The following is a 53,980-nucleotide window of genomic DNA, read 5'->3' as shown; positions in this document are numbered from 1 at the left end:
CCGTCCTGAAGGAAGGAGCCGACTTGATCGTGTCACGCGTGGACGCCACGGTGATCTTCTGTGCCTCGCTGTCGATGTGTGTGACGAGACCCGCGGGCACCAGCACACTCTTGCCGAACGCCCAGACGCCCATGTCGACTATCAGGTGACGCCTGGGGGCGTCGTCGGCCTGCCGGTCCACGGTGCCCGATCGTGCCGTCGGTGGCCTCCACCGTGAAACCCGTCAGGATCTGCCCTTCCCTGTAGCCGCTCTGCGGTGCGTACGACCAGATGGTGTCCCGGTCCACTTCGCCTCCTCCTTGCCCCACGCAGCGGCTCTTTTCCGCCCGCCGCTCCCGAGAGCAGCAAATACCCCGTTCCTTCGGTGGCAGCGCCGTTCTCCGGGGAATCCCCGGGTTGCAGAGGCATCACCGGCGTCATCGGGGTACCTGATGACTCCCGTTCGAGGACTGTCGGTCACCGCGCGCCGTCGTCACGCGCTTCGAGGGCTGTTGGACGCCGCGCGTGTCCGACGTTACGCACAGCGTGAAGGCGAGGACCTGCGCTCGCTGACTCGGCCGGGGCGCCCGCTCCCGGGCCTCCTGGCGCACGAGCTCCTCGTCAGTCGTGGCGGGACCGGCCACCGCCACCACGTCGGCCCGCCGCCGTCTGAACACCGAGGGCCTCGTCGCGCACGCGGGCACAGCTACGGCTGATCAGACGGGAAACGTGCATCTGGGAGATGCCCAGCTGGTCGGCGATGCGGCTCTGCGTCATGTCCTCGAAGAAGCGCATGTAGAGGATGGCGCGCTCACGTTCGGGCAGCTGCCGCAGCCCCTCCTTGGCGGCCTCGCGGTCGACGACGGCGTCGTAGGACGCGTCGCGGGCGCCGAGGGTGTCCGCGAGGCTGTAGCCGTCGTCGCTGCCGGCCACCTCCGCGTCCAGGGACAGCGTGGTGAAGCTGTCCAGCGCCTCCATTCCGGCGGTCACCTCCTCCTCCGTGAGGTTCGCGTGGGCCGCGATCTCGGCCACGGTCGGCGTGCCGGAGCCGGCGGTCTGGATGAGCTCGCGACGCGCGACCCGCACCTTGTTGCGCAGTTCCTGCACGCGCCGGGGGACGCGGAGCGCCCACATCCGGTCGCGGAAGTGCCGCTTGATCTCGCCCGTGATGGTGGGGACGGCATAGCTCTCGAACGCTCCACGTTCAGGTTCGAACCGGTCGATGGCCTTCAGCAGCCCGAGCGCCGCGACCTGCCGCAGATCCTCCAGCGACTCACCACGGTTGCGGAACCGGCCTGCAATGCGGTGGGCCATGGGCAACCACGCCTTCACCAGTTCGTCCCGTACCGCGTCGCGCTGGGGCCCGTCCTCCAACTCCGCGAGCCGAACGAAGGCGGCAAGGGTGTCGGGGGCGTCGTCGTGGACCCGTTGCCCGGGGCCGTGGGGACGCGCGGACGTACCGGAACCGTTTGCGGAAGTCTCAACCAGCATGCGGAATCGCTCCTGAACGACGATTTCAGGGGGAGTTGCCGCGGGAAAGGGTGCGCGGGGCGACGAGACCCCGGAACGGGCACACCTTCCCCGTCGGCGCGCCTCTGGTCCGAAGCACGGAATCCCGGTTGCCCCGCCGTCGCGTGGGCAAACAACCGTCCGCACATGCGTGGTGACGACCACCGGGTACCGGGAGTGGACCGCCGCGAGTGGCGCCGCGTGCGGATGGGACTGATTGCGATGGGCGGGCGACGACTTCACGCCAGCCATCGCCTTGACGTCGCACTCTCACCACTTGGGAGGAGTGCGCAGCGGAAACCCGGGCAAGCGAGGTGTGTCACCGAGAACTTCGAGGGTCTGGGAGGACGGCATGGCAGCCGTGACGGCGGCGCGGGCAACGGCCACGGCGAGAGGGGCGGTCGCGAACAACGAGATGGAACTGCCGTTCATCAAGGACCCGTTGAAGGTCAGGCCGAGGGACGCGCGTGAGCTGTCACGCCAGGTCTTCGACCGGCTGGCCACGCTGGAAGAGGGCACGCACGAGTACCAGTACGTGCGCAACACCCTGATCGAGATGAACCTCTCCCTCGTGCGGTACGCCCCTCGCGCTTCCGGGGTCGAGAGGACTCGTTGGAGGACATCGTCCAGGTCGGGACGATCGGGCTGATCAAAGCCATCGAGCGGTTCGAGCTCTCCCGCGAGGTCGAGTTCACCACGTTCGCCGTGCCGTACATCGTGGGCGAGATCAAGCGCTTCTTCCGCGACACGAGCTGGGCGGTGCACGTGCCGCGGCGCCTGCAGGAGGCCCGGGGGGGAGCTGGCGAAGGCCACGGACGAGTTGCATTCCCGGCTGGGCCGCACGCCGACCACACGTGAACTCTCCCAGCTGATGTCCCTGTCCGAGGAAGAGGTCATCGAGGCGCGCAAGGCGGCCAACTGCTACAGCTCCGCCTCCCTCGACGCCGCGCTCGCCCCCGGCGGCGCCCAGGACGAGAGCACCGTGCTGGCCGACGTCATCGGCGAGGAGGATCCGTCGCTGGAACTCATCGAGGACTTCCACTCGCTGGCCCCCCTCATCGCCGAGTTCGACGAGCGTGAACGCCGGATCCTTCACATGCGATTCGTCGAAGAGCTCACACAGTCCCAGATCGCGGGTCACCTCGGCGTCTCCCAGATGCACGTTTCACGGCTGATCAGCCGCATCATCAAGCGACTGCGCGCCGGCCTGCTGGAGTCCGGCGTCGCGTGACAGCGGCCGCGGCTTCGTAGGCACCGGCGGCAGGGCTCGCTGTTCTCGTTCTCCTCACGCCGACGGAACGTCCCTGACTCGGACGGCCCATCGGCCAGGGGATGGCCCCGTCGACCAGGGGACGGCACGTGTCCCGTCACGTGGGACGCCTGCCGCGCGCGTCGCTCCCACTGTCAGGACGCGCACCGCCGCGGTGGGCCGACCGCGACGCCCCGCGTCTCACCCTGGCATGTCCCCGAGCCGCTCCGGACCCTCTTCCGGCGCGCCGGTCCCAGGGGGACCACCGCGGTGATGCGTTTGCCGCCGGACGGCAGACCCGACACCGTCACCTCGTGGGACAGTCGGCAGACGATCGGCCAGCCGCGGCCTCCGCACCGCCACCGACCGCGGTCGTCGACCGAGGGCGACGCCACGGGGAGTCGATCGTCGAGGTCGCTCACCGACACGTACAGGTCGCGGCCGACGAGGGCGACGTGGAAGTCCGTGACGCCTCCACCGTGCAGCATCGCGTTGGTGGTCAGTTCCGAGGTAACGAGCAGGGCGTCCGAGAGCGTGTCCGAGTCGCAGGCGGTGCCTGCCATGCGCTCGGAAACCACCCGCCTGACGGCGTCGCGTGCCTCTCCCGGATTTCGCGGTCCTCGGCGGGTTCGCCCCAGGGCCCCCGGGCGATCGGTGGTGTGGGCCGGGTTTTGGTCACGCATCCTTTCGCTCCTGACTGGCGAAGAGGTTCGTCCGTCATGTCCGTTCCATTCCTTTGGTGCTCATATTTCGGCTGACCACGCAAGGCCGTCTGAAACCGCGAAACGCCGGATGACAGGAATCCCCGGGCAGCCATCCAGCCATACGACCGGCAGCGGCGCGGCCCTCCTCCCCTGCCGTGGATCTCGGCATTGCGTGTCCGCGCGAATCGCGGGTAGGCGCACAAGCGCATCGCCATGACGAACAGCGGAGGACACAGGACATGACCGGGCGAGGACGCACGCACCAGGCGGCCTTCCCGCCTCCCGGGCGTCCACCGGTCGGGGTCACCCTCCGCCGTCGCCACGCGGTGCATCGGACCCGGAGTTCGGGGTACTCGCCTTTGAATTCGTAACGCCTGTGGGAGGTACTTGTGTCTGTTGCCCAGAATCCCTTGTCGATCAAGGTGACGCTGCCGCGGGAGGATGCGGCGCTGCTCACCATCGAGGGCGATCTGGACATCGATACCGCCACCGAGCTGCAGCATCACGTGGCGAACCAGCTCCACCACGGTCGGCGGCACTTCCTGCTCGACGTCTCTTCCGTCCCCTTCATGGACTCGTCCGGCATGAACATCATTCTGCGGGTCTACCAGGAGGTACGGCAGATCTCGGGAGGCGTGTACGTGATTTCCCCGACCGCTGCCGTACGGCGCATCCTGGACCTCACCGGCGTCAGCCTCACCGTACAGACGGTGGAGAGCGTCGAGGAGGCGCTGACCCTCATGGATGCGCAGAGGGACGCCGGCCAGCTTGATTCCGAGCAGCCGGGAGAATCGGCCGAGTAGGCCTCACGTCAACTTGGCGTCGATCGCAGCGACTTGACGGGCGGTTCGTCCAAGGCGGACTACTCCTTCACGGCCAACAGTTGCTGTTTGACAACTATGGCCGTGAGGCAACAGAGTGAGCTTGGGCAAGCGCGCGGGAGGTGTGAGATGCGCCGGTCGGCAGAGACAACTGCCCACGCCGCTCCACCGCGGTATGGGCACGGTCGGAGTCCGGCGTCGAGCCGTAACAGGGCCGCCCGTCAGGCGCTCTTGACGTCGGAGGCGTCACCCTCGTGGATCTGTGCCGCCGCGGCGGCACAGAACGCCTCCAGGCCCTCCAGCAGCGCGGCCCGCTGCGCGGTGGGCATCTGCGCCAGCACGGACTGCAGGGCGTTCTCGCGCCGTGCCCTCAGCTTCGCCAGGAAGGACCGGCCACGCCGGCTCAGTTGCAGACGCAGTTCACGACGGCTGGAGGAACTGGGCTTGCGCTCCACGAAACCAACGGCCTGCAGGCGGTCGCACAGGCGGCTGGTCGAGGGCGGTGTGGAGCCCAGGGCGTCCGCGAGCATGCGGAGGTTGATGCCGTCGTTGTGCTCGAGGATGAACAGTACGCGGATCTGGGAGGCGGACACCGGCGCGGTCGAAGCACGACCCCACACAGCCTCCAGCAACTCCGCCGCCTCTGAGGTCACACGCGCCAGTTCGTCCGGCGGTGGGTGGGAGGAGGAAGTCACACTCCCACTCTTCCAGGGTTCTCGAACACTGTCAGCCCACCCGGGCGGTCAGGTCGGGCAGAACACCAGATAGATACACGAAACAACCGACCGGCATCACCGACGGACGGCGCCCGCGATGACGCGGGACCTGCGCCGTCGTGGGGAAAAGAATGGCGTATCCGACATCGTGAACAGACTCGTGGCAGCCGAGCGGGCACTTCGCTCCGCAGCTCCGCACCAACTGGTGGACGCGGTCCGTGGGGTGTTGTGCGACGACTACGCGGCGAAGGCCGTCGATGTCTTCATGGCCGACTACGGGCTCACCGTACTGCGGAGCGTCTCCATACCCCCTGACCCGCCGGAGTCCCTGCCGGTGCACCGCAGCCCGGCCGGGCGGGCCTTCGGGGCCCAGGAACCGTTCGCTGAGAAGTGCGGCGACGGCCGGGTGTGCGTGCATCTTCCGGTCACAGTGCGCGGCGACAGGCTCGGCGTACTGTCCGTCACCATGCCCTCGGCCGACCAGGCCGAGGAGTGCCTCGCCGAGCTGACCGAGATCGCCGAGGTCCTGGGGCACGAGCTGATCGTCGCGGACCGGGACACCGACGTGTACCTCCAGGCGCGCCGCAGGGAGCGCCTCACGCTCGCGGCGGAGATGCAGTGGCAGCTGTTGCCGGGCCGTTCCTGCTCACGGCCGGAGTACGCGCTCGGTGGCCAACTGGAGCCCGCCTACGCGGTCTTCGGCGACAACTTCGACTGGTCCGCGACCGCCGACCACCTGATGCTGTACATCACCAACGGCATGGGGGAGGGCATCGAGGCCTCTCTGTTGACCACCCTGGGGATCAACGCGCTGCGCAACGCACGGCGTGCCGGCATCTCCATCGCGGACCAGGCGGCCCTGGCCGACCAGGCGATCTACGCCCACTACCGCGGCAGCGTCCATCTGTCCGTGCTCCTGCTGGACCTTGACCTGGCCACCGGGCGCCTCCAGGTGGTCGACGCCGGCTCCCCTCAGATGCTGCGCCTGCGCGAGCGCAACGTCACCCCCGTCGGCTTCGAGGCCCAACTCCCCTTGGGCATGTTCGAGGAAACCGACTACGTGACCCAGGAGTTCCACGTCGAACCGGGCGACCGGCTGGTCTTCGTCAGCGACGGGGTGTACGGGGTGGCCGCGCCCGGCGGGGAGACGTACGGGGAGCGGGCTCTGGCCCGGGCCATCAGCTCCACCAGTCTGCTTCCTGCGGCCGAGGTGCCCGGCGCCGTCCTGAGAGAGCTGTCCGGTCACCGCGGGCCCACCGAGCCCGACGACGACGCGCTCGTGGTCTGCCTGGACTGGTTCGGGCGACCGTGACCGCTTGACACCGCAGTCCTTCGATTCAGATCACCCAGGAGTGCAGCGGGGTTGTAAGGGATCAATGCCTATCTACAGTTGTCGGGCAGCAACCAGGAGAGCGCACCGCCGAGCTCCCCGCTGAAGCCGGGGCGGCGCAAGCACGTGAGGAGAGGATTTCCGTGCCGGAGCAGGAAGCGGCAGGACACCAGGAGACACCGGCGCAGGAGGCCGGAGAGTTTCTGCGCCGTCGCCGGGAGCAGATCGCCCAACGCTGGGCCGACGCGGCGCTGTTCCGGACCGTCTTCACCGTCTCGCGGGAAGAGGCGGTGGAAGCGGGCCGGGCGGTGGTGGAGGCCCTGGCCGCGGTGGCTGCCGCCGAACGCGTGGAGGACTACCAGGCCGACGGCTTCACGGTCGTGCGCGAGCAGCTGGCACGGACGGCGGCGTCGCGCGTCCGTGCCGGTTCGACGAACAGTCAGATCTCGGCCGAGGTGGACGCGTTGCGGCCGCCCATCATCGAGATGCTCGTCGCCGATCTGTCGGACCGGCCGGCCGAGCACGTGCGGGACTGCACGACGGCCCTCACCGTCCTGATGGGCACACTGCGCCTGGTCGTACTGGAGACGCTGCTGCGCGCGGGGCAGGAGCTCATCGACCGGCAGCGCCTGCAACTGCTCGAAGTGGCCACACCTGTCATCAAGTTGTGGGAGGGCATCGTCGCCGTGCCGCTGATCGGCACCCTCGACAGCGCCCGCAGCCAGGTCGTGATGGAGACGCTCCTCGACTCGATCGTGGAACAGCACGCCCGGTTCGCGATCCTCGACATCACGGGCGTGCCGACCGTGGACTCCCTCGTGGCGCAGCACCTGATGAGGACCGTCGCGGCAGCGCGCCTGATGGGGGCGGAGTGCATCGTCTCCGGCATCCGGCCCCCCATCGCCCAGACCATCGTCCACCTGGGCATCGATCTCGGCTCGGTGAAGACGCGTGCGAGTCTCGCGGACGCCCTCGCCTACGCCCTGCGGCAACAGGGCGCGCACATCGTGTCCCACGAGGCGAACGGTGCGGGGCCGCGGTGACCGGCGTGTTCCCCTCCCCGCACGGAGGACAGGTGCCGGTCCTCCGGATCGGTGACGTCCTCCTCGTCACGCTCCAGGGCGATCTGCACGACAGCACCGCGGAACAGCTCCAGCAGGACGTCAGCGAGGCTGCATCCGACAGCCGGGTCAACGGGGTGGTCCTCGACCTCTCGGGCGTGGAGATCGTCGACTCGTTCCTCGGCCGGGTGCTCAGCGACATCGCGGCCAAGACGCGGCTCCTCGCCGCCGAGACCGTGGTGGCCGGGATGCGTCCCGCCGTGGCGATCACGCTGGTGGAACTGGGCCTGACCCTCCCAGGACTGCGCACCGCACTCAGCACCGACGAGGCCCTGCGCCTCCTCGGCGAAGCCTCGGTCTCCCCCCGGTACGGGCGCACACGCCAGGAGAGTCCCTGATGCAGACCGCCGGCGGTGTCTCCGCATGCCTGCCGATCCACTCGGACCTGGATCTGGTGTGGGTACGGCAGCACGTGCGGCAGGCCGCTGCCCTGCTCGGCTTCGGTCTGGTGGCCCAGACGAAACTGGTCACCGCCGCCAGCGAGCTGGCCCGCAACACCCTCGTCCACGGCGGCGGGGGCCAGATGGAGTGCGCACCGGTGAGCAGGGGCGGCACACACGGGCTGCGGCTGGTCTTCAGCGACGAGGGGCCGGGCATCGCGGACCTCGACCAGGCCCTCCGCGACGGCTACACCTCCGGTGAGGGGCTGGGCATGGGCCTCGGGGGAGCACGGCGCCTGGTCCACGAGTTCGACATCGACAGCCGCCCGGGCACCGGTACGACGGTGACGGTGACGTCGTGGGCGTCCGGTGCTCCCAGGCCGCGCGAGGAGACGTGATGCCACGCGTCTGGGAGGTGCCGGTGCACGACTCGACCCGCGTACGCGATGTGCGTGTGGCGACCGATGAGGCTGCGGCCCGGGCCGGACTCGACGAGGACCGCACCGCGGGCGCCACCCTCGTGGCCACCGAACTCGCGACGAACCTGCTCAAGCACGCGGGCGGCGGTTGGATACTCCTGGACATCGTGGACTCCCCGACCGCGGACCCCGCCCACGAACGCGCCCGGATCGTGCAGATCGTGGCCGTGGACCACGGTCCGGGCATGTACAACGTGGAGGCCGCGCTGCGCGACGGCTACTCGACGACGGCGTCGCTCGGCGCCGGTCTCGGTACCTGCCGGCGCGTCGCCGACGACTTCGACCTGCACAGCACACCGGGGCGGGGGACGGTCGCCATGGCGCGGATCGGTGCCCGCCCGGGGCGTTCCGGCGGGCACGCGCGCCCGGCCCGCCCTCCGGTGCGGGCCGGTGGCATCAACATCCCTTTCGCCGGGGCGGACTACTCGGGTGACGCCTGGGCAGGGGTCCGGGCCGGCAACCTCGTGACGCTGATGCTGGCCGACGGTCTGGGCCATGGTCCGGACGCGGCACGCGCGTCCTCGGCCGCGGTGGAGGAGCTGCGCCGTTCGGCCGACATGCCGCCGGCTGAGCTCCTGCGGCGGCTGGACGGTGCGCTGCGCGACACCAGGGGCGCGGCTGTGGCCGTGGCCCAGGTGGATGTCGCCGCCGGACAGCTGCACTTCGCCGGTGTCGGGAACATAGGTGCCCGACTGCGCTGCGGCGACAAGTGGCAGCCACTGCTCTCGCGTCCCGGGATTGTCGGCGCCCACCAGTCGGCCAGGCTGCCCCAGCGCCAGGTGGGCTGGGAGGACGACTGCCTTCTGGTGCTGCACAGTGACGGCCTGCCGAGCCGCTGGAGTCCCGGTCCGGCCGCTTACAGCTCCTCCCTCGACCCCGCTGTCGTCGCCGCCGTGATCGTGCGTGACGCGAGCAGCCCCGCCCGGCCGGTGCGCGACGACACCACGGTCGCCGTACTGAGCCCCGTCCCACCGGACCGGATCTCATGACGCGTATCTCGCAGATCAGCACCGTCACCGACGCCGCGCGGGCCCGGATCGCCACCGCCCGGCTGGCCACCGCGCACGGTGTGACGGCCGTCGAACGCACGCGTCTGGTGACCGCGCTCACCGCACAGCTGCGGCAGTGCCTGACCAAGGGCGGCCCGTGGCGGATCAGCGTGGAGGCGACCGCCTCCCCGGACGGGGACGGTCTGTTCGTCGTCGAGGTGGCATCGGCCAGGACCCAGGTGCCCGACGTGCGGCCGCCCTGGCGCGTCACGGCAGCCTTCCCCGAGGCCGGCGGCGGCTCCGAGGCGGAGCACGTGGCGGACGACCCGGAGACGCTGGCGGAGGCCCTGTTCGGCGCCGACGAGGACGCGGCCCTGCTGCTGGAGAAGCTCGACGAGCAGGAACGCCTGGTCGCGTTCCACCGCGAGGAACTCCACCAGACCAACCAGGGCGTCCTTGCCCTCCACGCCGAACTGGACGCGGCCGGGCGGGCACAGCGCGAGCTCTTCGCCGCCGAGCAGAAGGCCCACGCGGAGGCCGAGCAGGCCCGTGGCCGCCTGACCTTCCTGGCCGATGCGAGCGCCGCCCTCACCGCGTCCCTCAACCATGACGCGATCGTGCGGCTCCTCCCCGGGCTGCTGGTGCCCCGGTACGCCCGCACCGTCGACGTATGGCTCTTCAACGAGGACGGAGAGGAGGGGGACGACGAGCACCGCACCCGGCCGCACCCGGCCGCCGCCGTCCTCGCGGCTCGGCGCGGACGCCCCCAGTACGCCGCCGACCATCCCGGCGGTCTGCCCGGCGTCGACGACCAGCCTCCCTCAGCGCTGGAACCCAAGCGGCCCCTGCTGTGCATCCCCCTGCTGACCCGCGGAGCGCCCCTGGGCGTGCTGACGCTCTCACCGCCCGAGGAGCGCTGGGACGCCGACGACGCCGTGATGCTGATCGAGCTCACCCGGCGGGCCAGCATCGCCCTGGAGAACGCCAAGCGCTTCGAGCACAACCGCGACATCGCCGAGACGCTGCAACGCGCCCTGCTCACGGACCTGCCCACGACACCCGGTCTGCACCTCGCCGCGCGCTACCTCCCGGCCACCCACGGTCTGAACATCGGCGGGGACTGGTACGACGCCTTCCGCCAGCCCGACGGCAGCCTGATCACCGTCATCGGTGACGTGACCGGGCACGGCCTGCACGCCGCCGTGATGATGAGCCAGCTGCGCACCGCACTGCGGGCCTACGCCGTCGACGGCGGCAGCCCCGGCGAGCTGCTCACCCACATGCACACGTTCCTGCACCATCTGCAGCCCGACCTCTACGCCACAGCCGTCATCGCACGCCTCCACCCCGACGACCCCACCCTCACCTGGGCCGCCGCGGGACATCCGCCACCGGTCCTGCGCACACCCGACGGACAGGTCCGCACGCTCGACGCCAAACCGGGTGCCATGCTCGGCATTCCCATCCGTCAGGTGATCAGCGACCACACCGTGCCCCTCCCGCCCGGCTCGACGCTGGCGCTCTACACCGACGGTCTGGTGGAACGCCGCGCGGAGGGCATCGACCCGGGGATCCAGCGGCTCACTGCGGCGCTGGCGGCCTTCCGGCCCGCCGATCTCGACCAGGACCTGGACGGGGCGGCCGACCGGCTCCTCCAGCCCCTGCTGCACGACTCCGAGCACGACGACGACGTGTGTCTGCTGCTCTGCCACATCCACAGCGACGCCGCGAGAATCAGGGAGGCGGTGCCCTCGGGCACACGTGCCTGACCGACGTCGGCTCGGGACCGCGCGAGGTCGGCCTGCCCCGCTCGGCGGACGGCCCGCCGGTGCGCGACCGCTGGCTGGTCCTCGCGCAGGACGGCACGGCGGTTGCCGCTCCGCCGACGGGAGGCGGCGGGAGCTGCGGCGCTTCGGCGCTACGCGCAGCGGCTCGGCGGCGACACGCGCGTCCGTACGCTCGTCACGCTCGGCACCCCGCACGGCGGCAGCCGGACGAGCGGGCCTCGAACGGCCGAGGGGCCGGCCGTTCGTCAGTCTTCGGCCCGGGTGTCCCGCTCGGTCCCGGTGTCCGCCCGGATCGGGGCCTCCTGGAAGGCCGGCAGGATCTCCTCCAACGCCTTGCGCTGCCCCGCTGACAGGACATCGAGTGCCGAGGTCAGGTACACCGACATCCGGTCCGTTACCTCGGCCAGGAACCTGCGGCCGTGGGCGGTGACCACCAACTGGACCTCGCGCCGGTCGCCGGGCTGGACGTTCCGCTGCAGCAGTCCGGCCGCTTCCAGCCGATCGCACAGCCGACTGGCGGTGGGCAGCCCGATCTCCAGGTGCTCGGCCAGCGCGGTGAGGTTGAGTTCGGGCCGACGGCGCACGATCCGCAGAGCCCGCACCTGGCGGGCAGGCAGGCGCGGGGTGACATCCTCTATGGCCGCGAACCAGACCATCACCAGATTCTCCACCGCGTCGACCATCTGCCGGACGACCAGGTGTTCGGTGGCCTGGGGAGCCTGATCCTCGCGGGCGTGGGGGGCCTGTTCGCAGCCCACCGCCCGTCACCCTCCGCAGGCCGTCGGCCGCTCGACCGGCAACGGTCTGGACCGGGCAGGGACCACCGGCCGGAAAGCCCTCGCGGTACCGACGGCATCGCGCCGACCATGACGGACGAGACTGAGTTCCGGCATGCAAAAAGCTCCAGCGGCACCCACGAACGCTTCTCTCTCAGTCAACTCCGGCCCAGGCGTGTGTCATGCCGAGGGCCTACCCGAAGCGCCGGAGAGTACTCGGCCGCCACACACTCTCCGCGTGGTACCTCGACAAGCCGGTCACAGGTCCGTCGGCAGACCGCTCGCCTCGGCGATGCCCCGCAGATTCTCCTCCTCCCTGTGGCGGGCCCGGATGTAGTCCGCGATGTCCCTGCGCCGCTCCGGGTCGGAGGCCGTGTCCGGGTCGGTGACGACCCGTACCGGCTCGCTGCCCTCGATGTCGATCTGGATCAGCTCGTTGTCGACGTTCCCGGTGACGGCGGTGGCGATGACCAGGGCGGCCTCGTCACGGACCGTCTGGGAGACGTCCTCGGCCAGCTCGTCGTCCAGACCGTAACCCACCGGGCCAGGCTCCTGCAGGTCGAGCGCCCTCAGCACCGGCTCAACCATGCCCAGCAGGAGCTCGTACTCCTCGAGGGTCATGCTCATACGCAGAAGGCCCAAGTGGACGTCCAAGGCCTCATTGTTGGGTGGGAGATTCGGCTCGTTCATGATGCCCGGGTTCCCCGATATCCCGATCGCTCCCAGAAAACACTCAAGACGTACGCCGATTCACCGGGGCGGCGCAGGGGGCGCAGGCAGGAGCGGCTTGGACAGGGCGCTGTATGCTGCCGCCGCTCGATGTCATCCTTCCGGTGCGCGCCCGCGCACATCCGGACGCGCCGTTCTCGGACCGCGGCCCGACCAGGGCGTCCACCGAAAGGGAGCCCCCGCCCACGCCATCGTGTCCGCGATCGCCCCGTGCCACGGCAGCGGGCTCCGGAACCACCATGGGTGACTGGCCTGCTGCCTGATCGCTCACCGGCAGCCCGAGTCATTTGAGTCAGAAGTCGCTCTGACTGGTCCGGCTTTCGCTGCCCCGGCTGTTCTGACCTCCCTCTCCCAGCGGGTTCTCGTCGACGGTCAGGCCGTCGCCGACGATCGTCCGGTCGAGGGTGCTGTGGGCGTCGTCGACGTCCAGGTTGTCGAGGGCGTCGGCGTGGAGGCCGTGGGACGGCGTGATGGCCGCGACGACGAAACCGGTGGCCAGGGAGGCGATGGCGAGCATGCTGCGCTTCTTCATGCCTCGTTCAACTGCAAAACAGGCCCGGGGTCACGCACTTCCTCGACGGGGCCGGGTGGGACACCCGCCGGGAACCCTTGCATGCTCGCAGTGGCAGACGGCAGGGGAGGGCGGATAAGCGGAAGCGACGGGCACATAGACGTCGAGTCGAACGTGCTCCGTGAAGGGGCCGCCGTCCGCGACATCCTGGCGGCCACGTTCGGCCACGCCGACGATCTGCCGGGCGAAGTCGCCACGGGTTGCAGTCTGCGAGTGCCGTTCGCCATGACCTCCCGGCGTCCGGAGAGCGTCACCTGCCTGCCGTGCCAAGGCGACTTATCGCTCGCCGACCGGAGCGCGGGTTCAGAGCGTCCTGCCGCTGACGGCCTCCGTGGTGACGGCGCCACCGGCCGGCATGTCGCAGCTCGGCGATCTGCCCTGGCTCGGGGCGGCCAATGGCTGAGGTTCTGTCGAGCGCGACACCAGCAACGGGGAGAGTGCGGCGGGTGACGGCAATCCCCTCACGATCAACGGAGTCGTGTACGCCAAGGGGCTCGGCGTGCACGCGGAGAGCACCGTCGAGTACTACACCGGCAAGGCCTGCGAGAGGGTCACCGCGCAGGTGGGTGTCGACGACGAGGAGGGCGAAGAGGGTTCCGTGGCGTTCGAGGTGTGGGCGGACGACACGAAGGCCGCCTCGACCGGCGTGCTGACCAACGCCCAGCCCGCACAGGCGATTTCGGCTGATGTGAGGGGCGCGCAGGTCGTACGCCTCGTCGTCACGGACGGAGGCGACGACATCACTTCGGACCATGCGGACTGGGCGGACGTGCAGTTGAGCTGCTGAACCCGGCGTTGGCTGGTGCCCGTGCGCGGGCCCCAGCCCACGGCGCAACGCAACTCGACTGCGAACGGCCGACGTTCGGGGTGCCTCTTGCCGGGCCACCCCGCTCGGCGCAGGGGCGGCAGCGGCAGCGGCAGCGGCAGCGGCAGCGGCAGCGGCAGCGCGACGTTAGCCCCACCGCGGCGTCGATTCACCAGCCCGCATCGGTCCCGGCGCCGAGGCGGGCGGCAGGCCTGCTAACCGCCGCCTGATACGCGGCCAGGCCGCCACCGGCGGCGACGCGGAGTCAGCCCCCCACCCCCGCCGCCGGCGCACTTTGCTTCCCGCTGAGCGCGGCCGCCGCCGCGCCGACCAGCCCCGCGTCCGTCCCCATCTGGGCGGGTGCCACGGTGAGGCGCTGGACGAACGACAGCGTCGCGTAGTCGCGGAGGGCGGCGCGCAGGGGCGTGAACAGGAGGTCACCTGCCTTGCCCACTCCCCCGCCGATCACCGCGATGTCGATCTCCACCAGGGTCGCCGTCGCCGCGATGCCCGCGGCGAGGGCCTGGGCGGCGCGCTCGAAGGACGCCAGAGCGACGGGGTCGCCCGCGCGGGCGGCGGCGGCCACCGCGGCGGCCGAGGTGTCGCCGTCGGGGCCGGGCTGCCAGCCGCCCTCGATGGCGCGGCGCGCAATGTTCGGCCCGCTCGCGATGCGCTCGACGCAGCCGCGGGACCCGCACGGGCAGAGGTCGCCGTCGAGGTCCACGCTGATGTGACCGATGTGGCCGGCGTTGCCCGTGGGCCCCGGATGCAGCCGGCCGCCCAGGACCAGACCGCCGCCGACGCCTGTGGAGACGACCATGCACAGCGCGTTGTCGTGTCCGCGGGCCGCGCCCTGCCAGTGCTCGGCGGCCGTGATCGCCACGCCGTCGCCGATCAGCTCCACGGGCAGTCCTTCGGTGGCGGCGCTGACCCGCCCGACCAGCGGGTAGTCGCGCCAGCCCGGGATGTTCACGGGGCTCACCGTGCCCGTCGAGGCGTCCACCGGGCCCGCGCTGCCGATGCCGAGGGCGGTGGCGCGGCTCCACAGCGGCGAGCCGGTCAGCTCGCCGAGCACGGCCTCGACCGCCCGCATGATGGTGTCGCCGTCCTCCTGCGCGGGCGTGGCGCGCTGCGCGCGAAGGAGGATCTGGCCATGGCCGTCCACCAGCGCTCCGGCGATCTTGGTGCCGCCGATGTCGAGCGCGGCCACGAGGTCGGTGTGCATCTGTGTCTGAGTCTCCCGGTGCGGTGTCTTTCCTGCGGCGGCCCGCGGCGGCGCCGTCCCCGAAGTCTTACCAGGGATGCCCCCGGCCCAACGGCCAGACGAAACAGGGCAGCAGGACTGGCCTCGAAGTCAGGCAGCACCACTGGTCCCGTAGCAGGGCAGGCCGGAGAATGCGGGGGATAGTGTCTCCCGCATCTGACAACGTTGTCCAGGCCCTATGCTCGACGCGACATCCGTATTGAGCACGTGTTGAGCTCTCAATGAGCACGTCAGGACCACGCATCCCGTGGACAACAGGACAGGACAGCGCATCGTGGCCGAGACCGCCCGCCGAACTGACAACCGCTACGGCAACCGTCCGACCATGAAAGACGTCGCGGCGCGTGCCGGAGTCGGCCTCAAGACGGTGTCGCGCGTAGTCAACGGTGAGCCGGGGGTCACCCCGGACACCGAGCGCCGGGTGCAGGAGGCGATCGACGCGCTGGGCTTCCGCCGTAACGACAGCGCGCGGGTGCTCCGCAAGGGGCGGACCGCGAGCATCGGCCTGGTTCTGGAGGATCTTTCCGATCCCTTCTACGGCCCGCTCAGCCGCGCGGTCGAGGAGGTGGCCCGCGCTCACGGCGCCCTGTTGATCAACGGCTCCAGCGCCGAGGACCCGGACCGCGAGCAGGAGTTGGTCCTGGCGCTGTGCGCGCGCCGCGTGGACGGGCTCGTCGTCATCCCGGCCGGTGACGACCACCGCTACCTGGAGCCGGAGATAAAAGCGGGCGTCGCCACGGTCTTCGTGGACCGCCCCGCCGGTCAGATCGACGCGGACGTCGTCCTGTCCGACAACTTCGGCGGTGCGCGCGACGGCGTCGCCCATCTCATCGCCCACGGGCATCGCCGGATCGGCTTCATCGGCGACATGCCCCGCATCCATACCGCCGCCGAGCGGCTGCGCGGCTACCGCACGGCGATGGAGGCCGCGGGCATTCCGGTCGAGGAGGCCTGGACGTCCCTGGGCGTCACCGATCCGCAGCGGGTCCGGCGGGCCGCCGAGGCCATGCTGGCGGGGCCCTCTGCCGTCACCGCGATCTTCACGGGCAACAACCGCGTGACGGTCACCGTCGTCCGCGTCCTCGCCGAACGCTCCGGGCCCGTCGCCCTCGTCGGTTTCGACGACATCGAGCTCGCCGATCTCCTCCAGCCCGGCGTCACCGTCGTGGCCCAGGACTCCGCCCAGCTCGGCCGCACCGCCGCCGAGCGGCTCTTCCGCCGGCTCGACGGCACGCTCGCCCTCCCGGAGCGCGTCGAACTCCCGACCAGGCTGATTACCCGCGGCTCGGGCGAACTGCCGCCGGCGCGCTGACCGATGACGTATCCGGATCACCGCACCCTCGCGGCGCTCGGTCTCGCCGAGGCCCCGCGCGACCACCCCCTGACATACCCGGGCGCCTGGCCCGAGGAGTCCGGACTCCTCGACGGCGACCGGCTGTTGCCGCTGACCCGCCTCACCTTCGAGGACCGCCTCCCGGTCCTCTCGGTCGGCTCCAACGCCTGCCCCGCCCAACTCCGGCACAAGATGCGGGAGTACGGGGTCACCGCCCCCATCCCCCTGGTGAAGGCGAAGGTCACGGGTATCGAGATCGGCGTCTCCGCGCATATCACCGGGCTCGGTTACGTGTCCGCCTCGCCCTTCCGCGCCCCCGGACTCACCCGGGAGTTGTTCCTCACCTGGCTGAACCCGGCGCAGCTCGACGCCATCGACCGGAGCGAGGGCGTCACCGCGCCGTCGGGTGCGTACGATCGTGTGCTGCTGCCCGCTGCCGACGTCCCGGTCGAGCTGGAGTCGGGCGAGCTGATCGACGGCGCCCATCTCTACGTCAACCGGCGGGGCGTCCTCCACAACGGCTCCGGAACCCCGCGCAGGCACCCCGGCGAGCATGCGCTGCTCACCGAACTCCTCGCCGATTCACCACGGTTGAGGGAGCTGTTCGGCTCCACACCCGAGGAGTTCTGCGTCCGGGCGCGGGGCGACCAGGCCCTGTGCATGCGCGGCACCCGGCTGTTCGCCTCGGAGGGGTGGACGACGGCCTCCGGCCTGGAGAAGTACGTACGCTCAGCAGAGGGGTAGTCCCGGCACCGGTGCGTCGTTGTCGCCGCCCTTGATGTAGACGTCGCTGACGAAGACATTCCTGTTGCCGCTGTCGTCGTCCGTCTTCGCCCACCAGATGTTCGTCCACTCGCTGTAGGTCTCGCGGCGGCCGAGGTTCTGCTGGCAGTAGAAGTAGCTGGTGCCCTCGTTGAGGCTGCCGACCGCGGCTCCGTCCGCGGTGTAGGACGTGGCGGTGCGCCAGACCTCGCAGTTGTACTTGCCGTCGCCGATGGAATCGCAGACGGGAGCGGGGTCGGCGCCGCCTCCGCTCGTGCCGCCCGAGTTGCCGCCGCCTGTGGTTCCGACGTCGGTGGGGCTCGGCGAAGGGGCGGGGTCCTTCACCAGATGTTCGTCCACTCGCTGTAGGTCTCGCGGCGGCCGAGGTTCTGCTGGTCTGAACATCGGCGGGGACTGGTACGCGCGGCACCCGGCTGTTCGCCTCGGAGGGGTGGACGACGGCCTCCGGCCTGGAGAAGTACGTACGCTCAGCAGAGGGGTAGTCCCGGCACCGGTGCGTCGTTGTCGCCGCCCTTGATGTAGACGTCGCTGACGAAGACATTCCTGTTGCCGCTGTCGTCGTCCGTCTTCGCCCACCAGATGTTCGTCCACTCGCTGTAGGTCTCGCGGCGGCCGAGGTTCTGCTGGCAGTAGAAGTAGCTGGTGCCCTCGTTGAGGCTGCCGACCGCGGCTCCGTCCGCGGTGTAGGACGTGGCGGTGCGCCAGACCTCGCAGTTGTACTTGCCGTCGCCGATGGAATCGCAGACGGGAGCGGGGTCGGCGCCGCCTCCGCTCGTGCCGCCCGAGTTGCCGCCGCCTGTGGTTCCGACGTCGGTGGGGCTCGGCGAAGGGGCGGGGTCCTTCGTCGGTTTGGTGGCCTCCGTGCCTCCCGGCTTCTCGGGCGTGGGCGTGGGCGTGGACGGCTGGTCGCCTTGCTGGGTGGGGTCGGACTCGGGGGCGTCCGGCGCGTCCACCGTGCCACGACTGGCGCCCGCCGAGGACGGGGAGTCGCCGGCTTCCGGGGTGGCCGAAGGCCCGGAGGCCGTCTTGGAGTCGCCTGAGTTGGTCAGCAGGGCCACGGTGACGCCGGTCGCGGCCAGGACGGCGGTGACGGCAGCGGCGGCGAGAAGGGCTCGGGCCTTACGACGCCGGGGGCCGCCGTCGGAGGCGGTGGCTCGGTCTTCCGGCTGTGGCGCTCCGAAGTCAGGTCCGGCCGAGTCCGTAGCCCCGAAGCCGTGCGGTGCCGCCGGGACGCTCCGCTCGGTGGCCTCGCGTTGCTTCGGTGCGGGTCCGCGCAGGCTGGTGGTCGGGGAGTCCTGGCTGTCGGCCTGCGCCGCCGCTTCCAGCAGCTCGCGTGCCCGGTCGGCGTCCGGCCGGTCCTGCGGCTGCTTCTGCATGAGCTCCTGCAGTACGGGGCCCAGCGGCCCGGAGGCCCGTGGCTCCGGCAGCGGGTCGGCCACGATCGCGGTGAGCGTGGTCCAGGTCGACGTACGGCGGAACGGTGAGGTGCCCTCGACGGCCGCGTACAGCGTGGCGCCCAGGGCCCACACGTCGGAGGCGGGCCCGAAGTCGTGGCCCTGGGCACGCTCGGGCGCCAAGTAGTCCAGGGAGCCGACCAGTTCACCGCTACGGGTGAGGCGCGTGGTGGACCCGTCGCCGGGGTCCTCCATGGTCGCGATACCGAAGTCGGTGAGGACTACCCGGCCGGAGCGGTCGAGCAGGATGTTGCCGGGCTTCACATCGCGGTGCAGGACTCCCGCGCGGTGGGCCGCGGCCAGTGCGTCCATGACCTTCGCGCCGATCTCGGCGGCCTCGCGCGGTTCGCGGGGGCCCTGCTCACGCAGGACGTCGTCCAGGGAGGGCCCGTCGACCAGTTCCATGACGATCAGCGGACGCCCGTCGACCTCGGCAACGTCGTGCACGGCGACGACTCCGGGGTGGCTCACGCGGGCTGCCGCGCGGGCCTCGCGCTGCATCCTGCGCCCCAGGTCGGCCAGTTCGGGCGCTGCGGCGTCGGTGTACGTCCGCAGTTCCTTGACCGCGACCTCACGGCCCAGGACCTCGTCAAGGGCCCGCCAGACGACGCCCATACCGCCGCGTCCGAGCTGGGCCACGACCCGATAGCGCCCGGCGAGCAGCCGGCCGATCCCGTCCGTGTGTTCGTTCTCCCCCGAAGACACCGCTGCCCCGTTCCTGTGACACACCCATCAACTCCCGTACAGCCTAGGTGCCAGGGGTGACAACGCGCGCCAGTGGCAACTCCTGTGACAGGTCCGCTACTTGACGAGGATGTTCTCGGTCACTTGGCGGAAACCGTCAGGTCGCCCCGCCTCGGCGCCGCGTAACGCTGCAGGTCCGTGCGGGTCAGGCCGGTCACACGCGCCACCTCCGCGATGTCGAGGGCGCCGCAGTCCAGGCCCCGCAGCAGGTAGCCGCTGAGCGCCTTGGCGGTCGCGGGTTCGTCCATCACGTTGCCGCCCGTGCGGCTGACGTACCGGGCGAGGCGCGCCGCGGCCTGCTCGAAGCCCTCGCGATAGTAGGCGAACACGGCGGCGTACCGGGTCGGGAGGTGGCGCGGGTGCATGTCCCAGCCCTGGTAGAAGGCGCGGGCAAGGGCGCGGCGGGTGAGGCCGTAGTGCAGCCGCCAGGCGTCGTGGACCTGCGAAGTCGGGCCGACCGGAAGGACGTTGGTGGAGCCGTCCGAGACACGTACGCCGGTGCCCGCCGCCGCGACCTGCATGATCGCCTTCGCGTGGTCGGCCGCCGGATGGTCGCTCGCCTGGTGGGCGGCGCTGACGCCGAGGCAGGCGCTGTAGTCGAAGGTGCCGTAGTGCAGGCCCGTGGCGCGGCCCTCGGCGGCCTGGATCATCCGCGCGACGGTCGCGGTGCCGTCGGTGGCGAGGATGGCCTGGCTGGTCTCGATCTGGATCTCGAACCCGATCCGCCCCGGCTCGAGTTCGTGCGCCTTCTCGAACTCCTCCAGCAGCCGCACCATGGCGGTGACCTGCTCGGCGTACGTCACCTTCGGCAGCGTCAGGACCAGCCCGTCCGGAAGTCCGCCCGCCTCCATCAGCCCGGTCAGGAAGATGTCGAGGGTCCGGATGCCCCGGTCGCGTACCGGCGCCTCCATGCACTTCATACGGATGCCCATGTACGGGGCTGCCGTGCCCTTTTCGTACGCCTCCGAGACCAGCCGTGCCGCCCGCGCGGCGGCCTCGTCCTCCTCGGCGTCGGGGCGCGGGCCGTAGCCGTCCTCGAAGTCGACGCGCAGGTCTTCGATGGGCTCGTGCTCCAGTTTGGCGCGTACGCGGGCGTGGACGGGCTCGGCCAGTTCGTCCGCGAGGCCGAGGACGGCGGCGAACGAGGCGGCGTCCGGAGCGTGTTCGTCGAGGGCGGCGAGAGCCTGGTCGCCCCAGGAGCGGATGGTGTCGGCGGCGAACACGTCTCCGGGGACGTAGACGGTGTGGACGGGCTGGCGGGTGGCGGGGTCTCCGGGGTAGCGGCGTTCCAGTTCGGCGTCGACCGGGGCGAGGGAGGCGCTGATCTCCTCGCTGACAGCGCCCGCGAGGCTCGTCGCCACCTTCTCCTGCGCGCCCTGGCCCATCCCGACACCCTCTCCGGTTTCCGCTGGCCGGAATCAACAATCCGTAGAGCGAAGTTATCCGCGGACCTTCCCGCTGGTCAACACCCACTTCCGCCCAGGTCCACCCCGGGACTTCCCTCTGTGGCCACCGCGGGCTCTCGACATGTTCACGCCCAACTCCGACACTGCGGTGCGCACGACTCGCCCGGCATCCGTCACCGAAGGAGCCCTCCCGTGCCCATCAAGCACAGCCGAGTCACGCGTCGTCTGGGCCTGAAGACCGCCATCGCCGCCGCGGTCGCCCTGCCTCTGACCAGTACAGCACCTCTCACCGCGACCGCCGCGGCGCCGGACAGATCCGGCCGCCGCCTGGAGGTCATGTCGTTCAATCTGCGGTACGCGAGCACCAGCGAACCCAACAGCTGGGCCGCCCGCCGCCCCGTGACCCGCGAACTGCTGCGCCGCGAAAGCCTCCACGTCATCGGCACTCAGGAAGGCCTCTACCAGCAGGTGCGCGACATCGAGGCCGACCTCGGACCGAACTACGACTGGATCGGCACGGGCCGCGCGGGCGGCAGCCGCGACGAGTTCATGGCGGTCTTCTACGACACCCGCCGCCTCACCCCCGTGGAGTACGACCACTTCTGGCTTTCCGACACGCCGGGCGTGATCGGCTCGAACACCTGGGGCGGCGGCTCCATCCGCATGGTGACCTGGGTCCGCTTCCGCGATCTGCGCGACGGAGAGCGGGAGTTCTACTTCCTCAACACCCACCTCGACAACGCGAGCCAGAACGCACGAGCGCGTGCCGCCCAGCTGATCGCCCAGCGCATCGCGGGCCTCGACCGGTCACTGCCGCTCATCGTGACCGGCGACTTCAACGTCGCCGCACATCAGAACCCCGTCTACGACACGATGCTGGGAGCCGGTCTCGTCGACACCTGGTCCACGGCGGCCGAGCGGAGCAAGCTGTACGCGACCTTCCACGGTTACCGGCCACTGGTCCCGGACGGCGACCGTATCGACTGGGTCCTCACCACTCCCGGCGTGACCGCGCACCGCGCCTCGATCAACACCTTCTCCGTGAACGGCCAGTTCCCGAGCGACCACCTGCCCGTCCAGGCGTCGCTGACTCTGGGCTAGCACTGGCACGAGCCCGGGATGAGGCGAGGCCCCGGTGACCGTGCCGACGGTCACCGGGGCCTCGTACGTTCGGAGAAGCTCAGCCCTTGCGGGTCTTGATCTCCTCGGTGAGCTGCGGGACGACCTCGAAGAGGTCGCCGACCACGCCGTAGTCGACCAGGTCGAAGATCGGGGCCTCGGCGTCCTTGTTGATCGCCACGATGGTCTTCGAGGTCTGCATACCGGCCCGGTGCTGGATCGCGCCGGAGATGCCGGAGGCGATGTACAGCTGCGGGGACACGGACTTGCCGGTCTGGCCGACCTGGTTGGAGTGCGGGTACCAGCCGGCGTCCACCGCGGCACGCGAGGCACCGACCGCCGCGCCGAGCGAGTCGGCCAGCCCCTCGATGATCGCGAAGTTCTCCGCGCCGTTGACGCCACGGCCGCCGGAGACCACGATCGCGGCCTCGGTCAGCTCCGGGCGGCCGGTCGACTCACGCGGCGTACGGGACGTGATCTTGGTGCCGGTCGCCTTGTCGGAGAAGCTCACGGACAGGGCCTCGACCGCGCCGGCGGCCGGGGCGGCCTCCACGGCCGCGCTGTTCGGCTTGACCGTGATGACCGGAGTGCCCTTGGAGACACGGGACTTGGTGGAGAAGGCGGCGGCGAACACCGACTGCGTGGCCACCGGGCCCTCGTCGCCGGCCTCCAGGTCGACGGCGTCGGTGATGATGCCCGAGCCGATTCGGACCGCGAGACGTGCGGCGATCTCCTTGGCCTCGGCGGAGGACGGAATGAGGACGGCGGCCGGGGAGACCTGCTCGTACGCGGCCTGCAGCGCGTCCACCTTCGGGACGACCAGGTAGTCGGCGAACTCGGGGGCGTCGGCGGTCAGGACGCGGGTCGCACCGTGCTCGGCGAGCGCGGCGGCGGTGTCGGCGGCACCCGCGCCGAGGGCGACGGCGACCGGCTCGCCGATACGGCGGGCAAGCGTCAGCAGCTCCAGGGTGGGCTTGCGGACGGCACCGTCCACGTGGTCGACGTAGACGAGAACTTCAGCCATGGGACTTCTTCTCTCCTGCTTGCGAAAGATGAGGGGCGGTAAGCGGGTTGGGCCTTAGATGAACTTCTGGCCCGCGAGGAACTCAGCGAGCTGCTTGCCGCCCTCGCCCTCGTCCTTGACGATCGTGCCGGCCGTGCGCGCCGGGCGCTCCGCGGCGGAGTCGACAACCGTGTAGGCGCCCTCCAGACCGACCTCCTCGGCCTCGATGTCGAGGTCGGACAGGTCCCAGGAGGTCACCGGCTTCTTCTTGGCGGCCATGATGCCCTTGAAGGACGGGTAGCGCGCCTCGCCCGACTGGTCGGTGACGGACACGACCGCCGGGAGGGAGGCCTCCAGCTGCTCGGAGGCGGAGTCGCCGTCGCGGCGGCCCTTGACCGTGCCGTCCTCGACGGAGACCTCGGAGAGCAGGGTGACCTGCGGGACGCCCAGGCGCTCGGCGAGCAGTGCGGGTACGACGCCCATGGTGCCGTCGGTGGACGCCATGCCGGAGATGACCAGGTCGTAGCCGGCCTTCTCGATCGCCTTGGCCAGCACCAGCGACGTACCGATGGCGTCCGTGCCGTGCAGGTCGTCGTCCTCGACGTGGATGGCCTTGTCGGCGCCCATGGACAGCGCCTTGCGCAGCGCGTCCTTGGCGTCCTCGGGGCCGATGGTCAGGACGGTGATCTCCGCGTCGTCGGCATTCTCGGCGATCTGCAGGGCCTGCTCGACCGCGTACTCGTCGAGCTCCGAGAGCAGACCGTCCACGTCGTCGCGGTCGACGGTCAGGTCATCGGCGAAGTGCCGGTCGCCAGTGGCGTCGGGCACGTACTTCACAGTGACAACGATCCTCAAGCTCACGCCGGCTCTCCTACTGCAATCGTCATTTCCGAGCTGCCTTCTTTCAGGCAGCATAGGCGCCTCAAGCAGCCCGTCCCTGTTGGGGCGGCCTGCGCTCCGAACCAAATATTACTCGCCAGTACACCCAGTTCTTGCCCGCTAAGCAAGCGCTTTGAACTGTGACTTTTGCAACGCAGCGTAATCGGAACCCGACGCTCGCGCACAAACCGGCCCCTCAGTCACGCAGACCGTTGAAGCGCCCCTGGTGGTAGAGCAGCGGGCGCCCGGCACCGCTGGGATCACCGAGGACGACCTCGGCGAGGATCAGGCGGTGGTCCCCCGCGGGTACGCGCGCGACGATCCGGCATACGAGCCAGGCCAGCACGTCGTCGAGTACGGGCACACCCTCGGGGCCCTCACGCCAGCCGGTGGGCGCGCCGAAACGGTCGGCGCCGCTGCGGGCGAAGGTGTCGGCCAGCTCTCGCTGGTGCTCGCCGAGTATGTGGACACCGACGTACTCCGTCTCGGAGATCACCGGCCAGCTGGAGGCACGCGTGCCGACGCCGAAGGAGATCATCGGGGGCTCGGCGGAGACGGAGGTGAGCGAGGTGGCGGTGAAGCCGACCGGGCCGCCGCCGCTCTGGGCGGTGATCACGGCCACTCCGGCCGCATGCTGCCGGAAGACGGAGCGGAGCAGGGCGGGAGAGGCGAGTTGAGGGGTGCTGAGGCCGGGCAGGGCCGTCATGGAGTTTTCCTTCTGGGGGGCGTTACGTCGGGTCCCCCCGTTCGAGCGAAGCCGAGAGTGGGGTGACGGTCGCGGGCTGCTGCTCAACAGCCCGGACAGCGCGCGCTCGCGGTGCGGCCGAGGTCCACATGGATGCGCTCGTAGAGAAGGAGTTCCGGGTGCACAGGGCCAGGCTCACGATGTGTGGTGCGTGCAGTCAAGTGCGTTCCAGCATCTGGGAGATGCGTCACCGGCATCGCCACGGGGCAGGTGCCCCTGCCGTCAGGGCGTTCCAACGGCCTCTCCCAGCGCTGCGATCACGTCCGCCTTACGGGGTTGTCCGGTGGCGCGCCGGACAACGCGCCCCTCCGCGTCGAGCACCAGCACGGTCGGGGTCTTGAGGATGTCGAGTTCGCGTACGAGATCCAGGTGGTCCTCGGCGTCGATCTCGACGTGGGTCACTCCCGGGACGATTCCGGCCACTTCGGCGAGCACCCTGCGGGTCGCCCGGCAGGGCGCGCAGAAGGCGCTCGAGAACTGGACCAGAGTGGCCCGTTCACCGAGGTTCTCCCCCAACTCGGCCGCGCCGAGCCGCCTTTTGCCGTCGATCCCGCGCACATTCACCCTCTTGCTTCCGCTGCCGATGCGGCAGTCCGCACTCACCTGCCACCGCGAGCACCACGCCTCTTCAGCACTTATGAAAGCCTGAAGATTCCCGGCCCACTGGAGTCGGGCTGTCCCCCGAAGTGACGAGAATCTCGCGGTTCGGAGGAACGAGGACTGGCTACTCGTCCGTTCTTCGGGCACGATCTGCGCAATGCCGTAAACCTACGGCTGCGTAACTTCCCGCCGGGAGCCCCCCTTCCCAGGCAGAGAGAAGGGTCCACTCCGTTCATGGCTGAGCTTGCCTACCGTCCCGCCATCGGTCTCGCCCGCACCCTGTTCAAGGCCTGGGACCTGAAGATCGACTGCAAGGGCTCGGAGAACATCCCGCGCTCGGGCGGTGCGGTGCTGGTGAGCAATCACATCAGCTACCTCGACTTCATCTTCGACGGTCTCGCCGCCCTGCCGCAGAAGCGCCTCGTCCGCTTCATGGCGAAGGAGTCGGTGTTCCGGCACAAGATCTCCGGCCCGCTGATGCGCAACATGAAGCACATTCCGGTGGACCGCAACAACGGCGAGGCGGCGTACGCGCATGCGCTGGACTCGCTGCGTTCCGGTGAAATCGTCGGGGTTTTCCCCGAGGCCACCATCTCGCAGTCGTTCACGCTGAAGAGCTTCAAGTCGGGTGCCGCGCGCATGGCCCAGGAGGCCGGTGTCCCCCTGATCCCGATGGCCCTGTGGGGTACGCAGCGGCTGTGGACCAAGGGCCACCCGAAGAACTTCAAGCGCAGCCACATCCCGATCACCATCCGGGTGGGCGAGGCGATCGAAGCCTCCCGCGACAAGTACGCGGGCGCGATCACCCGCCAAGTGCGCGAGCGCGTCCAGGAACTCCTGGAAGCAGCCCAGCGCGCCTACCCCGTACGCCCCAAGGACCCGAACGACACCTGGTGGATGCCGGCCCATCTCGGCGGCACCGCTCCGACCCCCGAAGAGGTCAAGGCCGCCGAGGCGCGCTGACACACGTCGACCCGGGCATGCACGGCTGCCTTCGCGAGCCAGGGCTGAACTCCCGCGGAGCTCCTACAAGTTCGCACCACTCCCGGGTACTCCCGGCTGTCTGGACGCTGCCTCAGAGTGTGGTGGGGAGCGTCTTCCACAGGTACTCCCGGTCGGGGGCGGCCTTGAGGGCGTGCAGAACAGCAGGGTGAGGCTCGGCATACAGAAGTGAGTAGTCCATCTCACCGGACTTGGGGTCGGGCACCCAGGCCAGGCGTTCACCCTCGAGCGAGAACTGTGCGTCGACCCCCGGCTTGTTGCCGCGGCAGTCCTGCCGGTGCCATGCCCCGTTGAACCGCACGGCGATGAGACCGTGAACGCAGAGCGCACTGCCGTCGTCATGCATCAGTGACTGGTAGCACAGCGCCGTAGGGATGTCCTCGGCGCGCAGCAGCGCGGCCAGTGCGTGGGCTTTGGCGTGGCAGATGCCGGTTTTCTGCTCCAGGACGTCCGAGGCGCGCCAGGTGACACGCGAGTCACCGCTGTCGGCCGAGTGCGGGATGGCGTCCCGGATGAACTCGTACGCCGCTCGCGCATAGCCATACGAGTCGGCAACCGTCGACGCAAGGCGCGCCGCCGTCTCCCGTACGAGCGGATGATGGTGGTCTATGACCTCGTCGGCGGCCAAGTAGGCGGACAGGTCAGGCGTTTCCTGGATCGGCTCCATGCCCGCAGAGCATAGGAACGCGACAAGCAGAGAGTCAATTATTTTTCCGGGTAGCGCATATCTATGCAAGATGTCCCCATCGGATCCACTTGCCATTGCTATCGAATATCGATAGATTCCCATCGCGGTTCGATCGAGGGAGAAGCGATGGGAAAGCTGACAGTGCATGCGCTGCGTGCCGTGATCGTGGTGTTGCTCGCCGGCTCGGTGTTCGTTCAGGCTGTGATGGTGCCGCTGTTGGGCCGCGATCTGGAAGGTGTCGACTCGGATCTCGCGTACCCGCCGGCCGCGCTCCTCGTGATCATCGTGCTGGGCATCGTGACGGTCCAGGTTGTTCTGGTCTGCGTGTGGCGGCTGGTGACGATGGTGCGGCGCGGAACGGTCTTCTCCCCCGCCGCCTTCCGGTACGTGGACGTCGTGACCGGCGCGATGGTGGCCGCCGCGCTCCTGGTGTTCGCGCTCGGGGTCCTCCTGGCGCCGGGCGAAGCCGTCGCGCCGGGCATCGTCCTCCTGATCGGCGGGGTCGTCGTGGCGATCCTGGGGGTCGCGTTCATCGTGCTCTTGCTGCGGATGCTGCTCGCCCAGGCCGTCGCGCGCGACGTCGAGGCGACGCGGATGCAGGCCGAGCTGGCGGAGGTGATCTGATGCCGATCGCCGTCGACATCGATGTGATGCTGGCCAGGCGGAAGATGTCCGTGGGCGAGCTCGCGGACCGCGTCGGGATCACGCCGGCCAACCTGGCGGTGCTCAAGAACGGACGCGCCAAGGCGGTGCGCTTCACTACCCTTGCCGCGCTCTGCGAGGTGCTCGAGTGTCAGCCTGGAGACCTGCTGCGCTGGGAGGCGGAGGACGCCGAGGAGGCCCGGACGGGCGAGGTCAGCCGTCGGTGAAGGTGGGCCCCCGGACGTCCTGGCGCGCCATCTCCTCCTTCAGTGCCGCCACGAATCCGTCGACGTCGTCCTCCGTCGTGTCGAAGGAGCACATCCAGCGGACGTCGCCTGCCGGCTCGTCCCAGAAGTAGAAGCGGTACCGCTTCTGGAGGCGTTCGCTCACGTCGTGGGGCAGCCGGGCGAAGACCGCGTTGGCCTGGACGGGGTGGAGGATCTCGACGCCGTGCACCGCGCGAACGCCCTCGGCGAGGCGCTGGGCCATCTCGTTGGAGTGACGGGCGTTGCGCAGCCACAGGTCCTTGGCGAGCAGCGCCTCCAACTGCACGGAAACGAAGCGCATCTTGGAGGCGAGCTGCATCGACAGCTTGCGCAGGTGCTTCATATGGCTGACAGCGTCCTGGTTGAGGACGACGACGGCCTCGCCGAACAGCGCGCCGTTCTTGGTGCCGCCGAAGGACAGGACGTCCACGCCGACTGCGTTGGTGAACGTCCGCATCGGGACGTTCAGGGAGACGGCGGCGTTGGCGATCCGGGCCCCGTCGAGGTGCACCTTCATGCCGCGGGCGTGAGCGTGCTCGCAGATCGCACGGATCTCCTCGGGCGTGTAGACGGTGCCCAGTTCGGTGTTCTGGGTGATCGAGACGACCTGCGGCATCGCGCGGTGCTCGTCCTCCCAGCCGTACGCCTGCCGGTCGATCAGCTCCGGCGTGAGCTTGCCGTCGGGGGTGGGCACCGTCAGCAGCTTGAGACCGCCCATGCGCTCGGGTGCGCCGCCCTCGTCGACGTTGATGTGCGCGCTTTCCGCGCAGATCACCGCGCCCCAGCGGTCCGTGAGGGCCTGGAGTGCCACGACGTTGGCGCCCGTCCCGTTGAAGACGGGGAACGCCTCGGCCGTCGCCCCGAAGTGACTGCGCATCACCTGCTGGAGGTGGTCGGTGTACGCGTCCTCGCCGTACGAGACCTGGTGACCGCCGTTGGCCAGGGCCAGGGCGGCGAGCACCTCGGGATGGACCCCCGCGTAGTTGTCGCTGGCGAAGCCACGGACCTCCGGGTCGTGATGACGCCGCGCGTCGGTCTTCGGAGGGTTCACGGCTTCTTTGTCAGCCACAGACGCTGTCCGTTCACTTCGGCGGCGGGCTGCTCCCAGACGTCGGCGATGGCATCGGCCAGGTCCTTGACGTCCGTGAAGCCCGCGAACTTCGCGTTGGGGCGCTCGGCGCGCATCGCGTCGTGCACCAACGCCTTCACGACCAGGATCGCAGCCGCCGACGTGGGCCCGGCCTCGCCCCCGGCCTTGCGGAAGTAGTCGGCCAGAGCCAGTGTCCAGGCCTCGGCGGCGGCCTTCGCGGCGGCGTAGGCGGCGTTGCCCGCGGTGGGCTTGCTCGCCCCCGCTGCGCTGATCAGGACGTACCGGCCGCGATCGCTGCGCTGCAAGGCCTCGTGGAAGGCGAGGGAGGTGTGCGCCACGGTACGGATGAGGAGCATCTCGAGGAAGTCCCAGTCGTCGAGGCTCGTCCTGGTGAAGGTCTCGCTGCCGCGCCAGCCGCCGACGAGGTGGACCAGGCCGTCGACGCGGCCGAAGTCCTTCTCGACGCGGGTGGCCCACTCCTGGGCCGACTGCCGGTCGAGCAGGTCGACCGTGTCCCCGATGACGGTCGCGCCGCCATGTCCGTAGCTCGCCGCGTCCACAGCCTCCGCGAGCCGCTCCGGATCGTTGTCGGAGCCGATGACGACCGCTCCCGCCTCGGCGAGCCGCATCAGCGCGGCCCGGCCGGCCGGACCACCAGCACCGGCCACCGCGATCACCGCGCCGTCGAGCGCCCCGTTCCCCATGGTCCTCGCCTCCTGAGCAATGTTGATGGCGACGTCGCTCACGCGGCGACCCGCTCGGCGCTCTCCGCGGTGATGCCCTTGGTGGAGGCGATCACGTTCTTGAGCTTCTTGGAGAGTGCTTCATAGAACATGCTCAGCGGAAACTCGTCCGGAAGCACGTCATCGACGAGTTTTCGCGGCGGCTGGCTCAGATCCAGGGCGTCCGGGCCCTTGGCCCACTTGGAGCCCGGGTGCGGGGCGAGGTAGGTGGAGACCAGTTCGTAGCCGGCGAACCAGTGGACCAGCTTCGGACGGTCGATGCCGTCGCGGTACAGCTTCTCGATCTCGGCGCACAGCTCGTTGGTGACCTGCGGGGCGCGCTGCCAGTCGATGGACAGCTTGTTGTCGGTCCAGCGGACGACATCGTGCTTGTGCAGGTACGCGAAGAGCAGCTGGCCACCGAGGCCGTCGTAGTTGCGGACACGCTCTCCGGTGACCGGGAAGCGGAACATCCGGTCGAACAGCACCGCGTACTGGACGTCACGGCCCTGCGGGACGCCGTCGGCCTCCAGCTTCACAGCCTCCTTGAAGGCGGTGAGGTCGCAGCGCAGCTCCTCCAGGCCGTACATCCAGAAGGGCTGACGCTGCTTGATCATGAACGGGTCGAAAGGCAGATCGCCATGGCTGTGGGTACGGTCGTGGACCATGTCCCACAGGACGAAGGCCTGCTGGCAGCGGTCCTGGTCGGCGACCATGTCGCGGACGTCGTCGGGAAGCTCGAGCCCGAGAATGCCGACGGCGGCCTCGGTGACCCGGCGGAACCGGGCGGCCTCACGGTCACAGAAGATGCCACCCCAGCTGAACCGCTCGGGGGCCTCTCGCACGGCGATGGTCTCCGGGAAGAGGACGGCCGAGTTGGTGTCATAACCCGAGGTGAAGTCCTCGAAGGTGATGCCGCAGAACAGCGGGTTGTCGTAGCGGGTGCGCTCCAGTTCGGCGAGCCAGTCCGGCCAGACCATGCGCAGAACGAGGGCTTCGAGGTTGCGGTTCGGATTGCCGTTCTGTGTGTACATCGGGAAGACGACCAGGTGCTGGAGGCCGTCCCGGCGGTCGGCTGCGGGCTGGAAGGCCAGCAGTGAGTCGAGGAAGTCGGGCACCTTGAAGCCGTCGTCGGCCCAGCGGTGCAGGTCGCCGGCCAGCGCCTTGTGGTAGGCGGCGTCGTGCGGCAGCAGCGGGGCGAGCGCCTCGACGGCGTCCACGACACGACGTACGGCGCGATGGGCGTCGCCGGGATCGGGGGCGCCCTCGGCTTCGAAGTCGATCGAGCCGTCCTTGGACTGCCATGGCCGGATCCGCTCCACGGCATCCTTGAGCACGGGCCAAGCCGGGTGCTCCACCACCCTGCCACCGGGAGGAACCTGCTCCTCCGCACCCACTTGCACAAGAATTTCCGTCATGACCCCATCCTCCACGGGAGAAACTCGCGTACGCACACCGTATGCATGCGGGGTTCCCTGTCACAAGTGGAGGTCCGGGAAATCGTCCTGCTTCACCCCGACGTCACCGCTCTTTTTCCTGCGAGATACCGTTTCGGCGATTACTTCCACCGCTTCCCGGGTAGCAGCGGGGGTGATCGGCGCATGGTCCGTCAACCCACTTGGGGACTCGCCCACCCAGGGGTGAGCCGGGGTGCCGCGACAGGCTGCGTCCGGACGGCTGCACGGCGTTCTGACCGGCGGCTGGAAGGCGCGATTCCTCGCGTTCGGACCGGGTCCATCGCCGAGCCGGGCGATTAGGCTGCCGCCTGGCCGCGTGGGCACGGGACCGCAGCGCGCGGCAGCCGAGCCGCCGTCGACGGAAGCGGAGTCAGCCTTGAACTTCCTCACCATCGGTCACCGCGGAATCATGGGTGTCGAACCCGAGAACACCCTTCGTTCCTTCGTCGCCGCCGAGCAGGCAGGCCTAGACGTGATCGAACTCGATCTGCATCTGAGCAAGGACGGCGCGCTGGTCGTCATGCACGACGCCGACGTGGACCGTACGACCGACGGTTCGGGGCCGATCGCCGAGCAGACCCTCGCGGAGCTGCGCGCGCTGGACGCGGGCCGCGGTGAGCGCATCCCGGTCTTCGAGGAGGTCCTGGACGCCGTCACGGCTCCGCTCCAGGCCGAGATCAAGGACGTCGCGGCGGCTCAGGCGCTCGCCGAGGTCATGCACCGGCGGGATCTGTCCGGCCGGGTCGAGGTGCTGTCCTTCCACGACGAAGCGATCGCCGAGATCGCCCGGCTCGTCCCGGGCGTACGCACCGGGCTGGTCGCCAGTCGGTACGGCACCGATGTCGTCGAGCGCGCCACCGCGGTCGGCGCCACCAGTGTCGTACTGAACATCCGGCGGCTCACCCTGGAGATCGTCGAGTGCGCGCGCAAGGCGGATCTGCGGATCATCGGCTGGGTGGTGAACACACAGGACCATCTGCGGTTGGTACGCGCCCTGGAGCTGGACGGCGCGACCACCGACTACCCGGAGATCAAACGCACCGGGCGCTTCACGGCCTAGCCGTTCATGCGAGCTGCTTCACCAGCAGCTCGAACTGCAGGTCGTCGCGCTGCGGGATGCCGAACCGCTCGTCGCCGTACGGGAAGGGCGTCATCTGTCCCGTACGGCGGTAGCCGCGCCGCTCGTACCAGGCGATGAGGTCGTTTCGTACGGAGATCACGGTCATGTGCATCTCCGCGGCGCCCCAGATCTCGTGTGCGTACCGCTCGGCCTCGGCGAGGATCACCTTGCCGAGGCCCCCGCCCTGCTGCGCCGGGCTGACCGCGAACATGCCGAAGTAGGCGTGATCCCCGCGGTGTTCGAGCTGGCAACAGGCGATCAGGGTGCCGTCGCGCTCGACGACGCGCAGCCGGCTGTCGGGCGACTTGATGACCTCGCGCACACCCTCCGGGTCCGTCCGCTGCCCCTCCAGGATGTCCGCCTCGGTGGTCCAGCCGGCCCGGCTGGAGTCCCCGCGGTAGGCCGACTCGATCAGCGCGACAAGGGAGTCGACGTCGGCGTCCGTGGCATCACGGAAGGTCAGTCCGGTGGAGGCGGCGGTGTCCATGGAAGGGGTTCTCCGATCTCGGCGCGGCTCGGGCACCGCCGAGCGTAACCCTCCCACTAGGGTGCGACTCCATGGTGCATGTACTGAGCAGCCGGACCCTGCTCCGCCCGACCGACCCCGAGCGCTCCCGCGCCTTCTACGGCGAGCAACTGGGCCTCGCCGTCTACCGCGAGTTCGGCACCGGCCCCGAACGCGGCACCGTCTACTTCCTCGGCGGCGGCTTTCTGGAAGTCGCCGGCCGCTCCGCCCAACCTCCCTCCCCCGCGGTCAAGCTGTGGCTCCAGGTGGCGGACGCGGCAGCCGCGTACGAGGAGCTGACGGCTCGGGGCGTCGAGATCGTGCGGCCTCCGGTCAAGGAACCGTGGGGTTTGATCGAGATGTGGCTCACTGACCCGGACGGGACCGAGATCGCGGTGGTGGAGGTGCCCGCGGACCATCCGCTGCGGTATCGGCCGTAAGGCTCCCTCGTCAGTCCCAGCACAGGCAGAACGGATGACCCACCGGATCCGCGTACACGCGGAAGCGTCGGCGGCCGTTCTCGTCGTCCAGGTCGAGTGGGGTGGCGCCGAGGGCCAGTACCTGGGTCTCGGCGGTGTCGATGTCCGGGACGGTGAAGTCCAGATGCATCTGCTGGGAGTTGTCGTCGGCGCGCGGCCAGTCGGGCGGGCGGTAGCCGGGAGCGCGCTGGAACGAGATGTGGTGGCCGCCGGGCACGTAGAGGTCGTACCAGTCGTCGTCGTACTGCTTCACCTCACCGCCGAGCACACCCGCGTAGAAGGTGGCGAGGGCCGGGGGATCCGGGCAGTCCAGGGCTACGAGGCGGTACTCGGCGATGGCCATGGTGGGTAGGTCCTTTCGCTCGGGTCTCGCAGGGGTCTCACGAAGCGGGTCTCCTTCAGAGCTCCTTCAGAGCTCCTTCAGCGCCGGCAGCAGCTCTTTCTCCGCCCAGTCCAGGAACGGCTGCTGGTGGTCGCCGCCGACCTGGACGAGAGCTATTTCCGTGAAGCCCGCGGTGACGTAGGGGCGTACGGCCTCGACGAAGGTGTCGACGTCGTCACCGCACGGGATGGTCTGGGCGACGTCCTCGGGGCGTACGTTCTCGGTGACCGCGTCGAAGTTCGCGGGGCCGGGGAGTTCGGCGTTGACCGGCCAGCCGCCGAGCGACCAGCGGAACTGTTCGTGGGCCCGGGCGACGGCGGCGTCCTTGTCGGGGTCGTAGCAGACGGGGAGTTGGCCCACCCTGGGCTTGCCCGTTCCGCCGTGACGGTCGAAGGAGTCCACCAGCTCGGACTTGGGCTCGGTGGCGATCAGCAGGTCGGCCAGCCGGCCGGCGAGTGCGCAGGAGTGCTCGCCCGAGGCGGCGATGCCGATCGGGGTCGGTTCGTCGGGGACGTCGTACAGCTTGGCGTTCACCACGTCGAAGTGCTCGCCGTGGTGGTTCAGGGTCTCACCGGCGAACAGCGCGCGGATGATCTCCACGGCCTCTTCCAGCACGCCCAGACGGATGTGCGCGGCGGGCCAACCGCCGCCCACCACATGCTCGTTGAGGTTCTCGCCGGAGCCCAGCCCGAGCCGGAAGCGGCCCTCGGCGAGCAACTGCGTCGTGGCAGCCTTCTGCGCGACGACCGCGGGGTGATAACGGGTCGTCGGGCAGGTCACGTACGTCATGAGGGGAATCGTGGACGTGGCCTGCGCCGCGGCGCCGAGCACGCTCCACGCGTACGGGGCGTGGCCCTGTTCCTCGAGCCACGGGAAGTAGTGGTCCGAGGTGACGGAGAAGTCGAATCCGGCCTGCTCCGCGGCCACCACATGCCGTACGAGCTCACGGGGGCCGGCCTGCTCGGTCATCATCGTGTATCCGATTCGCACCATGCGTTCCGGGTGGCCGGTCGGGGGTACCCGAAACGTGCCCTCGAGGAAGGAAGGGATTTCGATGCCCAGGCCGCAGATCAAGGACGAGAAGACGTATCAGTCGCTGCGCCGTGAGGGTGCGGGCAAGGAGAAGGCGGCGCGGATCGCCAACAGCCCGACGTCCTCCTCCCGCAAGGGCGGCAAGCGCGGCAAGTACGAGGAACAGTCGAAGTCGGACGTCTACGAGGAAGCCAAGAAGGTAGGCATCAAGGGCCGTTCCTCGATGTCGAAGGACGAGCTGATCAAGGCGCTGCGGAACCGCTGACACCGAGGCCGGTGCAAGCCCAGTGCAACAGCCGATGGTGAGTGTGCCCGGCCGGTGCCGGGTACCGGACCGGGTAACACGCCTCATCCTCGTATGGTGGCCGAGGCCGGAGTCCCGGTCACCATGGGCCTGCTGGCCCGAATCAACCGTTCCTGAAGACTGCGCGGGAGCAAGCCCGATCAGCCGCACGCCCCGAACGGTCTTGGGCGCACTGGTCCCCGGCGTACTCAACCCCGGGGCGGCGACACGCATCCCGTGCGTGGTCCGATCCCGGGAGGCCAGTTCCCTACGCGACCTGGCCAGTTGGACACGGCCAGAGGCGACGGGGAGGCCCCGAACCATCCTCCGGTGGAGCGGGGGCCCCGCACTCCCCCCGCTACCGCTGGGGGTGCCCCCAGGCGCCGTACCCGGCGTCCCAGATCGCACGATCACGTTAACCCGGTCGGCCCACAGCGCCGCAAGCCAGCGAGCCGACCATCACACGATCGAGCTAACTCGACTTCGCGCACACGATTCTGCGAGCGACTGCCAACGCCCTTGTGGCGAGGCTCGCCCTCATCGGCTGCCGGCACGCGGATCAGGTGCGTGGGACGCTGCGGGGCGGTCCCGGCCGCGACGACTGGAAGCTGCTGCCCAAGGAAAGGCCGCTGTCCGCCCCGTACCTGCTGGGTCTGGGCGTGGTGATCGGTGCCGGTGTCGCGCTGCCCTACGCCGAGGAGTTGAGGCGCTGCGTCCGGGCACAACGCGCTTCATGACACCGCGCCGAAGCTCTCCTTGGCCGCTGCCGTCCCCGCGTCAGATCCTGCTCGGTGGTACGGGCCCGGAGGACGTGGTCCTCGACCACGAAGGCCGTGTGGTCACGGGCATCGAGGACGGTCGCATCCTGCGCGTCCACATCCACGGTCCCGCCCGGGTGGAGCAGATCGCCCGTACCGGAGGGCGGCCTCTGGGGCTCGAAGTCCTGCGGGACGGGCGGTTGTTGGTGTGTGACGCGGAGCGCGGACTGCTGCGCGTCACTCCCGGCTCCGGCGGTCCCGGCGGCTCCGGTGAAGGCAAGGTCGAGGTTCTCGTGGACTTCGTGGACGGAGGGCCGTTGCGGTTCTGCAGCAACGCGACAGCGGCGGCGGACGGCACCGTGTACTTCACCGCCTCCAGCACGCGATACGGCCTTCAGGACTGGCTCGGCGATCTCATGGAACACACGGCGACCGGCCGGCTGTTCCGGCTCCGGCCCGACGAGAGCACGCCGGAAGTCCTGCTGGACGGCCTCGACTTCGCCAACGGAGTCGTCCTGTCGGAGAACGAGTCCTGTGTCGTGGTGGCCGAGACCGGCGCCTACCGCCTGACCCGGCTGTGGCTGTCCGGCCCGCGGGCCGGGCGCCGCGACACCCTGATCGAGAACCTCCCGGGCTTCCCGGACAACCTCTCGCGTGGCGCGGACGGGACGATCTGGGTCGCCCTGGCCGGTCCGCGGCAAGCACCCGTCGACTGGCTGCGACACGCGCCGGTCCAGGTTCGCCGGGCGGTCTGGCGGGCCGTACGCCCCCTGCGTATCCGCCCGCTGCCGGTCGCGCGCGTCATGGGCATCGGCCCCGACGGGGGCGTCTGCCACGACCTCAGGCGGCTCAGGGCGGGCTACCGGATGGTGACCAGCGTGTACGCACGCGACGGAGCCCTGGTCCTCGGCAGCCTCCTGGAGGACGCGGTCGCCGTGTGCGAAGTGCCTGGGCTCAGCTGACCGGGTGCCCGGCGGTGATGTCGGCGACATCGCTCAGGCACAACGGTTCCCGCTCCGTCGGCTCCTGTGCCTCGCCCGTGACAGGGCTGAGGAGGAAGCCGATGTGATCGCCCGCGTCGACGTGCCCTTCGACCCGGCCGACGAACCAGGCGAGCGTGTCGTCCAGTACGGGAACGCCGCCGGGGCCCGGCGTCCAGTGCGTGCGGGCGAACTTGTCCGCGCGGTCGCCGGTCTCGCCGCCGAACAGTTCCGCGAGGACGTGCTGATCGCGCCCGAGCAGATGTACGGCGAGGTGATCGGCGGACCGCGCCACCCGGTAGGTACGGTTCAGCGTCGACAACCAGACCATGAAACGGGCCGGCTTGATCGAGCACGGCGAGGCGAAGGTCACCATGCAGCCGGCTTGCTCCCCGTCGGCCACGACGGTCACCACGAATACGGGGTGGTCGAGCCGGTCGACGAACGACTGCATGGCGGTCACGGCCATCCACTCCCTACTGCTGACGCCTGCGCCCAGAGCCCCACCCGGCCGGGTCGCCCGGGCCAGCCCTCGACGGGACGGGGCTCCGTCACAAGCCCCGCCCCTTCGTGGACCGGCCGGCGACCCTCAGTGGTGTCCGGGGCTGCCGCTGCCGAACCCGCCGCTGCTGTTCGGGCTCCACCGCGGCGGCCTCTGGTCCTTCGCGGTGTGCGAGCGGATGTTGCCGAAGCCCCGCAGCTCGTGCGGGGTGAGGAAGCCGCCGTCATGCGGCATCTCGTCGGGCTCGCGCATCTCGCGGATCTCGTGGACGGGACCGGATTCCGGGAGATGGGGCTGGTCCTCCGGACGCGGCGGCTCGGGTTCCCGGGAACGCACGCGCATGCCCAACCACACCGCAAGGATCAGCATCGACGCGATCACCACCCCCAACGCGAAGGGGATCGCCCCTGCGGCGATCTCGTGAGGGATGGCCAAACCTCTGCCGAAGGTGTCCATATTCCCTCGTGTACCCCGGGGGACCAGCTGAAACGGTTCCCCGCGGCCCTTCTGGGGGCGCGCACGCGGGCGCGCGCGTGCCCACGGCATGGCGGACGCCACCCCGGGTACTGGGAAGAAATGCGTATGGGAGTGCTTGATGTCGGCTCGAACACGGTACGGCTGGTCATCGCGGAGACGCACGGCGCTGTTCCACTGCCCGTGCACACCGCGAAACGGCGGCTGAGACTCTCGGAGCACGTCGAGCGTGGCGGCCACCTGCCGGACGAGCAGGTGGCCCGTCTCGTCGATGCCGTCACGGCCGCCCGGGACGAGGGCAGACGGTGGGGTGTCAGGCGGCCCTTCGCCTTCGCCACCGCGATCGTGCGGGACGCCCCGAACCGCGCGGAGATCCTGCGACAGGTCGCCGCGGAGTCGGGGGTGCCGCTGCACATCCTGCCCGGCGAGGTCGAGGCCGAGCTGACGTTCCTGGCCGCGCGGCGGTGGATGGGCTGGCGTGCGGGACCGCTGGCCATGCTGGACATCGGGGGCGGCTCGCTGGAGGTGGCGTTCGGCCGCAGCAAGCTGCCGGACTTCGCGATCTCGCTGCCGCTGGGGGCCAACCGGCTCACCCGCGAGTTCTTCCGCGGTCAGGATCCGCCGTCGGAGCGCAGGACCAGGGCGCTCCGCCGCCATGTGCGCCACCAACTGCGCGATGTCGCAGCTCGCATACGCTGGGAGGCGCCGCGTACGACCGTCGCCACCTCGCGTACGTTCCAGCAGCTGGGCCGGCTGTGCGGGGCGCCGCCGGGCCGGTCAGGGCCCTTCACACCACGCGGCATGACCCGTGCCGACCTGCGCCGGGCCACAGGCCGGCTCGCGGAGCTGTCGGCCGCGGAACGCGCCGCTCTGCCGGGCATCTCCGCCGCCCGCGCCGGTCAGTCCCTGGCCGGGGCGATCGTCGCGCACACCACCATGAAGCTGATGGGCATCGACGAGGTGACCATCTGCCCCTGGGCGCTGCGAGAGGGCGTCCTGCTCCGCTGTATCGAGGACGGCAACGCCGACTGGTGGGACGGCACAGCTCCCTCCCTTCGCGGGCATGAGGCGGTGCCCCCACGGGTGCTGCACCCCGTCGGCGGGGACGACGCCGCGACAGCCGGCGCTCACCTGCCGGGAGGGGCCGGATAGTTGCCCGAACGGGTCGGCCGGTGCACCCAGCCGCGATCCGTGCGGGTCAGCTCATGGAACCCGGCGGCGGCCAGGCGTCCGATCGCCTCCGTGTCCTCGGAGGTCTCGTACCCGAGGAGCCGCTCCACTCCACAGAGGCGCAGCCAGTGGGCGGCCTGGGCGAGGAGCCAGGAGTCCAGGCCGTCGAGCGGCTGCGCGATGTGGAGGTTGCCGATGTCGGCGAGGCCACCGCTTCGGGCGTGGCGCTCAGGGCGGCTCAGGGCGGTGTCGATCTCGATGAAGCCGAGAGCCTGCCGGTCTGTCCGTGCCGTGAAGCGGGTGCCGCACTCGCCGAGTGTGCGGTCGACGGAAACACCGGGAAGCGGCGTCAGCGACGGCAGATCGGCCACCTCGGCGATCAGGATGACCTCCGTTCCGCCCGTGTGCCGGAAGCCGGCCCGTTCGTATGCGGCGCGGATGTGCGGCCAGGGCCGGGGCACGCCGTACACGGCGGGGGCGGGCAGGGCGCCGTCGGCATACCGCACGCGGACGTTCCAGCGGGCGAGCTGGGCGACGCAGGCAGCCATCAGCAGTTCGGCGGCGTCCTCGGAGTCCGGCCAGAAGGAGGCGGTCGGATGGCAGACGAACCAGTTGATCTCGCCGGCGTCCCGGTAGTCCTCGCCGACCTCGGCGTCGGCGCGGTAGCGCAGCAGATGCGCGCCGGCCACCACGTACTGGCGCTGCTCGGCGACGAGGGTGACCCGCTCGGCCACCCACGGGTCGGTGATCAACTCGTCGGGCTGACGCTGGAGTTCGCTCAGCACGGTGTTCACGGAGACGGAGACACCGGGGACGACGGCGGCGACATGAGCATTTACGAGCTCGGTGAGTTGATCGCGGTCGTCGCGGTGGAAGGGGCGCACCTTGAGCGCGGACATGCGGGGACCTCCGGGGAGATGAGCGTGAGGAGGCCGCCATGAGGTGCGGTACGACGCTGAGGGTACGCCGCTTGGGGCCCGCTCGCGATGGGGTTTCCGTCGGATGGCCGAGACCGCAGGGCCGGGTCTAGCGTGCTGGGAGAAGCGCTTCCGGCGGAAGGACAGCCATGAAGTTGGACAAGGCGGTGCCCGGCGGGCCCTGCTGGACCGAGCTGGGGACCAGTGATCTGGAGGCGGCCAAGCGGTTCTACACCAACATCTTCGGCTGGCGCCCGGAGACGGATCCGCGTCAGGAGGCGGGCGGCTACACCATCGCGCACCTCGACGACGCCCCGGTCGCGGCGCTGACCCCGCTGTACCAGGAGTCGCAGCCCATCGCCTGGAACGTGTCGTTCTGGGTGCCCGACGCGGACGTGGCCGTGGCGGCCGTACGGGCCGCGGGCGGTGAAGTCCTCCTGGAGCCGATGGACGTGTTCGACCTGGGCCGTTTCGCGGTGGTGACCGATCCGGGCGGCTCGGCCTTCCAGCTGTGGCAGGCGCGGTCCTTCTCCGGTGCGGGACTGTTCAACGCGCCGGGCTCGCTCGGCTGGGTCGAGTTGATGACGCGCGACCCCGTGGCGGTGACCGCCTTCTACACCTCGGTGTTCGGCTGGACGGTCCACGCCTCGGAGTCGTACACGCAATGGGGCATCGAGGGATCCGACTTCGGCGGCATGGTGGAGATGGGCGACAAGTTCCCGCACGAGGTGCCGTCCCACTGGCTGCCCTACTTCGCCGTCGAGGACGTCGACAGGACCGCGCAGGACTGCACCGACGCCGGCGGCACCCTCCTGATGGAACCCACCACGGTCGGGGACGGCAGGCGCATCGCCGTGCCACGGGATCCGCAGGGGGCGATGTTCGGTCTCTACACCGCAGGCGAGGAATAGGCCTGGCCGCTACCGGCGCATCACTCGCCCTCCTTGAGGGGCAGCTCGGCTCCCCGAGTCGTGAAGACAGGAATGCGTTCGATCGGCGCCTCGACGGTGAGCGTCCGGCCCCCGTCGTACGCGTCGCCCGTCCAGGCGTCGGTCCAGGTGCGGCCCGCGGGGAGGTACACCTCGCGGCTCCGCGCGCCCGGTTCCGTGATCGGTGCGACGAGGATGTCCGGGCCGAAGAGGAACTGGTCCTCTACGGCCCAACTCGCCTCGTCCTGTGGGAAGTCGACGAAGAGCGGCCGCATGGGCGGCACACCGTCGGCCGCCGCGACCCGCATCTGCTCGTGGAGGTAGGGCCGCAGCCGTTCGCGCAGGAAGAGCTGTTCCTTCAGAATCCCGTACGCCTCCTCGCCGTACGACCAGACCTCGTTGGGGCCGCCGGTCTGCGCGTATCCCCAGGGCATACGGGGTTCGCGGTCGCCGTGCAGGCGGAAGAGGGGGCAGAAGACGCCGTACTGGAACCAGCGGATCATCAGTTCGCGGTACGCCGGATCATCCGGGTCGCCGCCGTGGAAACCGCCGATGTCGGTGGTCCACCAGGGGATGCCGGAGACGGCGACGGACAGTCCCGCCCGCACCTGTGCACGCAAAGAGTCCCAGGTCGCGGGGATGTCGCCGGACCAGACAGCCGCTCCGTACCTCTGGGCGCCCGCCCAGGCAGAGCGGGACACCAGGACGGTGCCGGGCTGTCCGGCGGCGGCCATGCCCTCGGCGAAGAGGCGGGCGTTGTCGCGGGGGTAGACGTTGACGGTCTGGGCGCCGGGACCCGCGTACAACGTCGTGTTCTCGTGGTGGGCCGGGTCGAGTTCGGGCTCGCAGGCGTCCAGCCAGAAGACGCGGATGCCCAGGTCGAGGTAGTTTCGCCGGATCAGGTCCCAGACGTACGCGCGGGTCTCGGGGTTGGTCGGGTCGTAGACGGAGACCTGCATGCGGGCCGCCATGCCCTTGTCCTGGACCAGGTGGTGCACTTCGGCGCCCTGGTCGGAGCCGAGGAGCAGACCGCGGTCGCGGAAGTCCTCGTAGTTCTCCGACAGGGGTGACACCGTGGGCCAGATGGAGACCATCAACTCGATGCCGAGTTCGGCGAGTTCGTCGACCATGGCCTGGGGGTCGGGCCATTCGTCGGAGTCGAAGCGGTAGTCGCCCATCGCCGACCAGTGGAAGTAGTCGGTGACGATGACGGACATGGGCAGTCCGCGTCTCTTGTGCTCGCGGGCCACGGCCAGGAGTTCGTTCTGGGTGCGGTAGCGGAGCTTGCACTGCCAGAAGCCGCTGGCCCAGTCGGGGAGTTCGGGTGCGTGGCCGGTGGCGTCGGCGTACCGGGCGAGGATGTCGCGGGGGGTGGGCGCGGCCGTGATCCAGTAGTCGATTCCGCGGGCCTGGTCGGCGGTCCAGCGGGTGGCGTTCTCGGCGAACTCGACCCGGCCGAGGGCGGGTTGATTCCACAGGAAGCCGTATCCCCGGCTGGAGAGCGCAAAGGGGATGGACACTTCGCCGTTGCGCTGGACGAGGTCGAGCCGCAAGCCCTTGTGGTCGAGGCGGCCGTGGGTGTGCTGGCCGAGACCGTAGAGCCGCTCGCCCTCGTACGCCGCGAACCTCTGGTGGATCTCGTACGCGCCGGACCGGTTGCCCTTGAACTCCCGGGCGCCCGGGGCCCATGGGTGTTCCGGCTGCTCGGCGAGCAGTTCCTCGCCGGTGCTGGTGCGGGTGAAGGTCAGCTGTGACTCGGCGCCGTGGAAGGCGACCGTGACGGTCAGCTCGCCGTTGACCAGTTGGGCCGTGGTCTTCTCGGCGCCGACGGTCACGGTGCCGCTGTGCTCCGGCGCCGTGTCGAGGGCGCCGACGCTGTCCGTGGGGATGCGGTACTGGGCGACCCGGACGCGGGCACTGTCCGTGCCCCAGGCCTCGACACGCAGCACCTCGTGCCGGTGCCGCACCTCCAGGGCCTCGTCGAGCACACGGAAGACGGGCATGGATCTCCTTGCGTACGGGCGGAGCTACTTCAGTCGCTGAGGGAGTTGTGGTGGATCTCAGGACGGGTCTCAGGAGCGGTCTCAGGATTTGACGCTGCCGGCGGTCAGGCCGCCGACGATGTAGCGCTGGAGCATCGCGAAGACGCATACCACGGGGATGCTGACGAGCGTGGCGACCGCCATGAGCGGCCCCCAGTCGGTACCCGTCTGGCCGACGAAGGTGTTGAGCAGGACGGTCACCGGCTGCACCTTCGGATCACTGTTCAGCGTGATCCCGAAGACGAACTCGCCCCAGCCGAGCAGGAACGAGAAGCCGCCGATCGCGATCAGTCCCGGCCGCATCACGGGCAGCACGACCCGCCACAGCACCCCCGGCAGGCCGCAGCCGTCGACCAGCGCCGCCTCCTCCACCTCGACGGGCATGGCCCGCACCAGTGGCCGCAGCACGATGACCGCGAAGGGCAGCGTCAGCGTCGTATCGGCGATCACCAGGCCGATGAGGGTGTTCGTCAGCTCCACCTGCCGCAGCACGATGAACAGCGGCGCGGCCAGCACGATGCTCGGCAGCAACTGCGCCACCAGCAGCGAAAGGATCATCGCGCCGGAGCCCCGCATCCGGATCCGGGCGACCGCGTACGTCAGGGGCACCGCGAGCAGCAGTGTCAGCGCCACCACGCCCAGCGAGATGACGACGCTGTTGAGCAGCGCCTGGCCGAGCATCGGCTTGTCGAGGGCCCGCGAGTAGCTGTCGCCGGTGAACGGCGAGGGGATCCACTGCGGCGGCGAGACGAGCACCTGGTCGGGCTTCTTCAGCGAGGTGGCGATCATCCAGTACAGCGGCAGCAGGAAGAAGGCCGTGATGACGCCCGCGACGAGCGTGAGCAGCCAGGGCCGTTTGGTACGGGTCATGAGGCGGCTCCTTCCTTGCGCAGGCGCCGTACGTAGACGATGGCGACGATCAGCGGGATGACCAGCAGGAGCGTGCCCGCGGCCGCGCCCCGGCCGAGCTGGAAGAGTTTGAAGGCGATCTCGTACACGTACAGCGGCAGGACTCTCGTACTGTCGACGGGCCCGCCGCCGGTGAGGACGAAGACCAGGTCGAAGACCTTGAAGGTGTAGATGAGGCCGAGCAGCAGCACGGCCGCCGAGACCGGCTTCATCATCGGGACGGTGATGTGCCGCAGCCGCTGCCACGGTCCGGCGCCGTCGATTTCGGCCGCCTCGTAGAGCGTCGGGTCGATGGACTGCAGGCCGACCAGGAGCAGCAGCATGTTGAAGGGCACGCCCACCCAGATGTTGGCGGCGATGACGCCGGGCAGGGCGGTGCTGGGGTCGGTCAGCCAGTTGTGGGCGAGGGAGTCGAGGCCGACGAGGCGCAGGAGTTCGTTGTACGCACCTGCGTCGGCGTCGAGCATCCAGCGGAAGAGGGTGCCGCTGACGATCGGCGGCAGCAGCCAGGCCACCAGCATCAGCGAGCGGAACAGGCCCGCGAGCGGGAACGTCTTCACGAACAGCAGCGCCAGCGCGAAGCCGATCGTGAACTGGAAGAACAGCGAGCCGGCCGTGAACACCAGCGAGATGCGCACCGCGTGCCAGAAGGCGCCCTCGGAGGCGACGCTGTCGTAGTTGTCGGCGCCGCTGAACTGCCAGTCTCCGGTGAGGAGATCGCCGATGGCGACGTCGTGGACGGACGTCCAGAAGTTGTAGGCGAGCGGGAAGAGCATGGTCGCGCCGAGGAACAGCAGGGCCGGCGCCGACATGACGTACCCGGCCCGCGTGCGGCGCACCGCCAGTGAACGGCCGCGCCGCGCGGTCTCCGTCTTCTCCACCGCCTTCAGCGGCTCGCGAGCTTTCACCTGAAGGCTCATTCCCTGCCCTACTTCTGCAGCTTGGGCGTGATGGCGGACGCGGCCTTCCGCGCGGCGGACTGCGGGCTGGAGCTGCCCGTGAGGGACGCCTGGAGGGCCTCGGCCATCGCCTGCGACAACTGCGGGTAGTTCGGGCCGTAGGAGCGGGGGCGGGCGTTGGCGAATTCCTGCACGAAGACCTTCAGGGTGGGGTCGGTGGCCCACTTGCCCGCGTCGGCCATGTCGGAGCGGGCGGGCAACAGGCCGAGCCCGTCGAGGTACTTGGTCAGGACCGTCTTCTCCTGGCTGCGCACGATGGCCTCCCAGCACTGGTCGGCCTTGCCGCTGGTCTTGAGGATCACCCAGTTCTCACCGCCGAGGCAGCTCGCCGGCTCCTTGTCGACGGGAATCGGGACGACACCCCACTTGACCTTCGTCTGGTCCTGCAGGGCGGGCAGTTGCCAGGGCCCGTTGATCTGCATGGCCGCACGGCCCGACACGAACTGGTTGTTGGCGTCCTGTTGCGTCCAGCCCACGCACTGCTTCGACAGCGAACCCGCGTCCACCAACTCCTTGAGGAACCCGAGCGCCTTGGCGCCGTCGGTGCCGAAGGTGTCCAGGTCGCCGCCTGTGGACCACAGGAAGGGCTCGAACTGGAAGACACCCTCCTCGGTCTTGATCGCGCTCATGGCGAACCCGAACGTGTCGCCCTTGGTGAGCTTCTTCGCCGCCTCGGCGAGCTCGTCCCAGGTCTTCGGGGGTTCGACGCCCGCGGCCTCGAGCATCTCGGTGTTGTAGTACAGGCAGAGGCAGTTGGAGTTGTTGGGTACGGAGTACGCCTTGCCGTCGATGACGCCGCTGTTCCACGGGCCCTCGTAGTACGCCTTCGACTGGCCCCACTTCTTCACACGGTCGGTGAGGTCGGTGAGGAGTCCCTGCGGGACGAAGGAGTTCATCGAGGTGTTGTCGACGATCGCGATGTCCGGCAGGTCCCCGGAGGCGGCGCCCTTGATGATCGCGGGCTCCAGCTCGGCGAAGGGGAAGGTCCGTCGGGTGATCTTCACGCCGACCTGCTTCTCGATGTCGGCGATGAGGGCCTTCATCCCGGGCTGGCGGGCCTCCTCGACGAGGTAGTCCCACCAGACGAGCTCGTTCGAGCCGGACGAGCCGCTCTCCGAGCCGCCGCAGGCGGTGAGCGGGCCGGCCAGGCCCGCGGCGAGAACTCCAGAGCCCGATATCCGCATGAACGAGCGGCGGTCGAACCGGTTCGACATGTGCGTCTCCCAGAGGGTGCGTGGATCAACTGCGCGTCTGCGCGGGGCCGGTGCTCGCGCGGACCGTGAGTTCGGGGGTGAGCAGGTGCTGCCGGGGCTTCGCCGTCGAGGAGCCCTCCAGTCGTGCCAGCAGGAGGTCCACGGCCAGCCGGCCCATGACGTCCGACGAGTTGTCGAAGCCGGTCATCATCGGGGTGACCGTCTCGGCCCAGCGGGCGCCGACGACGCCGGTCACCGAGACATCGCCGGGCACGGACAGTCCGGCCCGGTCGAGCCCGCGGTACAGGCCCACGAGCGCCGCCTCGTTGAGGACCACGATCCCGGTGGTCAGCGGGTCGTGATCGAGGAGTTCCCGGACGACCGCCTCGCCGGAGGCCGCGTCGTCCCCGCAGTGGTGGATCTCGCCGGTCAGCCCGAGTTCGGCGACGGCGGTCCGGAAGCCGTCGACGGCTCGGTGCGCGGCCTCGTACCCCACGGCGAACAGCTCCCGCGGCCGGTTCACCAAGGCGAGCCTGTGGTGCCCGAGCTCGGCGAGATGCCGTACGCAGCGGGCGGTGAGCTCCGTCCAGTCCATGTCGACCCAGGACAGGGCGTCGGGGTCCGCGGTCCGCCCCATGGTGACGAAGGGGAACCCGGTGCCGAGAAGCCGGTCCACCCGCGAGTCCTGGACGCGTATCTCCATCAGGATCGCGCCGTCCACGCGGCGTTGGCCCACCAGCCGGTTGAAGGCCTCGTCCCAGCCCTCACCGCTGCGGGACAGCAGTACGTCGTGGTCGTGCGCGGCGGCGGCGTCGATCACCGCGCTGAGGAAGTCGAGCTGCATGTCGGTGTAGCGCCGTCCGGCCGGCGGGAACACCACGCCGATGGTCTGGGTGCGGCCGTGGGCCAGGGCGCGGGCGCTGGCGTTGGGCTGGAAGCCGTGCTCGTCGATGACCTGCTGGATGCGCAGCCGGGTCCGCTCCGAGATCGGCCGCTTGCCGCTCAGGGCGTACGAGACCGTGCTGCGCGAGACACCGGCGAGGCGGGCGATCTCGCCGATGTTGACGGGGGTGGGGCTGCCGCTGTTCACGGGAATGCGACTGCCTTTGGGCGCAGGGGTGCCGCTGCCTGCCTGCGCCGAGGTGCGGCTGCTTTCGGCCATCTCGTCGAACCGGTTCGACACCGCGGACACACCTCCCCCACACCCAGAGTCGTTCGGCATTTCGCACGTCAGCCGGTTCTCCGAACCGGCGTGCCGAACGTAGGAGTGACATAGGTCTCATGTCAACGGGCGGTAACCAAAAAGTTTCTGACGCGACGGAAGCGCTCAGACCCGCGGCGCGCCCAGCCGCTCTTCCAGCCGGCCCAGCAACTCCCCGAGAAGCGTGCCGAGTTCGCCTTGCGTCGAGGCGTCGAGCCCGGACAGGACGGCCGTTTCGTACGCGAGTTGTTCGGGGACGATTTCGTCGACGAGTTCACGTCCGGCGTCCGTGAGACGCAGATGGGCGACGCGCCGGTCACGGCTGTCGCCGCGGCGCTCGACGAGGCCGCGCCCGGTCAGCTGCTTGAGCCGCTTGGTGACGGCGGCGCCCGAGGAGAAGGTCTCCCGGGCCAGCTCACTGGGGGTCAGCTCACGACCGGTGCGGCGCAGGGCGGCCAGCAGCTCGTACTCGGGGCGGGTGAGGCCGGCATGGCGCAGCGGGGCGTCCTCCGCCTGCTGGAGCAATGCGACACAACGGTTGATGCGGCCGATGATCTCTATGGGTCGGGTGTCGAGGTCGGGACGGACCGTCCGCCACTGCCGTACCACCGCCGCGACGGTGTCCCCCGCTATCGCCCGCCCGTTCACTGTCGTCATGCCTGTGCGCCCCCGAGTGCCCGCAGTCCCTGCCGTCGTACCGTCGCTGCGAGCGTACGGTGTCCGGCCTGCCCGGCGCGCACCACCCGCTCCCGAGGCAGGTGCACCCCCGCACGCTCCCCGAGTACCCCCCTGCGCTCGCGTGCACGCGAGCAGGCCAGGGCATCTCTTCGACCGGACTGTCCGAAACACCGTCGATCGGGGAGGTGCGCGGTGCACGGACCGGTGTCGGCGCTCTGGCTGCTCGTCGCGTTGTGCGCGGCGACCGGGGCCTACTGTCTGCTGCGGATGCGCAGTTCCGTCGAGGAGCAGCGGCGCACGGCGGGCGGTGAGGCCCTCATGGGATTCGGCATGGCCGCGATGGCCGTGCCCGCCGCCGTGCTGACGCCCCCGCGCTGGGCCTGGCTCGCCTGCGCGGCCGTGTTCGGTATAGCCGCGCTGCAGGCCCTCTGGGCGGCGCGGGCCGACCGGCATCACCTTCACCACCTGGTGGGAGCGTCCGCGATGGTCTACATGGCGGCGGTGATGGCAGGCGGGACACACTCGGGGCCGCCCGTGCTGACAGGGACACTCCTCGCGTACTTCACCGGGTACGTGCTGTGGACCGGGACACGCCTGGTGCCCATCGCCGTCGCCGGATCCGAAGGGGGCACCCGAGGCGCCCGCACGGCCGGACTGGCCGATCGCCCGGAACTGGCTCAGGCCTGCCGGCTCTCGATGGGGATCGGGATGCTGGCCATGCTGCTCACCATTTGAATCCTCCCCCAGCTGAAGCAGGGGGATTCCTGGCTCACGACGCCTGCGGGTCAGCGACCCGACAGGTCTTCCACGATCAACACCAGCCGGGTTGAAACCAGCCCGGGTTCGTACCGCAAAGCCTGGAGGTGCATGTGCTGTCTTGGCTCTCGATCAGCACGGCGTACGCGCTTGGTTCTCGCAACGCACGGCAGGTAGCTTACCGACCGCGTGGGCGGTCTTTCGCCCTGAGGGCGAAACGTCGTTCCCTGCCCTGTTCCGCAGGAGTCCGATTCCTCCCCGGCCTGTAAACCGGGGCATCCTCAGAGGAATCAGGTGAGGGGCGGCCGGACCTCTACGAGATCGTGGTCTGTGTCACTTTGCCCCGGCAGCCCGTATCCCCTCGCGGCACCGCGCAAATAGGCTGCTCCCATGATGGTCCCCGCGGCACTGCTGCTGCTCGGCGCCCTGGCCGCCGTCCTGGCTCCGCGGCTGCTCGCCCGAGCCGGCTGGGCGGACCGCGAACCGGTGGTCGCCCTGTGGGTGTGGCAGTGCGTGGTGGTGGCAATCCTGCTGTGCTGCGTGCTCTCGATGACCCTCAGCGCGGCTGCCGCCTGGCAGGCGGTGCGCGGCCATGTGTTCGCTCCCGCCCCGCACGACGTCGTGGACGCCTACGCGCTCGCCGAAGCGAGCCCCTGGGCCGCGGCGACCGCCGTGGCGCTCGCCTGCGGCGGCCTATGGAGCGCGGCGATGCTGGTCCGCGAGATCGTACGGGCCCGTGCGCGACGCCGCCGCGAGCGGGCCGAACTCCGCGTACGCGCCCCGCTGTTGCCCGGCGAGGAGCCCGCCGGCGACCGGCTCGTCGTGCTGGAGGGCGAGCGTCCGGATGCCTGGTGGCTGCCCGGGGCGGCGCCCCAACTCGTCATCACCACCGCCGCGTTGCGCCGCCTCAAGGGGAGCCAGTTGGACGCCGTGCTCGCCCATGAGCAGGGGCACGCGCGGGCCCGGCACGACTGGCTGCTGCACTCCTCGGCGGCGCTGGCCAACGGCTTCCCGCAGGTACCCGTGTTCGCGGCGTTCCGCGACGAGATGCACCGGCTGGTCGAGCTCGCCGCTGACGACATGGCGTCCCGCCGCTTCGGCCGGCTGACGACCGCTCTCGCGCTGGTGGAACTGAACGAGGACCGGGGTGTGTTCGGCCCCTGTCCCACACCGCAGGCCCACGTCCCGCAGCGCGTCAACCGCCTGCTCACTCCCCCGGACCGCCTTCCGCCCGTCCATCGGCTGCGGCTCACGGCGTCCGCGGCGCTGGTGCCGGTGATTCCACTGCTGGTGGCGTTCGTGCCGGGGCTGCGGGCGCTGGGGTAACCAAACGCTCAAGGGGACGTACGCACCGGAGTTGGCCTTCTGCCCCACCGGTCGGCGAGGATCAATACATGGACTCCCCCACCCTCGACTCGCCACCCCGCACAGCGGCCCCCACTGCCGCCGTTCGCGCCGCGGTGGCCCTCGCCGTTCCCTCCGTGCTGCTGATCGCGCTGGTCGCCCTGTCCTGGGACCCGCTCATGGACCTGGACGGCGATATCGCGCGTACGACGCACGAGTGGGCGGTCGACGAGCCCGACGTCACGCAGACGGCCCGCATCCTGACGGACTGGGTGTGGGACCCCTGGACCATGCGTGCCCTGGCCACCGCGACCGTGCTCTGGCTGATCATCCGGCGCTCGGCCTGGCGGCCCGCACTCTGGCTGGGAGCCGTCACGCTGCTCGGCACCCTGCTTCAGCAGGGCATGAAGGCAGCGATCGGCCGGGAGCGCCCCGTGTGGCGCGACCCCGTGGACTCGGCCCATTACGCCGCCTTCCCGTCCGGCCATGCCATGACGGCGGCGGTGGTCTGCGGCCTGCTGCTCTGGCTCCTGCACCTGTACGGCGCCGGGCGCGTCCTGTGGCGTATCGCCCTCACGGTCGCGGCGGTCTCCGTCATCGGCGTGGGCCTGACCCGCGTGTGGACGGGCGTGCACTGGCCTACGGACGTGCTCGGCGGCTGGCTGCTCGGCGCCCTGACCGTCGCACTGACGGTGGTGTCGTACGAGCGGTCGCGGACGCCCTCGACCGATGCGCCACAGCGGCCACTCGTGGACCAGGAACACCGGTAGGGTCCAGCGCGTGGCTACTGTCTTATTCGACTTCTCCGGAACACTCTTCCGTATCGAATCCACCGAGTCCTGGCTGCGCGCGGTGCTGGCCGAGACCGAAATATCCCTTACCGAGCCCGAGTTGACCCAGGCGGCCCGGCACTTGGACGCCGTGGGCGCCCTGCCGGGCGGATCCTTCCCCTCGAGGCCGATCCCCGATGAGCTCGCCCCCGTGTGGGAGATCCGCGACAAGAGCGCCGAGCTGCACCGGGCCGCGTACACCGGCCTCTCACGTCAGGTGCCGCTGCCCGATCCCGCCCTGCACGACGCGCTGTACGACCGCCATATGTCTCCGGCCGCCTGGCGCCCGTACCCCGACACGGCCGAGGTGCTGGGCGCGCTGCGTGAGCGCGGTGTGGCGGTCGGTGTGGTCAGCAACATCGGCTGGGATCTGCGGCCTGTCTTCCGTGAGTACGGCCTCGACCCGTACGTCGGCGCATACGTCCTGTCGTACGAACATGGCATCCAGAAGCCGGACCCACGCCTGTTCGCGACCGCCTGCGCCGCACTCGGCGTCGATCCGCGGGAGGCGCTGATGGTGGGCGACGACCGCCGCGCGGACGGCGGCGCGGCGGCCCTGGGCTGCGGCGTGCACTTCGTCGACCATCTGCCGGTTTCGCAGCGTCCGGACGGGCTCCGCCCGGTCCTGGAGCTGGTCGGCTGAATTTCCCGTCCGCCTGGACGATCCCCCGCGTCGCCCAGGCGGACGGCAGCCCGAAGGAGACCCCTGGGAAGGGGCCGCCATGGACGCGCTGAGTATAGTTGGCTGGCAGCCAGTCAACCCAGGAGTTACAGGATGTCCCCGCGCAGCCGCTCGGTCAATGAAGAGTTGCGGCGGCGATCCCGGGAAAAGCTGCTCCAGGCGGCACTTGAGCTGGTCAGCGCGCATGGTTACGAGGCGACAACACTTGGCGACATCGCGGACCGCGCGGGCTCCGCACGCGGACTCGTCTCGTACTACTTCCCGGGCAAGCGGCAGCTCGTACAGTCGGCTGTCCACCGGCTGATGGCCTGCACACTCCAGGAGGCGCTGGAGCGCGAGCCGCGCACAGAGGACGGCCGGGAGCGCATGGCGCGCGCCATCGACGCGATCCTGGGCCTGGCCCGGGACCATCCCGTGCTGATGCGCCAGCACATGGCGGGCATCCTGCAGGCCGAGGGGTTCGTACAGTGCCCGGAGCAGCAACGCCTGGCGGAACTGCTCAGGGACACCGTCAGCCGGTACGGTTCGCCGGATCCCGCCACCGACTATCCGATGCTGCGGGCACTGCTGATGGGATCGGTGTACGCGGCCCTGGTGCCGGGCGTCCCGATGCCTCCGGCGACCCTGCGGGCCGAGCTTTTCAAGCGCTATCGGCTCGACTGGGAGCTGGGTTTCCCGCCGGGCGCCGAGGCGCCCGGCGGGACTTCTGGCGAGGAGGACCTGTCACGGTTCTTCTCGCCGCAGGGCCGCGAAGCCGACGCGGCAGGCCGGGCCGGTCAGGCCGGTCAGCCTCGCCAGTCGAAGTAGTCCGGCTGCGTCTGCACGTTCAGCTCGGACATACGGATCCACTTCGCCGGGTCCGTGCGCCGGTCGCTGATCTTCAGGACGTCGAAGCCCTTCACCATGTCGTTCGAGTAGATGTAGCCGTTGTAGTAGTACGCCGACCACGCGCCGCCGCCGACGAGGGTGTCGGTGGAGATCGGACCGCGCTCGAAGTAGGCGATCTCCTTGGGCTTCGAGGAGTTGGTGAAGTCCCAGACGGAGACGCCACCCTGGTACCAGGCCTGGACCATGAGGTCCTTGCCCTTGACCGGGATCAGCGAGCCGTTGTGGGCCACGCAGTTCTCGGTGTCCGCCTGGTGGCGCGGGATCTTGTAGTAGCTCTTGAAGACGAGCTTGCGCTTGTCGCCCTTGCCAACGATGTCGTAGATGCCGTCGGCGCCACGGTTCGGGCCGATGGCCGCGTTGCAGGTGGCCGCACCGCCGCCGCCCAGCTCGTCGGTGAAGACGACCTTGTTGGCCTTCTGGTTGAAGGTTGCCGAGTGCCAGAACGCGAAGTTCACGTTGTCCTGGACCTGGTCGATGACCTTCGGGTTCTCCGGGTCCTTGATGGAGAACAGGATGCCGTCGCCCATGCAGGCGCCCGCGGCGAGGTCCTTGGAGGGCAGCACGGTGATGTCGTGGCAGCCGGTGGTCTTGGAGACACCCGGGTTGGTGGGCGAGCCCGGGTTGCCGCCGCCGTCGGGACCCTCACCCGGGAAGATCACCGGGAAGCCGACGACCGCCGCCTTCTGGGGCGCCTTGCGCGGCACCTTGATGACCGAGATGCCGTCGTGCGGCGGCTGGCAGTCCGGGAAGGTGGCGCTGGGCGAGTACGAGGAGACGTACACGTAGACGTTCCGGCGCTCGGGCACCAGCGTGTGCGTGTGCGAGCCGCAGGCGGTCTCGACGGCGGCGACGTACTTGGGGTTGCGCTTGTCGCTGATGTCGAAGATCTTCATGCCCTCCCACGAGGACTTCTCGGTCGCGGGCTGCGAGGTGCTGTTGCAGGAGTTGTCGCTGCGCGAGGAGTCCGTGGAGAGGAAGAGCAGGTTGCCGGAGACGGAGATGTCGTTCTGCGAGCCGGGGCAGAGCACCTGGGCGACCGTCTTCGGGGTCTTCGGGTTGCTGATGTCGAAGACGCGGAAGCCGTCGTAGTTGCCGGCGTACGCGTACTTGCCCTGGAAGGCCAGGTCCGAGTTGGTGCCGGGCAGGGCGTCCTTGGGGATGTTGCCGAGGTGGGTGATGTTGTCCGAGTGGACGATCTCGTCCTTGCCGGGTATGTCGCCGCTCTCGATCGCTTCCCTGACCTCGGCCGCCGTGCTCTTGGAGACCTTGTCCGGGGTGGCCGGCGTGTCCCCCGGGTCCGGGGTGGCGACCGCCGGACCGGCCGTGAGCAACGCGGCCAGGAGTCCGGCCGCGGTGGCGACAACTCCCAGGCGTCTGCGCCGTGTTCGGTGGTTGTTCAACAGGGTCACTGCGTCCTCCCTTGTAGCCGTTCGTAGTTGAACGGTTAAGGCACCACCGCAGTATCGTCTTCATCATGCTCAGAACAACAGGGCGCAATGCAGCCGTAACGAATTCATCTGATCATTTACTAACGGCAACGCGTCATTGACGTTCGGCAACGGGTAGGACGGTTCTCAACACCCACAAGGTGTCCGCCGTTTCGTGTGCCACAGGAGGCCGCTGTGCTCATTCGTCGTACGTACCGTCACGTGGTCATCGCCTCCGCGACGGTCGTCACACTCACCCTCGCAGGCTGCACCGGTTCGGACGACGAGCCCAAGTCCCAGTCGGGCAAGGGTCCTTCGGTGATCGCTCCGGGAAAACCGGGCGAGGCGGCTGAGACGCTCTCCGCCGAGGACGCCGAGAAGCGGCGGCCCGACGACTC

At 69.9% G+C, this 53,980-nt stretch carries 57 protein-coding genes and 3 pseudogenes (2 of these 60 only partly in view); 28 read left to right on the top strand and 32 right to left on the bottom strand.

Annotated elements, in window-relative coordinates; all coding sequences use genetic code 11:
- Both ACGFNK_RS18150 and ACGFNK_RS18145 read right to left on the bottom strand, forming a co-directional pair.
- On the bottom strand, positions 1-181 hold the 5' portion of the coding sequence (locus ACGFNK_RS18150) for a PRC-barrel domain containing protein (protein ID WP_393416914.1). It extends 80 nt beyond the left edge of the window; 181 of the gene's 261 nt are visible here — the first part of the coding sequence; its start codon is at positions 179-181; its stop codon lies off the left edge, out of view.
- A 419-nt stretch (positions 182-600) separates the two neighbouring features.
- On the bottom strand, positions 601-1,470 hold the full coding sequence (locus tag ACGFNK_RS18145; protein ID WP_393416912.1) for an RNA polymerase sigma factor SigF: 870 nt from the start codon (positions 1,468-1,470) through the stop codon (positions 601-603).
- Between the two features lie 370 nt (positions 1,471-1,840).
- Here ACGFNK_RS18145 and ACGFNK_RS18140 point away from each other — a divergent pair.
- Positions 1,841-2,719, top strand: a pseudogene (locus ACGFNK_RS18140) (SigB/SigF/SigG family RNA polymerase sigma factor).
- A gap of 173 nt (positions 2,720-2,892) precedes the next feature.
- Here ACGFNK_RS18140 and ACGFNK_RS18135 read toward each other — a convergent pair.
- Positions 2,893-3,420, bottom strand: a complete 528-nt coding sequence (locus ACGFNK_RS18135) for an ATP-binding protein (protein ID WP_393416910.1) — start codon at positions 3,418-3,420, stop codon at positions 2,893-2,895.
- Between the two features lie 410 nt (positions 3,421-3,830).
- On the opposite strand from ACGFNK_RS18135, the gene ACGFNK_RS18130 reads away from it, so the two are divergent.
- Positions 3,831-4,244, top strand: coding sequence for an STAS domain-containing protein (locus tag ACGFNK_RS18130; protein WP_393416908.1), 414 nt, complete (start codon positions 3,831-3,833; stop codon positions 4,242-4,244).
- Between the two features lie 239 nt (positions 4,245-4,483).
- On the opposite strand, the gene ACGFNK_RS18125 is transcribed toward ACGFNK_RS18130, so the two are convergent.
- Positions 4,484-4,957, bottom strand: a complete 474-nt coding sequence (locus ACGFNK_RS18125; protein WP_393416906.1) for a MarR family winged helix-turn-helix transcriptional regulator — start codon at positions 4,955-4,957, stop codon at positions 4,484-4,486.
- Between the two features lie 169 nt (positions 4,958-5,126).
- Here ACGFNK_RS18125 and ACGFNK_RS18120 point away from each other — a divergent pair, with 169 nt between their 5' ends.
- The 6 genes from ACGFNK_RS18120 to ACGFNK_RS18095 all read left to right on the top strand — a co-directional run bounded on the left by ACGFNK_RS18120 (position 5,127) and on the right by ACGFNK_RS18095 (position 11,046).
- A complete protein-coding gene (locus ACGFNK_RS18120) occupies positions 5,127-6,290 on the top strand; it encodes a PP2C family protein-serine/threonine phosphatase (protein WP_393416904.1) in 1,164 nt (387 codons plus the stop codon).
- Positions 6,291-6,451: 161 nt separating this feature from the next.
- The gene (locus ACGFNK_RS18115; protein ID WP_393416902.1) at positions 6,452-7,351 is read left to right on the top strand and encodes an STAS domain-containing protein; all 900 of its coding nucleotides are present in this window, start codon (positions 6,452-6,454) and stop codon (positions 7,349-7,351) included.
- On the top strand, positions 7,348-7,767 hold the full coding sequence (locus ACGFNK_RS18110; protein ID WP_393416900.1) for an STAS domain-containing protein: 420 nt from the start codon (positions 7,348-7,350) through the stop codon (positions 7,765-7,767). Before ACGFNK_RS18115 ends, ACGFNK_RS18110 begins: the two co-directional genes overlap by 4 nt.
- Positions 7,767-8,207: an anti-sigma regulatory factor gene (locus ACGFNK_RS18105; RefSeq protein WP_386336595.1), complete on the top strand. Its 441-nt coding sequence runs from the start codon at positions 7,767-7,769 to the stop codon at positions 8,205-8,207. Before ACGFNK_RS18110 ends, ACGFNK_RS18105 begins: the two co-directional genes overlap by 1 nt.
- Positions 8,207-9,277: an ATP-binding SpoIIE family protein phosphatase gene (locus ACGFNK_RS18100; RefSeq protein ID WP_393416898.1), complete on the top strand. Its 1,071-nt coding sequence runs from the start codon at positions 8,207-8,209 to the stop codon at positions 9,275-9,277. Before ACGFNK_RS18105 ends, ACGFNK_RS18100 begins: the two co-directional genes overlap by 1 nt.
- A complete protein-coding gene (locus tag ACGFNK_RS18095; protein ID WP_393416896.1) occupies positions 9,274-11,046 on the top strand; it encodes a PP2C family protein-serine/threonine phosphatase in 1,773 nt (590 codons plus the stop codon). Before ACGFNK_RS18100 ends, ACGFNK_RS18095 begins: the two co-directional genes overlap by 4 nt.
- Before the next feature lie 263 nt (positions 11,047-11,309).
- On the opposite strand, the gene ACGFNK_RS18090 is transcribed toward ACGFNK_RS18095, so the two are convergent.
- The 3 genes from ACGFNK_RS18090 to ACGFNK_RS18080 form a co-directional block, all read right to left on the bottom strand.
- Entirely contained in the window at positions 11,310-11,822 is a 513-nt protein-coding gene (locus ACGFNK_RS18090; protein WP_393416894.1) for a MarR family winged helix-turn-helix transcriptional regulator, read from the bottom strand.
- Positions 11,823-12,098: 276 nt separating this feature from the next.
- Entirely contained in the window at positions 12,099-12,530 is a 432-nt protein-coding gene (locus ACGFNK_RS18085; RefSeq protein ID WP_393416892.1) for a hypothetical protein, read from the bottom strand.
- 331 nt (positions 12,531-12,861) lie between these two features.
- Entirely contained in the window at positions 12,862-13,101 is a 240-nt protein-coding gene (locus tag ACGFNK_RS18080) for a hypothetical protein (protein WP_393416890.1), read from the bottom strand.
- 310 nt (positions 13,102-13,411) lie between these two features.
- Between ACGFNK_RS18080 and ACGFNK_RS18075 the strand changes: the two are divergent.
- Positions 13,412-13,927 (top strand): annotated as a pseudogene (locus ACGFNK_RS18075) (NPCBM/NEW2 domain-containing protein); the annotation flags it as partial.
- A gap of 283 nt (positions 13,928-14,210) precedes the next feature.
- On the opposite strand, the gene ACGFNK_RS18070 reads toward ACGFNK_RS18075, so the two are convergent.
- Positions 14,211-15,170, bottom strand: coding sequence for an ROK family protein (locus ACGFNK_RS18070; protein ID WP_393416888.1), 960 nt, complete (start codon positions 15,168-15,170; stop codon positions 14,211-14,213).
- 286 nt (positions 15,171-15,456) lie between these two features.
- On the opposite strand from ACGFNK_RS18070, the gene ACGFNK_RS18065 reads away from it, so the two are divergent.
- Together ACGFNK_RS18065 and ACGFNK_RS18060 are read left to right on the top strand one after the other, a co-directional pair.
- Complete coding sequence (locus ACGFNK_RS18065) at positions 15,457-16,521, top strand: LacI family DNA-binding transcriptional regulator (protein ID WP_393416886.1); 1,065 nt, start codon at positions 15,457-15,459, stop codon at positions 16,519-16,521.
- Between the two features lie 3 nt (positions 16,522-16,524).
- Entirely contained in the window at positions 16,525-17,286 is a 762-nt protein-coding gene (locus ACGFNK_RS18060; protein ID WP_393416884.1) for a hypothetical protein, read from the top strand.
- On the opposite strand, the gene ACGFNK_RS18055 is transcribed toward ACGFNK_RS18060, so the two are convergent.
- The 3 genes from ACGFNK_RS18055 to ACGFNK_RS18045 form a co-directional block, all read right to left on the bottom strand.
- Entirely contained in the window at positions 17,272-17,664 is a 393-nt protein-coding gene (locus tag ACGFNK_RS18055) for a hypothetical protein (protein ID WP_393416882.1), read from the bottom strand. The two genes, ACGFNK_RS18060 and ACGFNK_RS18055, sit on opposite strands and share 15 nt — an antisense overlap.
- A gap of 128 nt (positions 17,665-17,792) precedes the next feature.
- Positions 17,793-19,484 carry a protein kinase gene (locus tag ACGFNK_RS18050; protein ID WP_393416880.1) on the bottom strand — a complete coding sequence of 564 codons (1,692 nt, stop codon included), beginning with the start codon at positions 19,482-19,484 and terminating at the stop codon, positions 17,793-17,795.
- Positions 19,485-19,603: 119 nt separating this feature from the next.
- On the bottom strand, positions 19,604-20,908 hold the full coding sequence (locus ACGFNK_RS18045; protein ID WP_393416878.1) for a DUF6986 family protein: 1,305 nt from the start codon (positions 20,906-20,908) through the stop codon (positions 19,604-19,606).
- 213 nt (positions 20,909-21,121) lie between these two features.
- On the opposite strand from ACGFNK_RS18045, the gene ACGFNK_RS18040 reads away from it, so the two are divergent.
- Complete coding sequence (locus tag ACGFNK_RS18040; protein ID WP_393416877.1) at positions 21,122-22,030, top strand: endonuclease/exonuclease/phosphatase family protein; 909 nt, start codon at positions 21,122-21,124, stop codon at positions 22,028-22,030.
- Positions 22,031-22,109: 79 nt separating this feature from the next.
- Here the strand turns inward: ACGFNK_RS18040 and ACGFNK_RS18035 are convergent, their stop codons facing one another.
- From ACGFNK_RS18035 to ACGFNK_RS18020, 4 genes and pseudogenes are all read right to left on the bottom strand, one after another.
- Positions 22,110-23,072 carry an electron transfer flavoprotein subunit alpha/FixB family protein gene (locus tag ACGFNK_RS18035; RefSeq protein WP_393416875.1) on the bottom strand — a complete coding sequence of 321 codons (963 nt, stop codon included), beginning with the start codon at positions 23,070-23,072 and terminating at the stop codon, positions 22,110-22,112.
- 54 nt (positions 23,073-23,126) lie between these two features.
- Positions 23,127-23,912, bottom strand: a complete 786-nt coding sequence (locus ACGFNK_RS18030; RefSeq protein WP_393416873.1) for an electron transfer flavoprotein subunit beta/FixA family protein — start codon at positions 23,910-23,912, stop codon at positions 23,127-23,129.
- 214 nt (positions 23,913-24,126) lie between these two features.
- Positions 24,127-24,636 (bottom strand): flavin reductase family protein, encoded by a 510-nt coding sequence (locus ACGFNK_RS18025; protein ID WP_393416871.1) that lies wholly within the window; start codon positions 24,634-24,636, stop codon positions 24,127-24,129.
- A 261-nt stretch (positions 24,637-24,897) separates the two neighbouring features.
- Positions 24,898-25,297: pseudogene (locus ACGFNK_RS18020) on the bottom strand (TlpA family protein disulfide reductase).
- A gap of 212 nt (positions 25,298-25,509) precedes the next feature.
- Between ACGFNK_RS18020 and ACGFNK_RS18015 the strand changes: the two are divergent.
- Positions 25,510-26,238, top strand: coding sequence for a lysophospholipid acyltransferase family protein (locus ACGFNK_RS18015; protein ID WP_393416869.1), 729 nt, complete (start codon positions 25,510-25,512; stop codon positions 26,236-26,238).
- 112 nt (positions 26,239-26,350) lie between these two features.
- Here the strand turns inward: ACGFNK_RS18015 and ACGFNK_RS18010 are convergent, their stop codons facing one another.
- Positions 26,351-26,944 (bottom strand): transglutaminase domain-containing protein, encoded by a 594-nt coding sequence (locus ACGFNK_RS18010; RefSeq protein ID WP_393416867.1) that lies wholly within the window; start codon positions 26,942-26,944, stop codon positions 26,351-26,353.
- 147 nt (positions 26,945-27,091) lie between these two features.
- Between ACGFNK_RS18010 and ACGFNK_RS18005 the strand changes: the two genes are divergently transcribed.
- Together ACGFNK_RS18005 and ACGFNK_RS18000 are read left to right on the top strand one after the other, a co-directional pair.
- The gene (locus tag ACGFNK_RS18005) at positions 27,092-27,589 is read left to right on the top strand and encodes a DUF2975 domain-containing protein (RefSeq protein WP_393416865.1); all 498 of its coding nucleotides are present in this window, start codon (positions 27,092-27,094) and stop codon (positions 27,587-27,589) included.
- The gene (locus tag ACGFNK_RS18000) at positions 27,589-27,834 is read left to right on the top strand and encodes a helix-turn-helix transcriptional regulator (RefSeq protein ID WP_165338154.1); all 246 of its coding nucleotides are present in this window, start codon (positions 27,589-27,591) and stop codon (positions 27,832-27,834) included. Before ACGFNK_RS18005 ends, ACGFNK_RS18000 begins: the two co-directional genes overlap by 1 nt.
- Here ACGFNK_RS18000 and ACGFNK_RS17995 read toward each other — a convergent pair.
- Genes ACGFNK_RS17995 through ACGFNK_RS17985 form a run of 3 tightly spaced genes read right to left on the bottom strand, consistent with a single transcriptional unit; the run spans position 27,821 to position 31,103 of the window.
- Positions 27,821-28,924, bottom strand: coding sequence for a threonine aldolase family protein (locus ACGFNK_RS17995; protein ID WP_393416863.1), 1,104 nt, complete (start codon positions 28,922-28,924; stop codon positions 27,821-27,823). The two genes, ACGFNK_RS18000 and ACGFNK_RS17995, sit on opposite strands and share 14 nt — an antisense overlap.
- Positions 28,921-29,667, bottom strand: a complete 747-nt coding sequence (locus ACGFNK_RS17990) for an SDR family oxidoreductase (protein ID WP_386336675.1) — start codon at positions 29,665-29,667, stop codon at positions 28,921-28,923. Before ACGFNK_RS17990 ends, ACGFNK_RS17995 begins: the two co-directional genes overlap by 4 nt.
- A gap of 38 nt (positions 29,668-29,705) precedes the next feature.
- Positions 29,706-31,103 (bottom strand): DUF6421 family protein, encoded by a 1,398-nt coding sequence (locus ACGFNK_RS17985; RefSeq protein ID WP_393416861.1) that lies wholly within the window; start codon positions 31,101-31,103, stop codon positions 29,706-29,708.
- Between the two features lie 415 nt (positions 31,104-31,518).
- Here ACGFNK_RS17985 and ACGFNK_RS17980 point away from each other — a divergent pair, with 415 nt between their 5' ends.
- Positions 31,519-32,202, top strand: coding sequence for a glycerophosphodiester phosphodiesterase family protein (locus tag ACGFNK_RS17980; RefSeq protein WP_344388450.1), 684 nt, complete (start codon positions 31,519-31,521; stop codon positions 32,200-32,202).
- A 4-nt stretch (positions 32,203-32,206) separates the two neighbouring features.
- On the opposite strand, the gene ACGFNK_RS17975 is transcribed toward ACGFNK_RS17980, so the two are convergent.
- Positions 32,207-32,749 carry a GNAT family N-acetyltransferase gene (locus ACGFNK_RS17975; protein WP_393416859.1) on the bottom strand — a complete coding sequence of 181 codons (543 nt, stop codon included), beginning with the start codon at positions 32,747-32,749 and terminating at the stop codon, positions 32,207-32,209.
- 71 nt (positions 32,750-32,820) lie between these two features.
- Here ACGFNK_RS17975 and ACGFNK_RS17970 point away from each other — a divergent pair, with 71 nt between their 5' ends.
- Entirely contained in the window at positions 32,821-33,207 is a 387-nt protein-coding gene (locus ACGFNK_RS17970) for a VOC family protein (RefSeq protein WP_393416858.1), read from the top strand.
- A gap of 10 nt (positions 33,208-33,217) precedes the next feature.
- Here ACGFNK_RS17970 and ACGFNK_RS17965 read toward each other — a convergent pair whose 3' ends face one another.
- Positions 33,218-33,589: a VOC family protein gene (locus ACGFNK_RS17965; protein ID WP_393416856.1), complete on the bottom strand. Its 372-nt coding sequence runs from the start codon at positions 33,587-33,589 to the stop codon at positions 33,218-33,220.
- A 66-nt stretch (positions 33,590-33,655) separates the two neighbouring features.
- A complete protein-coding gene (locus tag ACGFNK_RS17960; RefSeq protein WP_393416854.1) occupies positions 33,656-34,621 on the bottom strand; it encodes an LLM class F420-dependent oxidoreductase in 966 nt (321 codons plus the stop codon).
- A gap of 61 nt (positions 34,622-34,682) precedes the next feature.
- On the opposite strand from ACGFNK_RS17960, the gene ACGFNK_RS17955 reads away from it, so the two are divergent.
- The 3 genes from ACGFNK_RS17955 (at position 34,683) to ACGFNK_RS17945 (ending at position 36,663) form a co-directional block, all read left to right on the top strand.
- Positions 34,683-34,925 carry a Rho termination factor gene (locus ACGFNK_RS17955; protein ID WP_344388458.1) on the top strand — a complete coding sequence of 81 codons (243 nt, stop codon included), beginning with the start codon at positions 34,683-34,685 and terminating at the stop codon, positions 34,923-34,925.
- A gap of 539 nt (positions 34,926-35,464) precedes the next feature.
- On the top strand, positions 35,465-35,680 hold the full coding sequence (locus ACGFNK_RS17950; RefSeq protein ID WP_393416852.1) for a hypothetical protein: 216 nt from the start codon (positions 35,465-35,467) through the stop codon (positions 35,678-35,680).
- Complete coding sequence (locus ACGFNK_RS17945) at positions 35,677-36,663, top strand: SMP-30/gluconolactonase/LRE family protein (RefSeq protein WP_393416850.1); 987 nt, start codon at positions 35,677-35,679, stop codon at positions 36,661-36,663. Before ACGFNK_RS17950 ends, ACGFNK_RS17945 begins: the two co-directional genes overlap by 4 nt.
- Here ACGFNK_RS17945 and ACGFNK_RS17940 read toward each other — a convergent pair.
- Together ACGFNK_RS17940 and ACGFNK_RS17935 are read right to left on the bottom strand one after the other, a co-directional pair.
- Positions 36,656-37,144 (bottom strand): flavin reductase family protein, encoded by a 489-nt coding sequence (locus ACGFNK_RS17940; protein ID WP_393416848.1) that lies wholly within the window; start codon positions 37,142-37,144, stop codon positions 36,656-36,658. The two genes, ACGFNK_RS17945 and ACGFNK_RS17940, sit on opposite strands and share 8 nt — an antisense overlap.
- A gap of 126 nt (positions 37,145-37,270) precedes the next feature.
- Positions 37,271-37,618, bottom strand: coding sequence for a DUF6479 family protein (locus tag ACGFNK_RS17935; RefSeq protein ID WP_393416846.1), 348 nt, complete (start codon positions 37,616-37,618; stop codon positions 37,271-37,273).
- A gap of 141 nt (positions 37,619-37,759) precedes the next feature.
- Here ACGFNK_RS17935 and ACGFNK_RS17930 point away from each other — a divergent pair, with 141 nt between their 5' ends.
- Entirely contained in the window at positions 37,760-38,809 is a 1,050-nt protein-coding gene (locus tag ACGFNK_RS17930; protein WP_393416844.1) for a Ppx/GppA family phosphatase, read from the top strand.
- Here the strand turns inward: ACGFNK_RS17930 and ACGFNK_RS17925 are convergent.
- Positions 38,785-39,726, bottom strand: coding sequence for an N-acetyltransferase (locus tag ACGFNK_RS17925; protein WP_393416842.1), 942 nt, complete (start codon positions 39,724-39,726; stop codon positions 38,785-38,787). The genes ACGFNK_RS17930 and ACGFNK_RS17925 overlap by 25 nt on opposite strands.
- Positions 39,727-39,893: 167 nt before the next feature.
- Here ACGFNK_RS17925 and ACGFNK_RS17920 point away from each other — a divergent pair, with 167 nt between their 5' ends.
- Entirely contained in the window at positions 39,894-40,655 is a 762-nt protein-coding gene (locus ACGFNK_RS17920) for a VOC family protein (protein ID WP_393416840.1), read from the top strand.
- A gap of 20 nt (positions 40,656-40,675) precedes the next feature.
- On the opposite strand, the gene ACGFNK_RS17915 is transcribed toward ACGFNK_RS17920, so the two are convergent.
- The 6 genes from ACGFNK_RS17915 to ACGFNK_RS17890 all read right to left on the bottom strand — a co-directional run bounded on the left by ACGFNK_RS17915 (position 40,676) and on the right by ACGFNK_RS17890 (position 47,634).
- Positions 40,676-42,676 (bottom strand): TIM-barrel domain-containing protein, encoded by a 2,001-nt coding sequence (locus ACGFNK_RS17915; RefSeq protein ID WP_393416838.1) that lies wholly within the window; start codon positions 42,674-42,676, stop codon positions 40,676-40,678.
- 81 nt (positions 42,677-42,757) lie between these two features.
- The gene (locus ACGFNK_RS17910; RefSeq protein ID WP_386336535.1) at positions 42,758-43,585 is read right to left on the bottom strand and encodes a carbohydrate ABC transporter permease; all 828 of its coding nucleotides are present in this window, start codon (positions 43,583-43,585) and stop codon (positions 42,758-42,760) included.
- Positions 43,582-44,532: a carbohydrate ABC transporter permease gene (locus ACGFNK_RS17905; protein ID WP_393416835.1), complete on the bottom strand. Its 951-nt coding sequence runs from the start codon at positions 44,530-44,532 to the stop codon at positions 43,582-43,584. Before ACGFNK_RS17905 ends, ACGFNK_RS17910 begins: the two co-directional genes overlap by 4 nt.
- A gap of 20 nt (positions 44,533-44,552) precedes the next feature.
- Positions 44,553-45,797, bottom strand: coding sequence for an extracellular solute-binding protein (locus ACGFNK_RS17900; protein ID WP_393416833.1), 1,245 nt, complete (start codon positions 45,795-45,797; stop codon positions 44,553-44,555).
- Between the two features lie 25 nt (positions 45,798-45,822).
- A complete protein-coding gene (locus ACGFNK_RS17895; protein WP_393416831.1) occupies positions 45,823-46,959 on the bottom strand; it encodes a LacI family DNA-binding transcriptional regulator in 1,137 nt (378 codons plus the stop codon).
- 144 nt (positions 46,960-47,103) lie between these two features.
- Positions 47,104-47,634, bottom strand: coding sequence for a MarR family winged helix-turn-helix transcriptional regulator (locus ACGFNK_RS17890; RefSeq protein ID WP_393416829.1), 531 nt, complete (start codon positions 47,632-47,634; stop codon positions 47,104-47,106).
- Between the two features lie 213 nt (positions 47,635-47,847).
- Between ACGFNK_RS17890 and ACGFNK_RS17885 the strand changes: the two genes are divergently transcribed.
- From ACGFNK_RS17885 to ACGFNK_RS17865, 5 genes are all read left to right on the top strand, one after another.
- Positions 47,848-48,390, top strand: coding sequence for a DUF5134 domain-containing protein (locus tag ACGFNK_RS17885; RefSeq protein WP_393416827.1), 543 nt, complete (start codon positions 47,848-47,850; stop codon positions 48,388-48,390).
- 411 nt (positions 48,391-48,801) lie between these two features.
- Entirely contained in the window at positions 48,802-49,737 is a 936-nt protein-coding gene (locus ACGFNK_RS17880) for a M56 family metallopeptidase (RefSeq protein ID WP_386336526.1), read from the top strand.
- A 68-nt stretch (positions 49,738-49,805) separates the two neighbouring features.
- The gene (locus ACGFNK_RS17875; RefSeq protein ID WP_386336524.1) at positions 49,806-50,525 is read left to right on the top strand and encodes a phosphatase PAP2 family protein; all 720 of its coding nucleotides are present in this window, start codon (positions 49,806-49,808) and stop codon (positions 50,523-50,525) included.
- A 10-nt stretch (positions 50,526-50,535) separates the two neighbouring features.
- The gene (locus ACGFNK_RS17870) at positions 50,536-51,228 is read left to right on the top strand and encodes an HAD family hydrolase (RefSeq protein WP_393416825.1); all 693 of its coding nucleotides are present in this window, start codon (positions 50,536-50,538) and stop codon (positions 51,226-51,228) included.
- A 132-nt stretch (positions 51,229-51,360) separates the two neighbouring features.
- Entirely contained in the window at positions 51,361-52,074 is a 714-nt protein-coding gene (locus ACGFNK_RS17865) for a TetR/AcrR family transcriptional regulator (RefSeq protein WP_393416823.1), read from the top strand.
- Here the strand turns inward: ACGFNK_RS17865 and ACGFNK_RS17860 are convergent.
- On the bottom strand, positions 52,053-53,564 hold the full coding sequence (locus ACGFNK_RS17860) for an LVIVD repeat-containing protein (RefSeq protein WP_393416821.1): 1,512 nt from the start codon (positions 53,562-53,564) through the stop codon (positions 52,053-52,055). The two genes, ACGFNK_RS17865 and ACGFNK_RS17860, sit on opposite strands and share 22 nt — an antisense overlap.
- Before the next feature lie 213 nt (positions 53,565-53,777).
- Between ACGFNK_RS17860 and ACGFNK_RS17855 the strand changes: the two genes are divergently transcribed.
- On the top strand, positions 53,778-53,980 hold the 5' portion of the coding sequence (locus ACGFNK_RS17855; RefSeq protein WP_393416819.1) for a DUF305 domain-containing protein. Its footprint extends 448 nt past the window's final position; only the first 203 of its 651 coding nucleotides appear in the window; the start codon lies at positions 53,778-53,780; the stop codon falls past the right edge of the window.

Origin of the sequence: Streptomyces sp. NPDC048825 (assembly GCF_043198355.1) — a bacterium.
GTDB lineage: Bacteria > Actinomycetota > Actinomycetes > Streptomycetales > Streptomycetaceae > Streptomyces > Streptomyces xiangluensis.
Note: the sequence above shows the minus strand (reverse complement) of the source record. Positions and strands in the feature narration are given on the sequence as shown.

What these genes read in the sequence shown, in the direction of transcription:
- ACGFNK_RS18145 (WP_393416912.1), bottom strand. Translation starts at nt 1,470, where the DNA reads ATGCTGGTTGAGACTTCCGCAAACGGTTCCGGTACGTCCGCGCGTCCC.
- ACGFNK_RS18135 (WP_393416910.1), bottom strand. Translation starts at nt 3,420, where the DNA reads ATGCGTGACCAAAACCCGGCCCACACCACCGATCGCCCGGGGGCCCTG.
- ACGFNK_RS18105 (WP_386336595.1), top strand. Translation starts at nt 7,767, where the DNA reads ATGCAGACCGCCGGCGGTGTCTCCGCATGCCTGCCGATCCACTCGGAC.
- ACGFNK_RS18100 (WP_393416898.1), top strand. Translation starts at nt 8,207, where the DNA reads ATGCCACGCGTCTGGGAGGTGCCGGTGCACGACTCGACCCGCGTACGC.
- ACGFNK_RS18095 (WP_393416896.1), top strand. Translation starts at nt 9,274, where the DNA reads ATGACGCGTATCTCGCAGATCAGCACCGTCACCGACGCCGCGCGGGCC.
- ACGFNK_RS18085 (WP_393416892.1), bottom strand. Translation starts at nt 12,530, where the DNA reads ATGAACGAGCCGAATCTCCCACCCAACAATGAGGCCTTGGACGTCCAC.
- ACGFNK_RS18080 (WP_393416890.1), bottom strand. Translation starts at nt 13,101, where the DNA reads ATGAAGAAGCGCAGCATGCTCGCCATCGCCTCCCTGGCCACCGGTTTC.
- ACGFNK_RS18070 (WP_393416888.1), bottom strand. Translation starts at nt 15,170, where the DNA reads ATGCACACCGACCTCGTGGCCGCGCTCGACATCGGCGGCACCAAGATC.
- ACGFNK_RS18060 (WP_393416884.1), top strand. Translation starts at nt 16,525, where the DNA reads ATGACGTATCCGGATCACCGCACCCTCGCGGCGCTCGGTCTCGCCGAG.
- ACGFNK_RS18045 (WP_393416878.1), bottom strand. Translation starts at nt 20,908, where the DNA reads ATGGGCCAGGGCGCGCAGGAGAAGGTGGCGACGAGCCTCGCGGGCGCT.
- ACGFNK_RS18035 (WP_393416875.1), bottom strand. Translation starts at nt 23,072, where the DNA reads ATGGCTGAAGTTCTCGTCTACGTCGACCACGTGGACGGTGCCGTCCGC.
- ACGFNK_RS18025 (WP_393416871.1), bottom strand. Translation starts at nt 24,636, where the DNA reads ATGACGGCCCTGCCCGGCCTCAGCACCCCTCAACTCGCCTCTCCCGCC.
- ACGFNK_RS18015 (WP_393416869.1), top strand. Translation starts at nt 25,510, where the DNA reads ATGGCTGAGCTTGCCTACCGTCCCGCCATCGGTCTCGCCCGCACCCTG.
- ACGFNK_RS18010 (WP_393416867.1), bottom strand. Translation starts at nt 26,944, where the DNA reads ATGGAGCCGATCCAGGAAACGCCTGACCTGTCCGCCTACTTGGCCGCC.
- ACGFNK_RS18005 (WP_393416865.1), top strand. Translation starts at nt 27,092, where the DNA reads ATGGGAAAGCTGACAGTGCATGCGCTGCGTGCCGTGATCGTGGTGTTG.
- ACGFNK_RS18000 (WP_165338154.1), top strand. Translation starts at nt 27,589, where the DNA reads ATGCCGATCGCCGTCGACATCGATGTGATGCTGGCCAGGCGGAAGATG.
- ACGFNK_RS17990 (WP_386336675.1), bottom strand. Translation starts at nt 29,667, where the DNA reads ATGGGGAACGGGGCGCTCGACGGCGCGGTGATCGCGGTGGCCGGTGCT.
- ACGFNK_RS17985 (WP_393416861.1), bottom strand. Translation starts at nt 31,103, where the DNA reads ATGACGGAAATTCTTGTGCAAGTGGGTGCGGAGGAGCAGGTTCCTCCC.
- ACGFNK_RS17975 (WP_393416859.1), bottom strand. Translation starts at nt 32,749, where the DNA reads ATGGACACCGCCGCCTCCACCGGACTGACCTTCCGTGATGCCACGGAC.
- ACGFNK_RS17970 (WP_393416858.1), top strand. Translation starts at nt 32,821, where the DNA reads ATGGTGCATGTACTGAGCAGCCGGACCCTGCTCCGCCCGACCGACCCC.
- ACGFNK_RS17965 (WP_393416856.1), bottom strand. Translation starts at nt 33,589, where the DNA reads ATGGCCATCGCCGAGTACCGCCTCGTAGCCCTGGACTGCCCGGATCCC.
- ACGFNK_RS17960 (WP_393416854.1), bottom strand. Translation starts at nt 34,621, where the DNA reads ATGGTGCGAATCGGATACACGATGATGACCGAGCAGGCCGGCCCCCGT.
- ACGFNK_RS17955 (WP_344388458.1), top strand. Translation starts at nt 34,683, where the DNA reads ATGCCCAGGCCGCAGATCAAGGACGAGAAGACGTATCAGTCGCTGCGC.
- ACGFNK_RS17945 (WP_393416850.1), top strand. Translation starts at nt 35,677, where the DNA reads ATGACACCGCGCCGAAGCTCTCCTTGGCCGCTGCCGTCCCCGCGTCAG.
- ACGFNK_RS17930 (WP_393416844.1), top strand. Translation starts at nt 37,760, where the DNA reads ATGCGTATGGGAGTGCTTGATGTCGGCTCGAACACGGTACGGCTGGTC.
- ACGFNK_RS17925 (WP_393416842.1), bottom strand. Translation starts at nt 39,726, where the DNA reads ATGTCCGCGCTCAAGGTGCGCCCCTTCCACCGCGACGACCGCGATCAA.
- ACGFNK_RS17920 (WP_393416840.1), top strand. Translation starts at nt 39,894, where the DNA reads ATGAAGTTGGACAAGGCGGTGCCCGGCGGGCCCTGCTGGACCGAGCTG.
- ACGFNK_RS17915 (WP_393416838.1), bottom strand. Translation starts at nt 42,676, where the DNA reads ATGCCCGTCTTCCGTGTGCTCGACGAGGCCCTGGAGGTGCGGCACCGG.
- ACGFNK_RS17910 (WP_386336535.1), bottom strand. Translation starts at nt 43,585, where the DNA reads ATGACCCGTACCAAACGGCCCTGGCTGCTCACGCTCGTCGCGGGCGTC.
- ACGFNK_RS17900 (WP_393416833.1), bottom strand. Translation starts at nt 45,797, where the DNA reads ATGTCGAACCGGTTCGACCGCCGCTCGTTCATGCGGATATCGGGCTCT.
- ACGFNK_RS17890 (WP_393416829.1), bottom strand. Translation starts at nt 47,634, where the DNA reads ATGACGACAGTGAACGGGCGGGCGATAGCGGGGGACACCGTCGCGGCG.
- ACGFNK_RS17880 (WP_386336526.1), top strand. Translation starts at nt 48,802, where the DNA reads ATGATGGTCCCCGCGGCACTGCTGCTGCTCGGCGCCCTGGCCGCCGTC.
- ACGFNK_RS17875 (WP_386336524.1), top strand. Translation starts at nt 49,806, where the DNA reads ATGGACTCCCCCACCCTCGACTCGCCACCCCGCACAGCGGCCCCCACT.
- ACGFNK_RS17865 (WP_393416823.1), top strand. Translation starts at nt 51,361, where the DNA reads ATGTCCCCGCGCAGCCGCTCGGTCAATGAAGAGTTGCGGCGGCGATCC.